Below are 57178 nucleotides of genomic sequence, written 5' to 3' on the forward strand. Positions count from 1 at the left end.
CACCGCGATAGCCAATCACGTCACAGACTTGCCAAATTTCGAGCCAAAACTGGTTAGGGTTTTCAACAGACCAAGTATGCAAATCCTGATAAGACTCAATAGCTTGGCCTTGCATGTTGATGTGCTGAATGAATTGCGCCATGTTGGCGTTACGTTGTCGCTCAGTCGTGGGTGACCAAAGCAGTTCGGGGGAGAGAGCAGAAGAGTCAGTCATTGGCGTATCCAGCACGTTTATTGTTTTCGTTGTTTTGATTTTTGGTGCAAATATCGCCAAAGTCAAACCTTGCACTTCTTTTCATATCCATGAAAAACAAGTAAAAAAACGGAAAATGTAAAATATTTGTTACGTTGGGTTGGGCGGAGATTGAACAAGCCATGATTGTCACGCAATGTCGGTGTGGATACGCTTTATGTAACAAAATTGTTATGGATTGACATCATGACCTCGTATCACTCTAAGCCTGTCGATGCGCAAGGGCAGATCGCCTGGACGGCAGAAGAACATCAGATTTGGCAAGCCTTAGTTGAGCGCCAGTTGGCGGTCGTACAAAACCGCGCATGCCAAGCCTACCTAGATGGCCTTAAGCTGCTGGATTTGCCCTGCGATCGGGTCCCGGCACTGCGCGACATTAACCGCGTACTCGCCAGAGAAACTGGCTGGCAAGTGGAGCCAGTGGCAGCGTTGATCAGTTTTGATAAGTTCTTTGCGCTCTTGGCGCAACGGAAGTTTCCTGTCGCGACGTTTTTACGCTCACGACAAGAGTTCGACTACCTCCAAGAGCCAGATTTTTTTCATGAAATATTCGGCCATTGCGCCATGCTTACTCATCCCGATTTTGCCGCTTTCACGCACACCTATGGCCAAATGGGGTTAGCGGCAACACCAGAAGAGCGTGTCTATCTCGCAAGATTGTACTGGTTTACGGTTGAGTTCGGCTTGGTGAAAGAAGCCGGGGCCACCAAGATTTACGGCGGGGGGATTCTCTCTTCGCCCGGTGAAACCGTGTATGCATTGGATGACGCGAGTGCAAAACGAACCCCTTTTGATCTCCATACTGTGCTGCGGACGCCCTATCGAATTGACATCATGCAGCCACAATATTTTGTTTTAGAGGATCTTAAGCAGTTGTATACCCTGAGCAACATGGACTTAATGGCCCACGTCAAGCAGGCAATGCAAGCTGGCTTACTCCCTCCACTATTTGAACCAAAGGAAATCTCCCATGTTGAATGAATTGCGTTGTGAAGCGTGCCACAGTGATGCCACCCCCCTCGGCTCTGAGGAACGAAGATTGCTATTAACGGAGTTGGAGGGATGGAAAATCGTTGATCGAGACGGCATCCCCCAATTGGAAAAAGTGTATCGCTTTAAAAACTATCAACTGGCGTGGGCCTTCGCCAATAAAGTCTCTCAGCTTGCTGAAGAGGAGTTCCACCACCCCTCACTACTGTTGGAGTGGGGAAAGGTCACCGTCACCTGGTGGAGCCATTCCATCAAAGGCTTGCACCAAAACGACTTTATCTGCGCGGCCAAGTGTGACCGCTTTTAACGGATAGCATAACGCCCCTCACTAGCATTCGGCTTGTGAGGGGCGTCGTCTTTTCTCAGTGCGGCGTATTAGTTTGCGGTCAGGTAACGCTGCTCTTTGGCGAGTGTTTTATCGCCATCAATAATTTCGAACGTGAAAGTGCGGCCGTTATCAAACAAGTTAGCGGCGTAGAATGTTCCTTTTGAACCACTGACGAAATGTTTGACACCGTTGCCACGGACTGTGACGTCAACACCACTGACGGGTTGTCCGTTGTCAAGTACCGTGACGATTGCGCCGTGATTTGCTGTTGCTACATCAAGGGTGTAGTTGTGGCTGTCGGCAGCAAATGCTGATGTTGCAGTAACCAAAGAGAGTGCAAGAGTGGTGATGATAGTTTTCATAGAGTATTCCTCAACAAGTAGGTGGAATTAAGTTTGCTGGAGTCTATCTCAGCGCTTGATAGGAATATTAAATGTGATTTTGGTCACGAAAAATCATGGTTTTTAGTTGGACTAGTTCGAAAAAATTGAATGTAGTTTTGTTTAACTTGTGTACAAAGCTAAAGAGTTACTGATAATGGTCGCTATACTCTTTACAGTAACGACAAAGCGCTTGCGTATGGAACTATGAAAAAAATCATCATGGTGTTGTTGCTGCTTGTCGGTATTGCTTGTGCCGGTGGCGGCTATTACATCTTTTATTATAAGCCTCAACAAGATGCGTTGGCACTCGCCGCACAAGAGTCGGAGCCCGAGGCACCAAAGCCTGTGGAAAAAAAAGCGCCACCTGAGCCAGAACCCGAGCCCATCACAGATTATTACGTGAACCCAGCCAAACTTGGGGTGCGTGAGCAACCCGATGAACAGGCGTTTATCGAGAGTGTTGTGTATCGCGGCGATAAACTGCATGTTTTGGAAAAAAAAGACGGTTGGGGACGCATTTCCCCCTATTACGTGTATGAAGAAGGGGGGCCGGAAGTCGCTGAGTGGGTGCCGATGGAGGCACTGCTCGAGGTTGCGCCCACGATTACTCGTGAAGAGCGTATTGAGACGGTCAGTGGCTACATCGAAAATTCCGACGATTTTAAAATCTTTTTTGACCGCTTTATCCAGTCCACCGACAGTTTGCTCAAAGAGGGGACGTGCTCGCCAGAAGACTTTGAAGAGTTGGGCGGTTGGGTGCGTTCTGTTACCTTCAGTAGCGACGATATCTACTTTGTCTATTGCGGCGGTTTGAAACAGGCGAACAAAATTTATCTCAACGCGCAAACGGGCGAAATCTTCTATCGCTGATCCCCAAACACATTGACGAAACCATGACGCACAGATGCTTACATCTTGGCGGGAGTTACGTATATACTTATCCAAGTATTTGAATTGCTAAACTATGTGCTCTGAGTACGGTCTTGTGCTCATAGTTTGATGGACATAGTAGGCTTAACGAGGTCGAGTTGGCCTCGTTGACAGGAAAGGATAATAAAGGGAGAGAACGATGGGCACGATCACGCGCACCCTAGTTGCCGTCGCGTTTGCGATGCACATGGCCACGTCATATGCGGCTGTCATTGAAACAACGACACTGGTGGGATTTGGTGAAGCAAAATATCCGCAAGATTTCACCCACTTTGATTATGTCAATCCAGACGCCCCAAAATATGGCAAAGTGACGTATGGACAAGTCGGCACGTTCGACAACTTTAACCGTTACGCTTCTCGCGGGGTTGCGGCGGCGGCCAGTGGCGAGCTATACGATCCCTTAATGTTCTCTCCAAGCGATGAGATCGATGCTTATTACCCCTTAATTGCACAGCGTGTCCGATACTCGGATGACTACCGCTGGTTAGAGCTCGACATCAACCCGAAAGCACGCTTTCACGACGGTCAGCCTATTACTGCGCACGATGTCGCCTTTACCTTCGATAAGTTTATGAAAGAGGGGGTGCCGCAATACCGCGTCTATTATCAAGACATTCAATCTGTGACCGCTAAAGATGATCTCACGGTGCGCATTGAGATGGCGACGCCCAATCGAGAAAAGTTGTTTAGCTTTGCGCAGTCCACACGCGTGTTGCCCAAACATTTTTGGCAGGACAAAAACCTCTCCGAACCGTTATCGACGCCACCTATCGGCAGTGGTGCCTATCAAGTCACCGATTATCAATCTGGCCAGAGCGTCACCTATTCACTGGTAGAGGATTACTGGGCACGCGATCTTCCCGTCAATGTGGGGCGCGATAACTTTGCGCAGATTCAATACGACTATTACCGCGATGACACCGTGATGCTCGAGGCGTTTAAAGCGGGCGAATTTGATTTTCGTCTCGAGAATTCCGCCAAGTTTTGGGCGAATTCTTACACCGGGATCAACTTTGATAAGGGATACATTGTTAAACAAGAGATCCCTCATGAGAAGCCAGAGAACACCCAAGGGTTCGTGTTTAACACCCAGCGTGATCTGTTTAGCGACCCAAAGGTTCGAGAAGCACTCTCTTACGCGATGGACTTTGAGTGGATGAACAAAAACATGTTCTATGGTCAATACAGTCGCACGCGCAGCTACTTTCAAAATACTGACTATGAAGCTAAAGGGCTTCCTGATGAGGACGAATTAGCGGTGCTTGAACCTTATAAATCTCAAGTGCCAGCGCGAGTGTTTACCCAGGAGTATCAGCCGCCAGTCACCGACGGCAGTGGTCGAATTCGCGCCCAGCTTAGAGTGGCGTTTAAACTGCTCGATGAAGCGGGTTGGGCACTTAAAGACAAAGTGATGACGAACAAAGAGACCGGTCAACCGCTCACCTTTGAACTGCTGATATACAGTCCAACCACGGAGCGTATTGCGATTCCATTGCAAAAAAATCTCAAGCTCATGGGCGTAGAGATGAACATTCGCTCGGTGGATACCACCCAATATATCAAACGCTTGCGTGACCGAGATTTTGACATGGTGTCATCGTCTTACAGCGCCAATCCTTATCCAAGTCCGAACTTAATGATCGTTTGGAACTCCAACTACATTGACTCCACCTACAACACTGCCGGTGTGATGGACCCCGTCGTGGATGCGTTGACGCTTGAGATTTCCAACAGTCAGCAAGATACGCAGGCGTTGTTGTCACTGGGTAAGGCGCTCGATCGCGTACTCCAATGGAACTTTTATGTGATTCCACAGTGGCATGTTGGCGAGTACCGCGTTGCGATGTGGGATAAGTTTGGACGCCCATCTGTGACGCCCAAATACGACCTTGGCGTTGACACTTGGTGGGTCGATAAACAAAAAGCGGACAAATTGCCAGAAAAGCGCCGCTAAACCTGTAAGGCGATATTGACCAAGGCCAATTCGAGGGAAACATGGCAGCGTATATATTTCGACGACTTTTGTTGGTGATCCCCACCTTGTGGGCGATCATCACCATCAATTTCTTTATTATTCAAATAGCGCCAGGTGGCCCTGTCGAGCAAGCGTTAGCCCAGATGGAAGGGCTCGGTTCTGGTGTTATGGAGCGTTTTGCCGGCGGTGGGAGCGAAGTCGACCTGAGTGTCTCCAATGACAATGCCGTGAGTGGTTATAAAGGCTCTCGCGGTTTGGATCCCGAAGTGGTGGAGGCGATTAAAGTCCAGTTTGGTTTTGATAAGCCGCTACTTGAGCGCTATGTCGAGATGCTCAAAAACTACGCGACTTTTAATTTTGGTGAAAGTCTGTTTAAAGGCGGTAACGTCATCGATTTGATTGTCGAGCGGTTGCCCGTCTCCATCTCCCTCGGGCTTTGGAGTACGTTGATCATCTATCTGATCTCGATTCCTTTGGGGATTCTAAAAGCGATTCATCATGGTAGTCGCTTTGATATTTGGTCCAGTGCACTGGTGATCATCGGTTACGCCATTCCCGGTTTCTTGTTCGCCATCATCCTTATTATTTTGTTTGCCAGTGGCAACTACTTCAGCTGGTTTCCCTTGCGTGGCTTGGTGTCGGCCAATTTTGAGCAGCTGAGTTGGTATGAACAAATCCTCGACTATTTTTGGCATTTGGCGCTGCCGATTTGTGCGATGGTGATTGGCGGCTTTGCGACGCTCAGCATGCTGACCAAGAACTCGTTTCTGGATGAGATCAACAAACAGTATGTAGTGACGGCGCGGGCAAAAGGATTGGACGACCGCTCTATCTTGTACAAACACGTATTTCGTAACGCCATGCTTATCATTATCGCGGGTTTTCCTGCGGCATTTATCAGCATCTTTTTTACTGGTTCGATGCTGATTGAAGTCATGTTCTCTCTTGAGGGCATAGGTCTACTCGGTTTCGAGTCGACCATACAGCGGGATTATCCGGTGGTGTTTAGCTCGCTCTACATTATGACGCTGCTCGGACTGTTGCTGAGTATTATTTCCGATCTGACCTATACCTGGGTTGACCCAAGAATTGATTTTGAGGCGCGCTAATGCAAGCGAAGAAAAGACGTAACCCGCTCAACGAAGCTCGCTGGCAACGCTTTAAGGCTAATAAGCGCGGATTTTGGTCGTTGTGGATCTTCTTGGTTTTATTTACCGTGAGTTTGTTTGCCGAGCTGATTGCCAACGATAAGCCATTGCTGGTGGAGTATGATCAGCAGTGGTATTTTCCTATCGTTCAACAATACGCAGAAACGGAGTTTGGCGGTGAGTTTGAGACCGAAGCCGATTACACCGATCCGTATGTGATCGAGCTTATTGAAGAGAAGGGCTATCTGATTTGGCCTCTGATCCGTTTCAGTTACGATACGATCAATTTTGATATTTCCGGTAGCGTGCCATCGGCGCCCGATAGCGTCAATTGGCTCGGCACGGATGACAAAGGCCGCGACGTACTGGCCCGAATTATTTACGGTTTTCGAATTTCGGTGCTGTTTGGTTTTGTGTTGACCATCATTTCCAGCGTGATTGGTGTTGCCGTCGGCGCGACGCAAGGCTACTACGGTGGTTGGCTGGATCTGTTGGGTCAGCGTTTTATCGAAATTTGGTCCGGAATGCCGACCCTATTTTTATTGATCATTTTGTCGAGCTTTGTCGAGCCGAATTTCTGGTGGTTACTGGGGATTATGGTGGCCTTCAGTTGGATGAGCTTAGTTGGCGTGGTGCGCGCCGAATTCTTACGTTGCCGAAATTTTGATTATGTCCGCGCCGCGCATGCGATGGGCGTCAGCGACGGGCGCATCATGCGTCGCCACATGTTGCCCAATGCGATGGTCGCCTCACTGACCATGATGCCGTTTATCTTATCCGGTTCGGTCACAACATTAACCTCGCTTGACTTCCTTGGCTTTGGTTTACCGGCCGGTTCGCCATCACTGGGTGAGTTACTGGCGCAAGGTAAAGCCAATTTGCAGGCGCCGTGGCTCGGTTTTTCGGCCTTCTTTGTTCTCTCTATCATGCTAACCTTGCTCGTTTTCGTCGGCGAAGCGGTACGTGACGCGTTTGACCCCCACCACCAAGGACGATAATCATGAGTACTCCTATTTTACACATAGACGGTTTATCGGTGGGCTTTGGCGCCGGTGATGCGCCTCTGACGGTCACCCATCAAGTGTCACTCAATGTCGCCAAAGGGGAGACGCTCGCCTTGGTCGGCGAGAGCGGCTCAGGTAAGTCGGTGACAGCCAATTCGATTCTCAAGTTGTTGCCAAAAGGTTCAGCCCATTATCTGGAAGGAAGCATTCAGTTTGATGGCATTGACATGCTCAGTTGTTCAGAGCGTCAGTTACGTGGTATTCGCGGCGGTCGAATTGGGATGATTTTCCAAGAGCCTATGGTGTCGTTAAATCCGCTGCATAAGGTGGGCAAACAACTGGTTGAGACCTTAGCGATTCACCGTGGCATGCGTACGACTCAAGCGCAACAGCGAGCCATTGAGTGGCTAGGAAAAGTCGGAATTCGTCACCCTGAGCAAAAAATACAAGCCTATCCGCATGAGTTGTCGGGGGGAGAACGTCAGCGCGTGATGATTGCGATGGCGTTAATTAATGAGCCTGAGCTGCTGATTGCCGATGAGCCGACGACGGCGCTCGATGTCTCTGTCCAAGCGCAAATTCTGGATCTGCTCAAAGCTCTGCAACAAGAGATGGGCATGGCGATGCTGTTTATCACCCATGATCTGAGTATCGTTCGCCGTATTGCGGACCGAGTGGCCGTCATGCAACACGGACATTTAGTCGAGACAGGGGAGTGCAAAGCGATCTTTCAAAACCCGACCCACCCCTACACGCAAAAGCTGATTCACTCAGACCCGAGAGGCTTACCTGTTCCGGTTGAACCTGACTCGCCCGCTTTGTTGACAGTGGATCAGTTGAGAGTGTGGTTTCCCATCACGGGTGGTCTGTTTAAGCGGGTGGTGGATCACGTGAAAGCCGTGACAGAGATGAGCTTTACTTTACGCAAAGGTCACTCCATTGGATTGGTTGGCGAGAGTGGATCGGGGAAATCGACCACAGGTATGGCGATTCTCAAATTGGTTCACTCTCAAGGGTATATTGAATATCAAGGACACGCATTGGACACGTTCGATCGCGCGGGTATGCTGCCATTTCGCAGCAAAATGCAAGTGGTGTTTCAAGACCCGTTCTCAGCGCTCAACCCAAGAATGTCGGTGGCTGAAGTGATTGGGGAAGGATTGCGCGTGCACAAGCAATGGAGTGATGAAGAGGTCGATGAACAAATCTGCGAAGTGATGAAAGAAGTGGATTTGGATCCGAATACTCGTCACCGTTATCCCAATGAGTTTTCCGGTGGGCAGCGTCAGCGCATCGCCATCGCTCGAGCGTTGGTGCTCAAGCCAGAATTCATTTTGCTTGATGAGCCGACCTCGTCACTCGATAGAACCGTGCAAGCTCAAGTGCTCGATTTGCTCAAATCGCTGCAAGAGAAGTATCAGCTGAGCTATTTGTTCATTAGCCACGATCTCAATGTCGTGAAATCCTTGTGCCATTACACCATAGTGATGAAACAGGGGCAGATTGTCGATCAAGGGGAGACGCAGCAGCTGTTTACCTCTCCCGCTCACCCTTATACGCAGGAGCTGGTCTCGCTGTCGTCGTTTTAGCGAGTCAGCGTGTTTTATATAGCAAGCTATTGGGGCCAGTATCAGTGGGCTGGCCAAACGGTGTAGTATCGCCCTGTCGCGATTAAATGGTGGTGTAGCGGCTGGCGCTTGCCAGAGAGAGCGGTTTTGAAAACCAATAGCCTTGCAAATAGGACGCGCCCATATCTGTGAAGATTCGCTGCATTTCGGCGCTCTCTATTCCCTCAATGACAATATCGACGCTGTAGCTTTTGCACAGCTTAGTGATGAAGGCGAGATACTCGAAGGTAGCGGGGTTTTGCAGCGAGCGCCACGCGATGGATTTGTCGACTTTGATCTGTTTTAGCGGCAGGTCAAAAAAACTATTGAGAGAGCTGTAGCCGGATCCGAAATCGTCTAACGAGAGTAAGAAACCATAACCATTGAGGCGGTAGAGTTGGTCAAAAGCACTCTGATTGCCATCAAGGATGATGGTTTCTGTCAGCTCTAGCACAATACTGCTCGTAGGCACGCCGTAGTGGTCTGCCATGGTTTTAATTTTTTTCGGAAAATCCTGTTGCAGCAACTGCAATACGGATACGTTGATATTCACCCGAACGCTCGATTGATGTTGCTGTGAGTAGGCTTTGATGAACTCGCAGGCTTTGGCAAACACAAAGTAGCCCAATTCAGACACTAAGCCTTTCTTTTCCGCTAGCGCTATAAATTCGTCGGGGTAAATTTCTCCCATCTCGCGGCTTTTCCAGCGTACGAGTGCTTCAAAGCTGGCCACGCGGTTTTGCTGGGTACAAATAATAGGCTGAAACTTCACGTTCAGCGTTTCACCTTGAATTGCCTCACCAAGTTCACGTTCGATGTAGAAGTGGCGATCGACCTTATCTTTGGTTTTGTCATCATAAACGCTGATGATTCCGTCACCTTGTTCCACTGCAAAGTGGCAGGTACGCGCAGCGATTTTAAGGGTATCTTCAGGCGCGGCATCGGTAGGGAAGTTAGGGTAGATGCCTATCACCATATCACGGCCGTACAACACGCCCTGTTCGTTGAGCGCATTTTGGTACTGCGTAATAATGCGCTGGGCGAGATCGTTCAGTGCAGCGGTGGTGTAGTCACCTTGACATAGAATCACAAAGTCATCAGAGCGAATACGGTAAATATCCACCAACACATCAGGCAGTGTTTTTAGGCTGATCAACAGGTGATTGAGCACATCGCGCATACTCTGTGAGCCATACAGGCTAAGGTAGGTACGCAGATCGCTAACATGGATATTCAGTAGATGATACTGTTCGCCCACCGGCGCGGTCAGCTGGTTGAGATCGAGGGTCAATTTTTGCTCGTTGGCAAGGCCTGTCGGAATATCAAACAGCGACGTGTGACGTAAAAACGCTTCCATATCTTTTTGTTGTGAGATGTCTTTGTGGCACCCAACCATAAAACGCTTACCGTTGATGGTTTTGGTGATAGACGTCGCTTCTAGCCAAACGTAGTCGCCGGTGGTGGCACGAATACGATATTGCGTGGTCATTTTGAGGTTGTCTTGCGCGATGTGCTCATTGACGCGACCATCGAGCATTTCTCTGTCCAATGGATGCACCAGTTTCAGCCAATCATTCAAACAAGAATGGCCGGTATTGATGCCAAATCGGCGATAAAAGGCGGGGCTATAAAAGCAGACATGTTCATTGTCAGATATGTAAAAGATACCGTCATTAAACACATCAAACATGTGCTTAAAGTGGTTGTCCATTAGGCCGTCGAGCTGAGCGCCAGAGAGAGGATGCTCAGCGTTATGGTCAATCGACTCTACCGCACCGCCGCTTTCAGCCTCTTCTGCAGCTTTGAGCGTATCAAACAGACTGTGGATGGTGTACTTAGACATATCGAAATAAAGACCTAGCCTTAGATTGCTTAATCATTGATTTTATTGTGGTTATCTGCGTTAAGCAAAAATTTTGAATATTGTTTCATACATTTGATGCTACTGCCAACAAGAAGCGCGTTAACTGATAACGATTCTCTATTAATTTTGATATAGATGCAGTGAATAGACCATATTATTGAGTGATTATTCAATAATATTGATGAATGTGTGAAGAGAATCACCTAAGGCGCTGCGCATTGGCGAGTATAGTGGATTGTGCTACGGTGGCATTATCCAAAACTATCAAACTCGTCTCTTATTATGAAGTCTCAGCTTGATCTCAATTTACTTAAAGTATTGCTGCTGTTGGCGAAACATAAGCAGTTAAAACCGGTCGCAAAAGAGTTGGGAAAAACCGAAAGTGCGGTTAGTAAGCATCTCGCTAAGTTGCGAGAGCAGCTTGGTGACCCTTTATTTGTCAGAGGAGCACACGAGTTTGAGCCCACTGAGTTCACGCTCAAGCTTTTGCCTGGTGTTGAGCAAGGATTGGAGCTTATCCAATATTCGGTACAAGACAAAACGTTTGAACCTCAGTTGTATCAAAAGCCGATAAAAATCGCTTTGCCGAGCGTGGTGCAATATTTGGTAGGTAAAGATCTTCTGATTGACTTGCTCGACACGTTCCCACGCGCGCCGATTGATATCACCACTTGGAATGACTATTCGGTCAGCCACATTCTTGACGATAAAGTCGATATTGGCGTTCAATACTTTAACGGTGACTTGACGAAGAACCTCTACCAGCACAGGCTCGGGCAGTGTGATGCCAGTATTATCTGCGCCAAGCGCTATGCTGGGCGAACTCTAGACGATTTGCTAGCGATGCCGTTTGTATTAATGGAAATGAAAGGGTGGCAGCATTCGAAAGCCGCCACCAAAGTGGCATTGGCAGAGCGCGGCATTGCCATTAATGACATCGCGACCGTAGACAATATGACCTGTTTGTTTGAGGTACTTGATGAAATCGAGTGCGCTGCTTTCTTACCTAAGCTTCCCGCGCTGACCAAGCGGCCAAATCTGGCGGTGACTGTGCTCCCTGACAGCCTTATGGGAACGCCGCTGCCCCCGATTGTCAGCATATCTCGCTTAAAGAATCGAGGGAGCCCATTACACGATCTGCTGGTGAGTAAACTCAAGCAGCACGTGTTCTCCGGTTAAATCTATCGTACTTAGGCGGCGAGCTGACTTTGCAGACGAGTCAACTCGATGATGGACTCAACTTGGTATTTATCGAGAATGCGGGTCTTATAGGTGCTAATGGTTTTCGAGCTCAAAGAGAGCAGCTCAGAAATCCGCTTGTTCGAGTAGCCTTGAATCAAGTAGTTGAGAACGATGGTTTCTCGACTTGAAAGCGCCGGATGTTTTGCACTTTGGTCAGCGTCTTGCTTGAAAACCAAGTAGCCACGCACCACGCTATTGATCGATTCGGCAATGGTGGTGGTCGATTCTGTTTTTAACACAAACCCATTGGCGCCAATTTTATGCGCAGTATCGGAATAGAGTGGGTGATGGTGGCCTGAGACAAAAACAATTTTGCCTGTGTAACCGCGAGCTCGGGCGCGGCGCACAAATTCAAAACCGTCAGAGTTGTCGAGTTCAACATCAAGCACCACCAAATGACAGGGGTGTTGACGCAAATATTGCAGTGCGCTGAGTGATGAGCTGGTCGCTTCCACCTGCGCATTCGGAAAAAGTGTTTCAATGACCTGAGTAAGGGCTTCTTGAAACATGGGCTGACGGTCGATGATGAGTGTGGTAAACGGTGTGTTGAGCTGTGCGTTCATCTTTCTTTTATCTCTCTTATTGATTTACGTGAAACGCATCCATGCACTAATCGATGGCGTTAATGTAATCCAAATCTGAAAGACGGTGTGGAAAAGAGGAATTTCCGTTTCGGAAAGTTAGTCAGCGGCATGTCAACGGGGTCAACATGCCGACCATATCAATCGCTTAGAAGAAGTCGATCGACTTACGTCCGCCACTTTTGCTTGGTGTTGGCTTATCGGGTGTCGATGATGTTTGTGCGCTCGCTGGTTCAGGCTTGTGCGAAGGGCTCTGCTCTGGCGCCCGAGTCGAGGCTACGGACTTCTCTTCCTCAAGTTCCAGTGCGCTTGGCTGCGTGGCATCCACCGGATTCTCGATGTCGTGCTCTTCGCCTGTGTCATCAGCGTAGTAGTAGTCGTTGACACCGCTGCTTTCACCATCGGCACAAATGATGATGTAGTACTGCTGGTTGAACTCAATCAAATCGCCGTCCATGATCTTACGGCGTTTGCGCGTTTCTATTTCACCATTCACCGCGACATAGCCTTCAGAGATAATGTGCTTGGCTTCACCGCCACCACTGACGAGATTGGCAATTTTAAAGATCTTATAAAGCTCAATAGGTTGCGAGTCGATTTCAATACCGATCGCTTCAATTTCAATCTCTTCTGACTCATACTCAGACATAACGGGTTCTCACAAATCCTGATGCTAAACGTTTCTTGCATTACTATAATCGTGCCGCGCAGTGTACTGGCATCGACCAAAGATGCAATCTATTGCGTTAAATCTTTAATGATCGGGCACTCACTGCTCGCATCACCTGGGCAAGCAGCGACCCACTCTTTGAGCTGCTTTTCAATCTCTTGCAACTGGCGAATCTTGTTTTGCACTTCATCCAGTTTGACTTGTGCTCTGGCTTTCACTTCACTGCTTTTACGCTGCGGGTTGTGCGCCAGTTGGACGAACTCCTTACATTCTTGCAAAGAGAAACCGGCGTTTTTGGCTCTCGAGATTAAGTTCAGCTCTTGAACCTGTTGCTCGCCATACTCCCGATAGCCGGAATCACTGCGACTTGGCGGGGTAATGAGGCCTTTTTCCTCATACAGGCGGATAGACTTGCTGGATAGGCCAGTCAGTTCTGCAACGCTGCCAATGTTCATGCGCTCTCCTTTCGTCTCATGTTTGGCTATGTTGTACTACGAAATGATCGCTGATGCACTTATCTAGTGCCCAAAATATCTTGGGCCCAAAACGAAAAAGCTCACCCCGAAAGGGGTGAGCATAGCTAGCAATATTCGCCAGCAAATAAGGACAGTCGTTTACCTAGAACTTATAGGTAGATACGTGCGCCGATAACCCACATGTCGTCAGTGTCAACTTTCACGTTTTGTGGTTTGTCGTTTAGATCGAACTGGTAAGCTGTGTAACCTACGAAGTTTGGCTTGAAGTTGTATTCAACTTGTAGAGCCATCTCTTCGCGAAGGGTTTCTTTGCTAGAGCTTGATTTATCTTCTTTGCCTTCAACCATTTCGTAGTTGATGCTGAAGTTTAGGCTGTTTGGTAGAGCGTAAGCTACAAGGAACTCGTATGCTGTACTTTCTTCCATAAGGAAACGCTCTACACCTTTAGCAGTGTCGTTTTTGTATGTCTCAGAGCCTGATTGCATAAATTCATTTGAAGCGTAAACACCTGCAACATACAAGCCTTTACCGTAGGTGCCGTACGCAGCTGATACTACGTGAGACTGAGCTGTCTCCGTTTCACCAAACATTTTGATGTCGCCGCTGTTGTATGCATAACCTAGTTTTGCACCCATTAGCTCGTAACTTACAGTAGCTTGAACGCGATCTTTAACTTGAGTTTTGTAGCCAAATTTTACAGACGCGTTAGTGTCACCTGTTACATCTGACCCCTCGTCAGTGTAGATGTCGTAAGTGGTTTGGCTGCCTTGCCAAGCAAGACCAAAGTTTAGTGCGCCTGCTTCATCTAGATCAATACCGTTACGGTAAGAGATCATGTTCTCGCCACGACCAGTACCAAATGCACCGTGGTTGTCGTAGATAAAGTCGTTAGCAAACGCGATTGGCATATCTGCTACGCCCGCTACGTCGTAGTAAGGTGCCCACTGAGTACCTGCTACTGCGCGGCCGAAATCTTCATGAGTTAAACCAACGTAACCAAGACGAGTTGTGAAAGTGTTGTCACCGCCGTCTAGGTAGTTCAGTTGCCATTCGCCGCGAGCGTCAGCTGTGAAGCCGTTGCCTAGGTCTTGAGTAGCGGTAAAGTTGATGCGTGGAGAGTTAGAACCAACGCCAGTGTCGCCTTGCTCAGAACCGTTTAGGTTAACTGATACGTGACCGCCAACGGCGAAAGTCGTGCCGTCGTTGTTGTAAAGCTCAACCGCCATTGCTGTTGAAGAAAGAGAGGCAATGGCTACTGCAAGAATCGTTTTTTTCATCATAAAGTCCATATTGAATCAGCCCATTCGATAAACGTAACGAAATGAGCGGGTTATCACGTTTGATTACGTGGGATGCACTTTATCTTGAAAGTTCGATGAAGCTCTCAAAAACATGATAAAACGTTAGAGATTTGAAATTACAAACAAAAACAGCAGGTTACAGGTAGTGTTTTGTGTTTTTATATTTTTTATTGGTTATTTTTAGAATGTTTTTAGGCGAAGGTGAATATGGTGGGTTTTGTGCTTTTTTGCTCTTATATAGGTCGTGAATGAGTGGGTGCGAAATTTTACCTTTAGCTAACTGGTTGTACCTGTCAATTTCTACAAACATAACTTTTTGAACGGTGGTTTGAGCCCCTTGTTAGAGGCTATGGGATTGAGTGAGTGGGGCCGCTGTCTGAGTCGTGTGGTCATGAGTCCAACGAATGGCTTGGTCAAGCGCCATGGCTGGGCTGTAGTAATACCCTTGGATATAGTCGCAGCCATAGCCTTTCAGTGTGCGAAGCACCGATTGATCTTCCACGCCCTCGGCAACCACGGTATACCCTAAGCCGTGCGCCAAGGTGATGGCGTTGGCGACAATAGAGTCGTTGCGATCATTGGTGTCCAGTTGATACAAAAAAGAGCGGTCGATTTTGATTTGATCGACGGGCAAGTCACGCAATAAAGAGAGAGAAGAGTAGCCGGTACCAAAGTCATCCAAGCTGATTTTGAACCCTAACGCCCGAATCGAAGAGAGCAGTTTCTCTGGGCTGTGCAAACGGTTGATGGCGGTACTTTCCGTTATTTCCAGTACGATGTAATCGGTAATCGCCGGGTGTTCGTCAACCAATTCACGCAGTTGATTGACCAAACCTTGGCCCATCAAATCTTTGGCGGACAGGTTAATGTGAACAGGATAATGAATGCCACTTTGCTGAAATTGCGCAATATCCCGCGTCACTCGTTTTAGCACCCAATTGGTGATTGAAACGATTTTGTGGCTCTGCTCGGCAATCGGGATAAAGTCGACGGGGCTAATCACCGTACCGTCATCTTTTATCCAACGAATCAGGGCTTCATAACCACACACCGCCTCTTTTTTACTATTGATGATCGGTTGATAGAAAATTTGGAACTCGTTGGTTTCGAGTGCCGCATCAATCTGACGTGAGATCTGCAGCTTTTGTTTCGCCCCTTGGTACATGCGCTCATCATAATGGGCAATGAGGCTGCCGTTATTTTTCGCCCAATACATCGCCATATCAGCGGATTTCATCAACGCTTCGGCGCTCAGCCCATGATCGGGAAAGCGGCTAATGCCAATCGCCGCGCTGCTTGTCAGCTCAAATCCTTCTAGCAGAAAGGGTTGGCTCAACGCTTTGTTGATCTTCTTGGCCAATTTAAGCCCTTCTGTTCGATGCTCTAGCTTGGCAATCACCGCAAATTCATCACCACCAAGACGCGCCAACATCGCATCTTGACCCATCAAGGCACTCAATCTGTGACCGATTTGAATCAAGAGTTGATCACCACAAAAATGGCCCATGCCGTCATTGACTTGTTTGAAGTTGACAATATCGAGCAGCAGAAACTGAAAAGTGCGCCCGTTGACAATGTACTCATCTAAGGCGTCGATACAGTACTTGCGATTGGGCAACCCGGTGAGCGAGTCATGCAGTGAGTTGTACTTCTCTTGCTCGGCCAAATCCTTTAGGCGAGAAATGCTGCTTAAACTAAAGCGTGTCACCATAAAGACGAACACGCTGCCGGCAAAAAGAATGCTGCTGAGTGCAAACATCACATGACCGACATCACTGTCATTAAGCAAAATAAGGAAAATGGCACTGTAGCCAGCGATAAAAAGAAAGATCAGTAATGTCAGCAACCGCCAACCAATGTAGCGAGTGTTGTTGCAGATCTCACGCGCGGTCGCAAGGCTAGCGGTGAGTAGGAGAATGCCAAGGGCAATAAAGCTTATCGCAATGGTTGACACATTTATCTCTCATCAGCGGATTAACAGCAAAGTAGGGCAGCATCACGGGTACGCAATTGACTGAACACTGCTTTTTTAAAGTGTAGGCATGTTCTCGCGGGAATACCAAACGGCGTCTCATCCGATGTTTGCAACATTTAGGGTTTACGCTTGCCTTTTGTCAGATAAGAACACTCTATAGAGCCTAAAGTCGGTGACAATTTGTATTAATTTTTAGCTAAGAAAAAATTCAGACTTTGCGGCAGATCAATAAATTTTATCTGATTTGTTTAATGTTGATAAAATTAGTTGAAAGATTAAAAAAATATTGAATAATGATTTTAAGTAGATGAAGCAGACGGCTTTCCCCACTCACGTTGAAACAGGAACTCTCCCCCATGTCTAATTCGTACGTTCTAGTGATTAACTCTGGCAGTTCTTCACTAAAATTCGCAGTGATTGATTCTGCCACTGGTGACGCAATCGTTTCCGGTTTGGGTGAATGCTTTGGATTGCCCGAAGCGACCATCAGTTGGAAGTTTAATGGCGAGAAAATAGAAGAAGCGATTGACGCGCCAGACAACCATCATCAGCATGCAATTAATCGTATTGTATTACTCATCGAGTCGCTAGGTCTGGACAAGGATTTGGTCGCTGTGGGTCACCGCATTGTTCATGGTGGTGAGAAATTCACCTCAACGGTTCGTATCGATGCAGACGTGCTGGCAGAGATCGAAAACCTTTCTGATCTTGCTCCTCTGCACAACCCTGCTGGCGCGAAAGGCATCAAAGCGGCGATGGACGCTTTCCCGGCACTGCCACAGTTTGCCGTGTTCGATACTGCTTTCCACCAAACCATGCCACAAAAAGCGTTTACAGGCGCAATTTCCAACGAACTGTACAAACAATACGGTATTCGTCGCTACGGCTTCCACGGTACGAGTCACTACTTCGTTAGCCGTGAAGCGGCAAAAATGCTGGATAAACCCGTCGAGTCGTGCAGCTTCATCACCGTTCACCTGGGTAACGGCGCGTCTGTGTGTGCCATCAAAGATGGTCAATCAGTCGATACCTCAATGGGCTTCACTCCGCTAGCGGGCCTTATGATGGGTACACGTTCCGGTGACCTAGACCCAGGTATCATCGAGTTCCTGATGAAAAAAGGTTGGACCCAGGAGCAAGTTTTTGAAACGCTGAACAAGAAATCAGGTTTCTTGGGCGTATCGGGTGTGACTTCTGACGCGCGCGGCATTCTTCAAGCTATGGAAGAGGGCCACGAAGGCGCGAAATTGGCATTCGAGGTATTCACTTACCGCGTCGCCAAATATATTGGCTCATACCTGATCCCACTCGATCGCCTAGATGCGGTCATTTTCACCGGTGGTATCGGTGAAAATGCGCTGGATATCCGCAGCGAGATCTTAAACAACCTATGTCTACTTGGCTTTGTCGAAGATGTGAAGGGTAACGAAGACGCACGCTTTGGCAGCGCGGGTATCATTGGTAAGTCTGAGCTGCTTAACGCACTTGCCCTAGTGATTCCAACTAACGAAGAATTTGTGATTGCCCAACAGTCGGTTGAATTGCTTTAATTACATTTAAAATCAAATAGATAGAAGCGAGCTTTGTGCTCGCTTTTTTTGTTATTGTATCTTGGATAGACCATCGCAAAGCAGCGCATGACGGTACCTCCATTACTCGCTCTATTGACTTCTGTAGTTCATTTTGTGCCCTTAAGTCTGCAAGGTTCGTGTTGACTTGTTTCTGCCCCTATCTGTGTTGCGAGCGTTTAGCTACTCGGTTATCTAAAGCGTAATTTGATATACTCTTCCTTATGCCTAGATCTCCAACTAAATTTGCTAATCCACTATAAACTGCTGTGCAATATTAGACCTGCAAATATCACTAAATTATCAGCGTCATCATTTTGCCATTGCAATGTTCAATGGCAAATAATGATTTGAGGTACGGTGTGCCCCTAACTGAAGTGTGTTAACCCACTATACGTCTCACCAAGTAAAAGTGCTTTTTACCGCGTTGAAGTAACCAGTACTGGTCGAACAGCGGGAAGTTCAAGTTTGGGTTTTCTGCATCAACTTTCTCGCCATTCACACTGATGGCGTTGCTGCCAATCAGTTCACGGGCAATGCGTTTTGATTTGGCTAAGCCTGACTCAACCAGAAGCTCTAACAAGTCTCGCTCAGCACTTTGCATATTGGGCAAGCCATCGAGTTCCAACTGTTTTAGCTCGCTCAAACTTAGCTGCTGCACATTGCCACTAAATAGCGCTTGAGTGATTCGCTCTGCACTTGCTAAGCCTTCTTCACCGTGGACAAAACGCGTCATTTGCTCAGCTAGGATACGCTGTGCTTGTGGTTTGCCTTTGCTCTCTTTGTCTTGTGCTTCAATTGCAGCAATCTCATCGCAACTCAAGAAGGTATAGTAGCGCAGGAAGTGGTAAACATCGGCATCTTCCGCGGATAACCAGAATTGGTAGAAAGCGTAAGGCGAGGTCTTACTTGGATCTAACCACACTGCGCCACCTTCGGTTTTACCAAATTTAGTGCCGTCAGATTTGGTGATCAAAGGTAAGGTTAGACCGAAGACCTGCTCACCATTTTGACGGCGAGTAAGGTCAATGCCGCTAACAATGTTGCCCCATTGGTCATTGCCACCGATTTGTAGGCGGCAGCCGTACTGACGGTTTAGTTCTGCGAAGTCGTAAGATTGCAGCAGTGCGTAACTGAACTCGGTAAATGAGATGCCTTGATCTGGACGTTGTAAACGTAGCTTCACCGACTCTCGGCTGATCATGGTATTTACGGAGAAATGCTTACCTACGTCGCGGAAGAAGTCGATCACGTTAATCTTCTTCACCCAATCTGCGTTATTTACCATGATCATTGGCTTGCTGACTTGGTTATTAATCAACTGTTGAATTTGATTCGACAGATCTTGTACCCAGCCCGTTACGGTTTCTTCTGAGTTTAAGCTCCGCTCAGTGGCTTTAAAGCTCGGGTCACCGATCATACCCGTTGCACCACCAATCAGAGCAATGGCTTGATGTCCTGCGTCTTGAAAGCGCTTGAGCATAATTAGTGGTACAAGGTGGCCAATGTGCAGGCTACCTGCGGTTGGATCGAAACCGCAGTACAAGGTTTGTGGCGTAGAAAGCAGTTGTTGAACTTGGTCTAAATCGCTCGCTTGGGCAATCAAGCCGCGAGCTTGTAAATCTTCAATCAGTGTCATCGTCTTATCTTTATCTGGTTTGGTTGTATTCAGATTAAAAGGCGATGCGGAATCGAGATATATCCCTAAAGGGACAGTTTGTTATCTTGATTGAGTGATCAGGTGGTTAAGAAACAGCTGAAAGAACTCGCTCAACGACGCCACATTCAGTTGTGCGTAGATGCGTTTACGGTGGTTCTTAACGGTGCCCTCAGCCACATCTAGCTGCGTTGCAATCTCTTTGCTGTCATAGCCTTGCGCGATCAATGCCGCGATTTCTTGTTCTCGATTAGTGAGGACGGTTTGGCCAAACGATGCCAGTGCGGATTCAATCGCGGCACGCATTTGTCCTGAATAGACGTTAGGGCTGAAGACTGGTTCGGCGAGTGTAAACTCGGTTTGTTTCCAGTGCTGTTGGCACAAAGACTGAATAATCGCGAAGTAAGATTTGAGCTTGGTGACTTGAGCCTTGGTGAAGCGCTTATCGTCCTGCATAAAACCGAAGTAGAGCATCACCCAACGTGTCGGCTCGATTTCGATCAGCATACTAAGTTCATCCTTCCAGCCCGTTTGATGGTAAAACTGCTCACAGTAGACTTGGTAATCGAGATCGTTGCGCGCGACGTCTTTACCTACGACATCTTTGAGCGTGAAGATGCCTTGCTCTTTGTTGGCGTTAAGCTTCTGGTAAAACGGGTCGTTTTGAAAAGAGGTGGTGAGATAACGCTGGAACAAAAGCTCGCGTTCATTTTCAATCGAATCATACAAGTAGATAGGGTGTTTGCCTTCGCGGTAGCCGAGGATCACCGCGCAATCAAAACTCAATAACGAAGCAATAACGCGCATCAGTTTAGGCGTAAAGCTTGGTGAGTTAAGAGCAGAAATTGTCTCTGCAAGTTGAGTGTTGAATGCGTCGTTAGGCATGGGGATTCGCGAGTCAATAAAGATTGGGATAAGCATAACGCAACAGGCTGTTACCCCAAAGCTATCTGTATTGGATAATTGAATTTGGCCCCCTTCATGTCATTCTGAGTGTATGGTTGCAATACTTGAGGTAATCCAAAAAATTAAAGTGTGTTATGGTTCGTAACGCGTTTATGTCCAAATCCCTGTTAGTAGGTGCGATACTAATAGAAACCCAACCAACGAAGAATTTGTGATCGCCCAATAGTCGGTTGGATTGCTTTAATTACATTTAAAATCAAAAAGATAGAAGCGGGCTTTGTGCTCGCTTTTTTTGTGCTCATATGTTGGATAGACCATCGCAAAGCAGCGCATGACGGCACCTCCATTACTCGCTCTATTGACTTCTGTAGTTCATTTTATGTCCTTAAGTCTGCAAGGTTCGTGTTGACTTGTTTTGCCTCATTCCAATTTAGTCTCAATATTAAGACGCTAATTTCTCATAGTTATCGACTTACTTTTCCTAATCTAACTTATCTCTCAGAAGCACTGTTTAATTGGAAAATTGACATATATGAAAGATAAGATATATGATATTTCATATGTTTTATAGCATTGAATGGTTCCTATGTTTGATCCAATCCTTCTTTACAAAGCACTTTCTGAAGAAACTCGGCTTAAGTCTCTGCTGTTGATGCAGAAGCAAGGAGAGTTGTGTGTCTGTGATCTCATGGAAGCGCTAAATCTCAGTCAACCCAAAGTCTCTCGGCATCTTGCCGAATTGCGAAAACACGAGCTTGTTCTGGATGAGCGACGTGGTAAGTGGGTTTACTACCAAATCAACCCTTCGTTAGCTCCTTGGGTCAAGCAAGTACTGGAGATCACCCTTAAGCATAATTTGACATTTATCGAGTCAGAGTTGCAGTTCATCAAAGGCAAATCATGTACGAATGTTGTGAACGAATAATGCTCTATTCCGTTGGTTTATCAATTTTAAATGAAAGAGGTTTGTATGAGTAATGTCTCAAGCTGTGTCGAAACCAGCGCATCTGAAAAAATGAGTTTTCTTGATCGATACTTAACCGTATGGATTTTTCTTGCAATGGCAGTTGGTGTCGGGATTGGCGTGTTATTTCCTCAAGTCGCTCAGTGGAACGAAAGCCTATCTGTTGGTTCAACCAATATCCCACTTGCTATTGGCCTCATCTTAATGATGTACCCGCCATTGGCGAAAGTGAACTATAGCCTTTTAGGTGAGGTAACTCGTGATAAACGCGCGATAACGCTTTCTTTAGTGATGAACTGGCTCGTGGGACCGATTTTGATGTTCATCTTGGCCATCATTTTCTTACGTGATCAACCTGGCTATATGGTGGGACTTATTCTGATTGGCCTTGCTCGATGCATCGCAATGGTGTTGGTTTGGAATGACATCAGCGGCGGAAACAAAGAGTACGGAGCAACCTTAGTTGCCTTAAATAGCGCGTTTCAGATTGTCACGTACAGTTTTATGGCATGGCTGTTTATTACTGTTTTACCCCCTTACTTTGGCCTTGAAAGTTTCGTTGTTGACATCACTATCTGGGATATTGCACAAAGCGTCTTAATTTATTTAGGCATCCCTTTCTTAGCAGGGTTCCTAAGCCGTAAGCTATTGGTCTCAGCAAAAGGTGAACAGTGGTATAGCGAAGTCTTCATCCCTCGTATTTCGCCAATTACCCTGATTGCGCTTTTGGCAACCATCGTTTTGATGTTTAGCCTGAAAGGTGAAATGATCATTGAGTTACCGATGGATGTATTCCGTATTGCAGTACCACTTATCATCTATTTTATGGTGATGTTTTTTGTGAGCTTTTACATTGGGAAGCGTATGGGTATTCCTTACGACCAAAATGCATCCATCGCCTTTACTTCATCTGGTAACAACTTCGAGCTAGCTATCGCCGTATCAATCGCTGTATTTGGATTAAACTCTGACCAAGCATTTGCGGGTGTGATTGGACCTTTGGTAGAGGTGCCTGTCTTAATCGCGTTGGTTAACGTCGCCTTGAGAATGAAGCGTAAATATTATGCCTAAGAGCAGTATTTCGAAACAAACTTCAGCAGTGCCATGTCTCATAGAGACATGGCATCTTTCCGAGTCCGAGCTTTACTACTGGCTGCTTAAGCAAACAGGTGATCCCGAGCTGAGCTTTGATTTACTACAAGATAACTTCTTGAAGGCGTTACAGCAGAAGCAAGCGTTTTGCGATATTCAAAACCAAAGAGCGTGGCTATATCGGGTAGCGCGGAATATGCTCATTGATAAGCAACGTAAGGCGAATCAAGAACAAGTTCAGGATCTGAGTGATAATGAGCCGATATTGGAAGAGCATGAACTTCCCGCCGTCGATAGCCTCGCTCAATGCCTACCTAAAGCGCTATCAAGACTGACTGCGTCTGAAAGCGAAATTATCAAACAGTGTGACCTACAAGGTCTTACTCAACAGCAGTTTTCCGAGCAAAATGGACTTACTTTAGTTGCAACCAAATCACGTATTCAGCGTGCTAGACAAAAACTCAAACACGTTTTGCAAACGCAATGTCATATACGTTTCGACGAACAACAGCGTGTTTGTTGCTTTTTTCGAGAATAGATCGTTTCTTGAATCTAATTAAGTATCAGAGCACCCCTATAAAATAAATATTCATAAAATTCTTTGCATCCTTTCGGCACCGACTTCGTCTTAGTCACAAAAGAAATAAATAACGAGGTTGAAGGAGCCGATATGTTTGAAGTTTTTACCCATCTTGCTGATTGGATGACCTACCAGTTATTTGCTATGCAGCAAGGTACTAAGCTGGCAGATACTATTCATTTTTTTATAGAAGACACTAGTAAAATCATGGCGTTGCTGGTCGTCATGATTTATGTCATTGCTTTGTTCCGCGCTTCTTTAAATGTTGAAAAAGTACGACACTATCTTGCGGGAAAGCGCCGTCTTTTTGGCTATGTGACGGGGAGTGTTTTCGGGGCGATCACCCCATTCTGCTCATGTTCAAGCATTCCCGTTTTTCTTGGCTTTACCTCCGCAGGTATCCCACTTGGGATCACCATGGCATTTTTGATTACCTCGCCATTGATCAATGAAATCGCAGTATTGCTTCTGTTTAGCTTACTAGGATGGAAGTTCACCATCATGTACGTCCTGATTGGAATGCTTATCGGGATGTTGAGTGGCTGGTTACTGGATCTGATAGGAGCAGAGCGTTGGTTACAGCCATTTGCAGCAAAAGCCATGCAGAAAGCCCAAGCCCAACAGCATACTCAGGGAAATCTGAACGTTAGTAACGAAGAGTCTGCAATCACGCTTTTGTATCGACATCAGTTCGCCAAACAAGAAATGGTTGAAATCATCGGTCGGGTTTGGAAATGGGTGTTTATTGGCGTGGGTATAGGTGCAGGCTTACATGGTTTTGTACCTGATGGCTGGATAGAAGCCCACTTAGGCGCAGGTCAGTGGTGGTCGGTTCCAGCTTCAGTCTTAATTGGTATCCCTTTGTATTCCAATGCCACGGGGGTGATTCCTATCATGGAGAGTTTACTGAGAAATGGTCTTCCCATTGGTACGACATTAGCGTTTTGTATGAGCACTGTCGCTGCAAGTGTCCCTGAATTTGTCATGCTAAAACAAGTGATGCAATGGCGCTTACTGGGACTTCTTTTTAGTCTACTGCTGACAGCATTTACTGTTATGGGGTGGATATTTAACTTACCGTTCTGGCAATTTTAGGAGATAAACATGAAAGCATTTAAAGTACTAGGGTCAGGTTGTGCCAACTGCGTTAATACCGCGAAACTGATTGAGAAAGTTGCGGCAGAGCAAGGCGTTGATGTTTCGGTTGAAAAAGTAACCGACCTTGAAACGATCATGAGTTATGGCGTGATGTCTACACCAGGCGTTGTCATGGATGAAGAAGTGGTTCACGCAGGTGGGATCCCAAGCTCGGAGAGCGTGATTAATTGGTTATCTCGTTAACACGATGTGAATGATAAAAGCCTTCCGTAAGGAAGGCTTTAGAAACAGGCGATAGATAATTGGTAGCTACTGATAGAACCATTAAACTTTCGTGACTCTCATAAAGTGCGCTTTTAAGCGCCATTCACCATAAACTGTACATCTGTGGCAATGTCACTGATATGATCGCCAGCTCGCTCTAGCCCTTTCGCAATGAACAACAGTTCAACCAGTTGTTGAGATGAAGTGTTTTGCTGGTTAAAGCCCTGAATGAGTAGTGTGTATACATCTCGATAATAGGCATCGAGCGTATCATCGCCTTCCCAGACAACATTCGCCTGAGTGGCATTTTTAGTATTGTATGCCTCAATGACACTACGCAGCATTGTCACTAGGTGTAAATGCATCTGGTGGAATATCTCATTAAGTTCATCAGGAATAACTTGCTTGAATTGACTCGATTTTACCGCCATCGATTTTGCATAATCACCGACACGTTCTAACCTGGGTGCGATGCGCATTGATGAGAGAATAAAGCGCAGGTCATCGGCTACGGCATGTTGACGAGCTAATACTCTGGCTCCATGTTGCTCGATGTTACTCAAGCACTGGTTGGCGATACGGTCTTGAGCAACAATGTTATCGGCTAGCTCAGTATTAGGTTTATCAAAGACATCAATCGCTTGCTCGAACTCTTTTAACACAATGCTGGCGAGTTCATTGAGTTCGGTTTTTATCTGTTCTAAGTCACGATCAAATTTCTTTAGTGTATGATTTTCCATTTTATCTTCCTAACCAAAACGGCCTGTGATGTAGTCGCGAGTCTTCTCTTTTGCTGGTGACGTAAACAAGGTATCTGTTGGCGCAAATTCGACCATTTCGCCCATATGCATGTAAGCGGTATAGTGAGAGATACGCGCTGCTTGTTGCATGTTGTGCGTTACCATGACTACCGTAGTCTCTTTGTGCAAGTCGCTCAGTAGGTCTTCAATCTTGGCTGTTGCGATCGGATCTAATGCCGATGTCGGCTCATCCAGTAGCAACAAATCTGGCTTTGGCGCTAATGCTCGCGCGATACAAAGGCGTTGTTGTTGCCCTCCAGATAACCCATAGGCAGAGGTGTGAAGTCTGTCTTTGACTTCATCCCAAATCGCTGCACCTCGTAGCGACTCTTCTGCACGAGCATCAAGCTCGGCTTTGTTACTGACACCGCGAATACGCAGCCCAGCCACCACATTTTCATAAATGCTTTTCGGGAAAGGGTTGGGCTTTTGGAACACCATGCCGACCGTTAAACGGACTAAGCCAGGATCCATATCAATCAGATTGTGAGCACCAGGATGCAACAGGATTTCTCCTTCATAGCGATTGCCTGGATAGAGGTCATGCATTCGGTTAAAGCTGCGCAACAGTGTACTCTTGCCGCAGCCAGATGGGCCAATCAATGCGGTGATCTTTTTATCCGCAATCGGTAAATTGACATTGTGCAAAGCATGAACCTTACCGCCGTACCAGAAATTGAGGTTTTTGACTTCTGCACGAAGCGTCTCTTTCACTGAGGAAGCAGCCGATATCGTTGAGCTGCGTTTCACGTTGTCTTGCTCGGTTGCCGCTGATTGGCTAGAGAAAGTTGAAATGGTTTGTGTCGTCATTGTTTGGTTCTCTCTTACTTCAGGTTACGACGCAGTCGGTATCGGATATAAATGGCAATACCATTCATCAATATTGTCATCGCCATAAGCACAACACCTGTCGCAGCAGCGTTAATGTGGAACTCCGCTTGGGGGCGGGACACCCAGTTAAATAGCTGGATAGGCATCAAAGTGAACGGGCTGGACAACCACTCAAAATTGATAAATGGGAACTCACTTTGGAAAGGTGAACTGGGCAAAAAGGCAATAAAGGTTAGCGCACCAATGGTAATAACAGGTGCAGCTTCACCAATAGCACGAGCCAATCCAACTATCGTGCCAGTTAAAATACCAGGTCTTGCAGCGGGCAATATGTACATGCGCACAGTTTGCCATTGGTCAGCTCCCAGACCATAAGCGGCTTCACGTAGCTCTTGAGGAATGCTGCGAATCGATTCTCGTGTCGATACGATGATGACAGGAAGGATCAGTAGCGCGAGGACTAAGCCCGCCGTAATGATGCTTTCCCCTAAACCAAAACCATAAATAAACAAGCCCAAAGCAAGTAAGCCATAGATAATGGAAGGCACGCCCGCTAGGTTACTGACGTTGATTTCAATGATATTAGTCAGCCAGTTCTTTGGCGCATACTCTTCAAGATACAACCCTGCGGCGACCCCAAAGGGGATGGCGATACAAGCCGTCACCAACATCACAAGACTGGTGCCAACCCATGCAGATAAAATACCCGCACGCTCTGGGTGTCGTGAAGGGAAGTTGGTATAAAAGTCAGCGTCAAAAAGACGAGGAAAACCAGAATAAATCAGCTCGGCAAAAACACTGACCAGCAGTGACATCGCAGTAAGTAGGATAATGATCCCAATCGTTGCTACGGTGAGATCGGCTTGTTTATTTTTACGGACGATTTGGTCGAGAGTTAAAGTGGTGTTCTGCATTAGTAAACCTCTCTGAATCGACGGCGTAGGTAGAAACCGAGGATGTTAAAAATCAGAGTGATGATGAAAAGTACTAAGCCTGCGGCAAAGACAGACTGATAGGCAATCGTGCCATGAGGTAAATCTCCCATCGCCATCTGTACGATGAATGATGTGATGGTGGCAGCACCTTCGGTTGGGTCAAAACCAAATCGTGGGTTTTGACCCGCTGCAATCGCTACAACCATAGTTTCACCAACCGCACGTGACATACCTAGAATACAAGCGGCAGTAATGCCAGATAAGGCAGCAGGTATCACGATATGTGTTGCAACACGAAAGCGAGAATAGCCCAATGCATAGCCTGCCTCTCTTAAGTGCATAGGCACAGAGCGCATCGCATCCTCACTCACGGAGGCCGTATACGGTAGGATCATTATCCCCATCACAATACCTGGCGCTAACAAGTTAAAACCTGACAGGCTTGGAATGAAAGTTTGCAGTAGCGGCGTAACAAAAAGTAGCGCAAAGAAGCCATAAACAACCGTTGGTACGCCTTCTAAAAGCTCCAAGAAAGGTTTAACCACTTCTCGTACTCGGTTGCTGGCGTACTCACTCAGATAAATGGCAAGGCCAATCCCCGCAGGAATGGCGACACCAAGAGCAATACCTGCCACGGTGAGTGTTGCTGAGACTAACGTCATCACACCAAAGTGCGCATTAGCAAACATCGGTGTCCACTGAGTGTCAGTGAGAAAATCGAGAATTGATACATGCTGAAAAAAGGGTAATGATTCTGAAACCAGCACGTACACAATACCCATAGTGACAAAAATGGAAGCCAGAGCTGCTGCCATAAGAAGGTAACGACTCACCACATTCCAAAATGCACGTCGCTTTAAAAAGGCTTCAGAGACCAAGAGGCTTGAAGAACTGGATTGAGTAGTATTCATATTCATTGCCTGCGTAAAGAGAACAAGGAGGGCAGCAAAGCTTCCCTCCATGAATCAATACAATAATGACTTACTTAGGAGTACGAGCTAACAGCTCTTCAATACCGACACCGACTTCGGCTCCGTGGAAAACAGAACCCGTACGACGTTGCTTAAAGTTTTGTTGCGCTAACTGGTAGGCTTTGTCAGGCAGTGGGACATAGCCAACTTCTTTTACCAGCTCAGGAGCATGTGAAGTATCCATATAGAAGTCTACGAAACGCTCAACGTGCGCTTTTTCATCGGCTGATTTTTTATTCACGTAGATGAAAATTGGACGAGAGAGTGGTTGGTAAGTTGCATTCTTCGCATTTTCAACACTTGGCGCTACAGGTTGACTCCCTTTCCAACTAATTGGTGCGGCTTTTAGTTTGTCTTTGTTTTCTTCATAGTAAGCCAAACCAAAGAAACCCAGTGCATCAACGTCATTAGAGACCCCTTGTACGATGATGTTGTCGTCTTCGCTGGCGGTGAAATCGCCACGGCTAGACTTGCCTTCAACAATCGCTTCAAGGAAGTAATCATAAGTACCAGAGTCCGTACCAGGACCAAAAAGTTTAAGTGGTCGATCAGGGAAAGCAGGATTCATTTGCTTCCATGTCATAACCTTACCTTGAGCCGCTGGTTCCCAAGCCTTTTTCAGATCTTCGACGTTCAGGTGTTTAACCCAATCATTTTTCGGGTTGATAACCACAGTCAGCGCATCAAGTGCTGCTGGTAGTTCGATAAACTCAATGCCGTTTTCAGCACACAGCTTGCGCTCAGAATCCTTAATTGGTCGAGAGGCATTCGAAATGTCCGTTTCACCGCGACAGAACTTTTTAAAACCACCGCCAGTACCAGAAATACCAACGGTGACCATGGTTTTACCTTTCTCTGCAATCTGAAACTCTTCAGCCATCGCCTCAGTAATAGGGAAAACTGTACTAGAGCCATCAATTTTAACCAGATCACGTGCGAATGCGCCTTGACTAGCTGCGAGTAACGTCGCGCCAACTAAGGCTGCTGACAAAGTATGTTTCATGACTTATCTCCATGTTTTGCGTCATTGATAACTTCGATGGTTACGTTACTACTCATTTGTGACACTTTTGTGTCTGTTTATTTAAATATACATTCATCCATATGTACGAACATAAAAATATGCTGTATGTTTTTACAACTGTGGAATCTTACTTATTGATGAGAATGCCAGAATGGATAAGAGAACTGTACATTTCATTAGCTACCCAACCTCCGATCTGGCCTGTATTGCTGCGCAGCTTCTTTTTAGTCGTTCTAGTGATCGATATCACATCAGCTATGAAAGGTTGCCCAACGAAGAAGACTGCGGCGATACGCTGGATTGCTTTGGATATTTTGGTTATCTCTTTTTAGATGCCTCGGATGAGATAGAGCCTGGCTATGACTATGTCATTGACATCAACTACGCGATGCATCGAGTTGGACGGCGTAGAGAGGCATATCAAAAAAACCTTTATTGGGAAGTGACTTGTAATCAAAATGCAATGGAAGAACTACAGAATCACATTAGCTATTTCTCCTCTCGTTGCGATGTCATCCTGTAACGTTCCTGCATTTTTTGTTGACAGACCTTATATATAAAATAATATATACGCATATACATATACCGCAGGACTGAGCATGTTACCTCACCAGTTTTTTAAATTAATTTCAGATGAAACGCGGGTTCGTTGCTTGTTGATGATTGCCCGTGAAGAAAAGGTCTGTGTCGGGGAACTGACAGAAGCCCTTAACGAAAGCCAGCCTAAAATTTCTCGCCACCTTGCATTGCTACGTTCAAGTGGTGTGGTGGTTGATACCCGTCAGGGGCAATGGGTTTTTTACCGCTTATCGGATCAGCTTCCTGGTTGGATGAGAAAACAGATCCAAGGGCTAGTTGACTCTAACTGCCTAAAAGCAGAATACCAGCAAGATATTCAACGCTTATCCGAGATGAAATCTCGTCCAGAATGTTGTGTTTAAAGGAAAATAAGATGTCTATCAAAGTAGGAATTAATGGATTCGGTCGTATTGGACGTTTAGCGCTGAGAGCGTCGTTTGATTGGCCTGAAATCGAGTTCGTTCAGATTAACGATGTGGCAGGTGATGCGGCAACCTTAGCTCACCTGCTTGAGTTTGACTCAGTGCAAGGTCGCTGGCACCACGAAGTGGCGAGTGAAGGTAACGCCATCATCATCAACGGTAAAAGCATTGCTACCTCACAAGAGAAAGCCATCGATGCGGTAGATTGGTCAGGTTGTGACGTGGTGATTGAAGCAACGGGTAAGCACCGTAAATCTGAGTACTTAAATCTGTATCTGGCACAAGGTGTTAAACGTGTGGTGGTTTCCGCCCCAGTAAAAGAAGATGGGATTGCTAACATTGTTGTTGGTGTTAACGACCACATTTTTGACCCAGAAAAACACCAGATTGTGACCGCTGCCTCTTGTACCACAAACTGCATTGCACCTGTGGTGAAAGTGATTCATGAGAAGCTCGGTATTGAGCAGTCGTCATTTACAACGATCCACGACCTCACTAACACCCAAACTATTCTCGATGCTCCGCATAAAGACCTGCGCCGTGCGCGTGCTTGTGGTATGAGTTTGATCCCAACAACTACAGGTTCTGCGAAAGCGATTATCGAAATTTTCCCTGAACTTAAAGGAAAAATTGATGGTCATGCAGTGCGCGTGCCGTTAGCTAACGCCTCTTTAACCGACATTATTTTTGATGTTAAGCGTGACACTACGGCTGAAGAGGTTAACGACTTACTTAAAGAAGCGTCGCAGAATGAACTGAAAGGCATACTTGGTTTCGAAGAACGCCCTCTTGTCTCTATTGATTACAAAGGGGACCAACGTTCAACGATTGTCGATGCGCTTTCAACTATGGTGGTTGGCAAGCGTATGGTTAAAATCTATGCGTGGTATGACAACGAAATGGGTTACGCAACACGTACCGCAGAACTTGTTCGTAAAGTCGGCCTAGCATAAGGAAGCAAACAAATGACACATCCTACGTGGGAACTGCCTGTTGAAGACAATAACGCAGCGTTAGTACTAACTCCTTGCCCTGGCACTAAAAAAGCGTCGCTAAGTGACAGTATTGATCAACTCAAATCTCAAGGTGTAACTGTCGTTGTTACAGCACTGAGCACTCATGAGATGCAAGAAAAAGGCGTTGGCGATCTGCCTAATATTGTCGAAAAAGCAGGTTTGCAATGGTTTCACACACCGATAGAAGATGACTGTGCTCCAGGTGAAGATTTTCAGGCTCGCTGGAAACATATATCCCCTTCGCTACACAAAGCTATAGAACATGGCGAAAAGATAGCGATGCATTGCATGGGGGGATCGGGACGGACAGGTTTGCTTGCTGCCCATCTTTTGCTAGAGAAAGGTTGGGAGCTGCAAGAAATCATCACCCATGTCCAGTCGTTAAGACCTGGCGCATTTACCAAAGATGTACAAGTTGAGTACATCCACCAATTTGCTAATCAGTAAAAGCCTTAAAGAGCTGCCTAAGGCGGCTCTTTTTTTAAAGAGAGTAAATATGTTGTCGAAGCTCAACCAAAATGTCCGCCAGTACATGTTGGTCACATTTAACTATTGGAACTTCACCGTTACCGATGGCGCACTACGTATGTTGGTGGTGCTCTATTTTTATGACTTGGGGTATTCAACCTTAGAGATCGCCTCCCTGTTTCTTTTTTATGAATTCTTTGGCGTTGTCACGAACCTCATCGGTGGCTGGCTAGGTGCTCGTCTTGGTTTGAACCGAACGATGAATATTGGCTTGGGAATGCAAATCATCGCTCTTTCAATGCTGGCCGTTCCTGCAAGTTGGCTCTCAATTCCATGGGTCATGGCGGCACAAGCCTTGTCAGGTATTGCCAAAGATCTAAACAAGATGAGCGCGAAAAGCTCCATCAAAACCTTGGTGCCAGAGAATGCACAAGGAGCATTGTATAAGTGGATTGCCATACTTACAGGCTCTAAAAACGCGCTAAAAGGTGCAGGATTTTTCTTAGGTGGTGCGTTGTTATCGATGATTGGCTTCCAATATGCGGTAGCTGCGATGGCGGGTGTTCTTTTACTGGTCTTTATCGGCAGTGTGATTAGCCTTAAATCCGATCTTGGCAAAGCGAAAAATAAACCTAAGTTCTCTGAAATTTTTTCCAAATCGAGCAGCGTGAACATTCTATCTGCTGCTCGTATGTTTTTGTTCGGTGCGCGTGACGTTTGGTTTGTGATTGCACTGCCTATTTATTTGGGATCTGTATTTGGATGGGATCATAGCGCCGTAGGTGGATTCTTGGCTATTTGGGTTATCGGTTACGGTATCATTCAAGGGATTGCACCAAAGATCACAGGCAGTAAATCGGGGCATGCGCCTGATGGTAAAGCCGCGATAGTGTGGGCGTTGGTATTGTCTGTAGTGACTGGCGTAATTGCTTACAGTGTGCAGCAGCAATGGCACCCAGAAGTGGTGATTGTCGTTGGACTGATGATTTTTGGTGCTGTGTTTGCTGTTAATTCTTCTCTGCACTCGTACTTAATCGTCAGCTATGCCAAGGGAGATGGTGTCTCTCTGGATGTCGGTTTCTACTACATGGCAAACGCAATGGGGCGTTTGATAGGGACGGTTCTATCTGGATGGGTGTTCCAAATGTGGGGGTTCTCAGCCTGTCTATGGGTATCCTTTGCCTTCTTAGCATTAACGACCATTATTTCGTTTTGGCTGCCTATAGGTACAAATCAAAAACTGGCTCAGCAATAAATAAAACTAAGCAGATTTGTTCACCAATGCCAGCTACGATTGCTGGCATTATTTTTTAGCCTCAAGTCATCGAATAAGCGAGAGCTATAAAAAACGTTAATGAAGTAGTATCAGTTCGTTACGTATACACTTATCTACATTGATTTCAGATCGAGCACATGCTGTTTTATTTCTTCAGAATCGAGATTTTGAAAATCGATGTTTGCAAGAGCTTCAATTCTTCGTTTTAGAGAGGAGTATACTTTATCGCACTGCTTGTTAAATTCGGAGACTGAAGCTTCATCATTAGGCAATGGCTCAAGATCCCAAGCAACACGAATACCAGCAGATAACCAGTTTGGGCAAGTTTCATTGTGCATTGTGTCACACACAGTAATTATTAGATCTGGATGGAAGCTCAGCCTTTCTTCCCATGACGTGCTGTGAAACTCAGAGGCATCAAAACCAAGCATATCAAGGTATTGTGCAATACGAGGATTGATCTGACCCTTAGGATGGCTACCGCCACTTGCGATTTGGAAATTTTCAGGCAGGTATTTTTTTGCAATTGCTTCAGCCAAAATGCTTCTGCTTGCATTATGTTTGCACACAAATAATATTTTCATCAATTGCCCTGCAGATGTTTAGGATTACTAAATTCGACATTTATCATGCTTTCATTACAGTTTGTTGACGGTTGAAAATAGGCATGAGCTAACTCATGGAAATACGCTGAGAAAGCGAGTCGTCTGCACTATCAATATTGCACAATAAATTTTTCCATACCTTAGTAAACCATATAAAACATTTCTGTCCAAATCCCTGTTAGTAGGTGCGATACTAATAGAAACCCAACCAACGAAGAATTTGTGATCGCCCAACAGTCGGTTGAATTGCTTTAATTACATTTAAAATCAAATAGATAGAAGCGAGCTTTGTGCTCGCTTTTTTTGTTATCATATGTTGGATAGACCATCGCAAAGCAGCGCATGACGGTACCTCCATTACTCGCTCTATTGGCTTCTATAGTTCATTTTGTGCCCTTAAGTCTGCAAGGTTCGTGTTGACTTGTTTTTGCCCCTTTTCGTGTTAGCACGGAAACTGTCCTGCTACCAGACTTGTGTTTCAATAGTGCCTTGTAGTATCGAAAACACTTACCACAAACTTTAGAGATTTATGTACTATACCACCTACTGGAAGCTTGATGGTGTTGACCACTACACTTCTCACTTAATGGTGATTGGGCAGTGCGTGATGATGTTGCTTCATGGGCCCGCATGAACTATCAAGGCAAAGAGAAAAACAACATCACTAGTGATAGCACAAGAACGTTGTCACCTTCTATTACTTACGTGGATCTCGGTGTGAACTGGCGTGTAACTAAGAATGTGAAGTTAATGGCAGCGGTTTATAACTTGTTCGATGAGCAAACCACAGAGGAAGAGTTTGGCTACATTGAAGATGGCCGACGCTACTGGTTAGCGGCTGAAGCGACTTTCTAATCTACTCACTTTTTTAAGCGAATAATAAAACAATGAATACGAAAACAATGAATACGAAAATTAAGTCTGCGATGACCTCTCTGCTACTTATGCCCTTTGTCTGTTTGGCTGGGGAGTTCAATGTAGAGAAGGATATCTTGTTCAAAACTGTAGGTGAGAGAGAGATTAAACTCGATCTTTATACTCCTTCGGTTGAATCAAATACTCAGTACCCGTTATTAGTCTGGGTACATGGTGGTGCATGGAAACGTGGGAGCAAAGACGCCATCCCAGAAAAGAACCCATTATTACTTCAGTCTGTGTTGAATGAAGGTTATGCGCTAGCTTCAGTTGATTATCGCTTAAGTGGAGAAGCGATCTTCCCTCAACCAGTACAAGACATTAATGATGCACTGAACTATTTGTACGACAATGCTGAAAAGCTCGGTATTAAAGCGGACAATGTTGTGATCATGGGACGCTCTGCTGGCGGGCACCTCGCTGGCTTTATTGGTGCGACTAACTCGGCATACAACCAAGTAGATTTCTATGAGCCACCAAAGTACAAGGTCTCAGCCGTAGTAAGCTTTTTTGGCCCTACCGATTTACTTGAGTTAAGTAATAAAGGTGGCAAGAAAACCAGCAAAAAATCGTCTGTATCTCGTTTCTTAGGAGATATTCCAAACAATATTCCAAAGCTTGCCAAGAAAGCATCAACGACAAGTTATGTGAATGAAAATACTCCACCATATATACAGTTACACGGCACCTTGGATAAGCGAGTGCCTCTATCTCAAAGTGAGATACTTAAGGCTAAGCTTGATGAGTATGGAGTTACCAACCAACTTTTCATTGAAGAAGGTGTAGGACACAGTGCACCTGTCTTTGATACCGAGAAGTACGTTACTCATGTTTTGGACTTCTTAAATAAACACTTTCCGAACTAACAGCTCTCTAGTCAATATAAGGCTTAAAAGCTCAAGGGGGGAATACTGAGCCAACTGTGATTACAGTTGGCTTTTTCATGTATCTCTATTGGGCATTTTATCATTCTGATTAATGGGAGCGGCTGGCTCATTTTCAGGCAGTGGTTGAATAAATCTATGGCTACTTTAGGGTATGTATTCTAACGTACTTCTGTCCAAATCCCTGTTAGTAGGTGCGATACTAATAGTGCGATACTAATAGAAACCCAACCAACGAAGAATTTGTGATTGCTCAGCAGTCGGTTGAATTGCTGTAATTAATTACAAAAACAGATAGTTAAAAGCGAGCTTGGTGCTCGCTTTTTTGTTTCTTAATGTTGGATCAACCATCGCAAAGTCCGCTAATGGCGAGCACTCATCACTCGCTTTATTGATGTCTTTAAATCGCAGTAAGGTTGAGTTTAGATAGTGGTAGTTTGGTGATTAGTATGAAGCATCAGAGTTACTCACTTTGATTGCGGATGCAGCGCCTTCAGTCAAAGTGGGTAACTGTCTTCTTTTGAAATTGAAGTATCAGATCTAGTCAGAACCAATACACACTAAGGGCGTTCACCAACGTACAAACGTCTCTCGATATCTTTAATCACACTAGGGAGGTCTGCGATCGTATCGATGAGGTAGTGGGGCGAGCTCTTGAGCAATTTTGCTCGCGCTTTTTCACGAGCAGCATTAAGCGTTGCTTCGTCCGCGGCTTGGTATTCTTCGAACGTTAGACCTGCTTCGTTACCAGAAAGCAGCAAGCCAACGGTCCACATACCGGCGTTGTGACCTTCGTCGATACCCGGTGCTGCGTCATCCACTTTGATACACGCATTAACGTCAGTAACATTCAGCTCAATCACGTTCTTCAGTGCCATAAATGGTGCAGGGCGACCACCTTGCGGTAGGTCATCCGTTGCTACTACGTAATCTGGCTTGTAGCCGTAATCCGCTGCCACTGGAATCAGCACGTCCATCACTTCGCGAGGGTAACCAGAACAAGAACCGATCTTGATGCCTTTGTCTTTCAGACCGTTCACAACTTCAATCGCATTAAGGATTGGGTCTGCATGGTCAGCCACTTTTGCTTTTTGCAGAGGCATAAATGCTGCGTAGATAGCATCGATGTCTTCGCTGGTCATTGAGCGACCAAACTTCTCATTCCAACGCTTATCAACCGCAGGAATACGACCCACAGCTTGGATGTGATCCCACTTACCAAGACCCATTGGTTCGCGCGCTTCTTCAAGGTCGATTTCAAAATCAAAGCCTTGTTTGAATGCTTCCACAAAGATGCTGGTTGGCGCAAAAGAGCCGAAATCGACGATAGTGCCAGCCCAGTCAAAGATCACTGCTTGAATTGGTGAGTTGCTCATGTTCAATCCTTTTTTTGCTTGCCAGAGCGCTTGCCTACACGTCGGAACTGCGCTCTGAATCAATTGGTTTTGAGGTTAGAAGTAGTTAAAGTCTTTGCACACTTTGGCGATGGCTTCTTCGAAGATCGCCAACGCTTCTGTCAGTTGTTCGCGAGTGATGATCAGCGGTGGGCTGAGTTGAATCACATTGCCTTGCGATACCTTGAAGCTCACGCCATTGTTGAGGCATTGGTAAAGCACAGCTTCCGCTTCGTCATACGCGCGTGCTTTGCTTTCGTGGTCGGTGACCAGCTCAATGCCCCACAACATGCCGATGCCACGCACATCACCAATCACTGGGTACTTAGCTTTCATCTCTAGCATCTTTTCACGCATGAACTGGCTGTCGGCTTTGACTTTATCTAGCAAGCCGTCTTGCTCAATGGCTTCCATGGTTGCCAGTGCTGCAGCACAACCAATAGGGCTTTTCTCATGAGTGTAATGACCCATGGAGATTTGCTCGGCGGTGTTGTACTTGTCTTTGGTGACCATGGCTGCGATAGGCAATAAGCCACCACCTAAACCTTTACCGATGCAGAGCATATCTGGCTCGATGTCGTAGGCTTGGTAGGTAAACCATTCACCGCTGCGACCCATGCCGTTAGGGATGTCGTCGATGATCAGCATGACATTGTGTTTGTCACAGATTTCACGGATGCGTTTCCAGTAGGCTTTACTTGGCACTTGAACATCCGTGTTTCGAACCGCTTCTGCGATAAACGCGCCCACGCCGCCTTCTTTCTCAATCACGTATTCAAGGTAGTCGGCGTAATGCACGTCGCTGCCGTCCGCAGCTGGGAAAGCACCACGGTATGACACCGCTGGTGGAATGCGCTCAACACCTGCCATTAATGGACCCATGCCTTGGCGGAAACACGCTTCGCCACCTACTGAGATGGCATCCAATGATGCGCCGTGGAAGGAGTCCCACAGAGAGACCACCTTGTAGTTGCCCGTGATGTGGCGCGCTAGTTTAAGTGCCATGCCAACCGCAGATGTGCCACCCGGAGCAAACAACACGCGGTTCAATGTGCCGCCACAGATTTGGGTGAGTTTTTCGGCACATTCAATCGCGGTCTCGTTGGTAAAACGACGTGGTGAAAACGGCAGTTTGGCAATTTGCTCTTGCACGCGTTTAATCACATGCGGATGACCGTAGCCCAGTTGATGGACGTTATTGCCATGGAAATCCATGTACTTTTTGCCGGTAGCATCTTGGATGTAGATGCCTTCTGCTGCTTCCAATGTATCTAAGCAAGGCGTTGACATGGCTTGATGAAGAAAGACTTCCGAATCACGCTTCAATAATGCTTGCGTGCGTTCGTCGTCCATCGATGCATTCCAAGCTTGGCGCGCTGGTGTTGTGTTGACATCGCCTTCACTACGAAAATGAGGCGATTTGATATTCTGAGTCATAACGCTCTCTCAATCAGAAGGCTGCTTTACGCAACTTGCCAGTACATTGCTTTTTCAATCGCACCGATTAAGCGCTCGATATCTGCTGGGTAAACTTCGCCAATGTTGCCGATACGGAAGCAATCTGCGTTCGATACCTTACCCGGATAAATCACAAAACCTTGCTCTTTCAAACGCGTGTAGAACGCTTTGAATTGGTAATCACTGTGCGTCGGAGAGTAGAAAGAAGTGATAATTGGCGAGTGCAGATCATCACTCAGTAGTGGTTCGAAACCCAGAGAACGCATACCTGCAACCAGTGTTTTCTGGTTAGTTTGGTAACGGTGATGACGAGCCTCAATGCCGCCTTCTTGTTCCAGCTCTAGTAATGCTTGGTAGAAAGCGCGAACTGTGTGCGTTGGAGACGTGAAACGCCATTTGCCGTGGTTCACTTCCATGCAGTGCCACTGGTCGTAAAGATCAAGGCTTAAAGAACGTGCCTGACCTTGGCACTTTTCGAGCTCAGTTTTTTTTGCAATCACAAAGCCAAAACCCGGTACGCCTTGAATACATTTGTTTGCAGAGCTGATCATAAAATCGATGCCTAGCTCTGCGATATCGATAGGAATGCCACCAAAGCTCGACATGGCATCGAGAATCACGACTTTACCGTGTGCTTTTGCCGCAGAAGCAAATGCCTCAATTGGATTCAGCATGCCAGTGGTTGTCTCACAGTGAACAATCGCCACGTGTGTGATCGCAGGATCCGATGCCAATGCAGTTTCCACCTCGTTCAAGTGTGGCTGTGATGTTTCGCCTGGGGAAACGACATGGCATGGAATATTTAGGTAATCAGCGATCTGAGCGATACGCGCACCGTAAGCACCGTTGTCGACAACCAACAATTTTCCATCTTTGCCAATGGCACTGCCAATCGTTGCTTCTACTGATGCGGTGCCGCTACCTTGCATTAGTACGCTGGTGTAGCCGTCTTGCTCCGTCGCCAGTTTTACAAGCTTAGTGCGGATCACTTCTACAATGTCTTTGTTGTATTCATCATCCCAAGTACACCAGTCTTTTAGCATGGCTTCACGTACCGTTTCAGAAGTAGATAGAGGACCTGGAGTCAGTAGTAGGTATTCGTTTTTCATCTCGATTTCCATCAGAATAGGCTAATTGGTCTACACCAAATTTCGAGTTCACTCTAGCGAGGAAGAAAAGGGCAGTAAATAGGCGAATCTCCAATTTCATAAAACTTTAATATCCAGAAAATGGTGGATCAATTGAACGATTATTCATCGATAATTTTCGTAAAACTGCCATTTAATGGTCATAAATTCGTCACAAAGGCTCAGTAGGGTGGTTATCGTCAACTGGTACAGACCAAATTAAAACTTAGCCAAATTAACTGGAGAAAATGATGAAAAACCGTTTGATGAAAGGATCGCTGGCTGCACTTGTCTCTCTGCTAGCTACGAATGCAATGGCAGCACAGGAAGTCACGGTTTACACCGCTTTCGAAACTGACATTCTTGCTAAATACAAGTCTGCGTTTGAGAAAGATAACCCAGATATCAAGATTAAGTGGGTTCGCGATTCAACCGGTATCATGACGGCGAAATTGCTGGCAGAAAAGAACAACCCTCAAGCGGAAGTGGTTTGGGGTCTGGCTGGCTCGTCAATGGCACTGCTTAAAGATGAAGGTCTTCTTAAGCCTTACACACCAAAAGGTTTGGAAGAGCTACATGCGAACCTAAACGACCCTCAATCAAACCAAGCTTGGTTTGGTAACGATGCGTTCTTTAACGCAGTTTGTTTCAATGAAGCGGTAGCGAAACAACTTAACCTGCCTAAGCCAACGTCTTGGGAAGACCTAACAAAGCCGGTTTACAAAGGTCACATTGCAATGCCGAACCCAGCTTCTTCTGGCACTGGCTACATGCAGGTTTCTGCTTGGCTACAAAACATGGGTGAAGATCAGGCATGGAACTACATGCGTGACTTAGACAAGAATATTGCACACTACACGCACTCTGGCTCTAAGCCATGTGTTCAAGCGGGTATGGGTGAAGTGGCTATCGGTATTTCGATGGCGAGCCGCGGCGCGAAGCTGAAAACACAAGGTGCACCACTAGCGGTTATCACACCAAAAGGTATCGGCTGGGAATCAGAAGCCGTTGGTCTAGTAAAAGAGTCGGATGCAGCGAAACGTGTTGTCGACTGGTCAATCTCTAAAACGGCAAACGAGCTTTACGTAGAAATGTATCCAGTGGTTGCACATAAAGACGTGAAAGCGACCGTATCTAACTTCCCGAACGTTCAAGAGAACATGGCGAAGATGGACTTCGCGCAAATGGGCAGCAAGCGTGCAGAGATCTTAGCGGCATGGTCTGAGAAGTTCGACGCGAAATCAGAGCCAAAGTCTTAATGGAATTTGCTTTGAGTTGAATGTTGAAATCCACCTCGGTTGAGGTGGATTTTTTGTTTTCCCTGTTATTTTAGAGTTTGCAGCAAGTAGATTCCTAGTCTCATCTAGGTTCGCTGGAATGACGGACTTAAGAAAGTCGGGAATCTCTAATTACCACTCTCATCGCCCTTCATCTATTTGTCATCTTCTGGCTATAAATTTGTCATTGGAACGTAACACTCCAAAACTAAAGTTGGTATATACCATTTGGAGCGTGTGTTATGTCAACTAACCAACATTACCTAAATATTGAAAATGTAGTGAAGCAGTTCGGACAGTTCACTGCATTAAAGAAAATCTCGCTAGCGATCGAAAAGGGCGAGTTCGTTTGTTTTCTTGGTCCTTCTGGCTGCGGTAAAACCACTCTATTACGTGCCATTGCAGGCTTAGACCTACCAACATCTGGTGCAATCTTTCAAAACGGTCAAGAGACCACATTCCTACCACCAGAGAAGCGCGATTTCGGCATCGTATTCCAATCTTACGCGCTGTTTCCGAACCTAACTGTGCAAGAGAACATTGCAGTGGGTTTGAAGAACCAAGGCATGTCGACCAAAGAAGCGTTAGAGAAGGTGGATTACTGGTTAGAAACCATTGGTCTTCCAACCTCTGGCGAGAAATTCCCTAACCAACTTTCTGGTGGTCAGCAGCAGCGTGTCGCTTTGGCTCGGGCGTTGGCGCTGTCACCTGGTCTACTGTTACTTGACGAGCCGCTGTCAGCGCTGGATGCAAAAGTACGTGTTCACTTACGTGACGAGATTTGTAAGTTGCAACGCAAGCTGGGCATCACCACCATCATGGTTACGCACGATCAGGATGAAGCGTTGTCGATGGCGGATCGTATTGTGGTAATGAACCATGGTGTGATTGAGCAAGTCGGTACGCCTCAAGAGATCTACCAGCAACCAGCCACGCGCTTTGTCGCTGAGTTTGTCGGCAGCATGAACTTTATTGAAACCTCAGTAGCAACGGACTCCCAAGTACGAATTGCAGAAACCCTAATGCCAGCGCCAAGCTTGACCAATCGTAAGATACAACGTGGTGACCGCTTTGACCTTGCGGTGCGTCCTGAAAGCATCAAGTTCGTTGAAAACTACAACAACTCTTTACCTGTGCGAGTTACGGCAACCGAGTTTCTAGGGGCGTTTTTCCGCATTGATTGCGTATTGCAAAACGACAGCTCAACGAAAACCATCGTCGTGGATGTGCCTGTAGAAACGGTTCAAAAACTCAATATCAAGGCGGGCGATGTACGTTACATCCAGTTTGCTGAAGAAGGACTGCATGGTTACGCCGTGCCCTCGGTTGATAAAGCGCTAGCAGCGTAGGTGTAAACATGGATGCGAAGACAATGACGATGAATAGCCTGACCACTCAAGACAAAGCAAAATCCCTACTCGGACGTGTCAGCCGCGACAACCTAGTGTTGTTTGGTTTGCTCGCTGGCTTGTCGACCATGATGGTGCTGTTCATCTTAATGCCGCTTTGGGCAATGTTGACCAAGAGTGTGCAAAATGCCAATGGCGAATTTGTTGGATTGGCAAACTTTGCGACGTACTTTTCCTCTTCAAGCTTGTGGGTGTCGGTGGGAAACACCTTCACTTTGGGCGTGATTGTAACCTCGGTGGTGGGTGTACTTGCGTTTGGTTATGCCTACGCGCTGACTCGTTCATGCATGCCGTTTAAAGGTTTGTTCCAAATCTTAGGTACTGCGCCAATCCTTGCGCCTTCGTTGTTACCGGCGATCAGTTTAATCTTCCTTTTCGGTAATCAAGGCATTGCGAAAGAGATGCTGTTAGGAAACTCGATTTATGGCGTGATTGGTATCTCGATGGGTTTGATCTTCTGGACCTTTCCTCATGCATTGATGATCTTAACCACTTCGCTGCGCACTTCTGATGCTCGCTTGTATGAAGCAGCCCGCGCACTGAAAACCTCACCCATCAAAACCTTCTTTATGGTGACGTTACCTGCGGCGAAATTCGGTTTGATCAGTACGCTTATCGTCGTCTTTACGCTGGTTATCACGGACTTTGGTGTGCCGAAAGTGATTGGGGGCAGCTACAACGTTCTGGCGACTGACATCTTCAAGCAAGTGGTGGGACAGCAAAACTTTGCTATGGGTGCGGTGACCAGCATTATGCTGTTATTCCCAGCGGTAATGGCGTTCGGTGCAGACCGTTGGGTACAGAAAAAACAGAAGAGCTTATTTGACACTCGCTCGGTGCCTTATCAGCCAGAATCCAACAAAGCGCGCGACAGCATTTGTTTGGTTTACTGCAGCATCATTTCTATCGCAGTGTTGGCTGTGCTTGGCATGGCAGTGTATGGCTCGTTAGTGACGTTCTGGCCTTGGAACAAAGCGCTGACGCTAAACAACTACAACTTTGCTGAAATGAGCACTTACGGTTGGAGCCCATTCTTCAACTCGCTAACGCTGGCAGGTTGGACGGCAGTGATCGGCACAGCTATCATCTTTGTCGGTGCATACTGCATTGAGAAAGGGCGTGCGTTTGGTCCAATTCGTCAGGTGATGCAAATGCTTAGCGTGGTGCCAATGGCAGTTCCGGGTATGGTGCTTGGCTTGGGCTACATCTTTTACTTCAATGAAGCGAACAATCCTTTGAACGTGCTTTATGGCACCATGGCATTCTTAGTGATTAACACGGTAGTGCATTACTACACAGTGGGTCACATGACTGCACTGACAGCGCTAAAGCAGTTGCCATCGGAGATTGAGGCCACGGCGGCATCGGTGAAGCTTCCTCAATACAAGTTGTTCTTTAAAGTGACATTACCTGTGTGTTTACCTGCGATTTTGGACATTGCGACTTACTTGTTTGTTAATGCATTGACCACCACTTCTGCGGTAGTATTCCTTTACTCAACCGATACGATTCCGGCTTCGGTCTCGATTCTGAATATGGACGATGCAGGTCAAACTGGCGCTGCAGCAGCGATGGCTGTGATGATCATGATGGCTGCCGCAATTGCGAAGATTGTTCAGATGACTTTGGGTAAATTGTTAGAGAATCGCACACAAGCTTGGCGCAAAAGATAAGGACACTTCGTGCAATACGTAAAAATTAAAGATTCGATTGTTGAACAGATTGAAGCGGGCATGCTATCGCCGCGTCAAAAACTGCCAGCAGAGCGTAAGTTGGCGGAGTCGTTCGATACTACACGCGTCACTCTGCGTGAAGCTTTATCACTGCTGGAAGCAGAAGGTCGAATCTATCGCGAAGATCGCCGAGGTTGGTTTATCTCACCCGAGCCATTGCGTTACGACCCAACCCAAACTCTGAACTTCGCGAACATGGCGAAAGCGCAAAATCGCGTGCCAAAAACGGAGTTGGTCGCAGCAAAAGGAACGTTGGCAAACAAACAAGCGGCACGCTTGCTGGACTTGCGACCTTTCACGGACGTGTATCGAGTCGACCGTGTGCGATACCTTGAAGATAGACCTGTAGTATTCGTAACAAACTATATTCGCCCAGAGCTGTTTCCGAATCTGCTGGACTATGATTTGTCAAACTCACTGACGGACATTTACCGCGAGCATTATGGCGTGACGTATCAAAAGATTCGCTACCGCATTTCAACCAGCACTTTGTTGGGTGAAATGGCTCAGGCACTGCGCGCGACAGCCGGTACGCCAGCGATGGTGGTGGAGCGCATCAACTATAACCAACACGGTGAGTTGATTGATTGCGATATCGAATATTGGCGACACGATGCCATTAGCATTGAATCTCTGGCGGAACTCCATCGTTAAGTGGATTTTCTCATTATCTAAGGCTCCATCTCGGGGCCTTTATTTTATTCAGACAGGAACATTGAAATGGATTTGTTGGCGATTGGTCTCGTCGTTTTTTCTGCTGTTCTCCATGCGGGTTGGAATATCCTTGGCAAAAGCAATTCAGGCTCTGGACTCGCGTTTACCATGGCGGCAAGCTTTTCTGCATGTTTCATTCTTACTCCTTATTTGATTTGGTATTTGGCGACCATTGGCTGGACATCATTACCGAGCGAGTTTTGGGGATTGCTGTTCATTAGCGGCATTTCACAAATGGTTTATCTGGTTGGTTTGATTGTCGCTTATAAGCACGCTGATGTGGGTGTGGTTTATCCGATTGCTCGGGCGCTGCCTGTGATGATGGTCGGCGCAATCAGTGTGGCATTGGGGCATGAGTTATCCAGTCAGCAGTGGTTTGGATTCTTGCTGATTACACTTGGTTGTATGCTGGTGCCACTGACGAATTTTCGTCAAATGACATTGGGCTCCTATTTGAACGTCGGTGTGTTCTGGGCATTAATTGCCGCAATAGGCACAACGGGTTACTCGGTGGTCGATAAAGAAGCGCTGAGTTTACTTACAGGACAAGCATCAGAGATCTTGAATGATCAGTACAGTGCGATCTTTTACTTAGGTGTGCAGTTTTGGGCAATTGGTATTCCTGCCCTTGTATGGTGCTTGGTTACAGGCAAGCCAGATGAGATTAAGACAGCGTGGCAGATCCGAAAAACAGCCAGCATGGCAGGGGTAATGATGGCATCCACCTACGGCTTGGTGTTGTTTGCGATGACCATGACAGACAACGTCAGTTTAGTGGTGGCACTGAGGCAAATCAGCATTGTGTTTGGACTGTTTATGGGGATCTATATCTTGGGAGAGAGGTGGTATCGAACTCGTTCTGTAGGAATCGTCCTAGTGATAACAGGTTTGATTCATGCTCTGAAATGACTAATTGGAGAAAGAAATGTCTAAACCTTTGTATGTATTTGATTTGGATGAAACTCTCATCAATGCCGACTGCTCTATGATTTGGAACGAGTTTTTAGTCGAGAAAGGTATTGTAACGGATCATAACTTTATTGACGAAGACAAGCGTTTAATGAATCTATATGCGAAAGGAGAGTTAGATATGCAGTGTTACTTAGATTTTTCTTTAGCACCGCTTACGGCTATTCCAAAAGCGCAAGTTAGTGATTGGGTTGAAGAGTGTGTACAACGCTATATTCTTCCCAAGCAGTTTACGCAATCTAAGGTACTAATTGAGAAACTAGTACGCGAACACGCAGAGTTGATCATTATTTCAGCTAGTGTCACTTTTCTAGTCGAAGTTATAGCGCGTTACTTAGGTATTAAAACTGCTCTGGGTATTGATTTGGTAGAGCAGCACGCTTGCTACAGTGCACAAATAAACGGCATAGCGACGTATCGCGAGGGTAAGGTCGCTCGACTAGAGCAGTGGGTGAAGGAAACGAAACAGTCTTTTTCGGAGATTCACTTTTTTACAGACTCCATAAATGACTTGCCATTGTGTGAGTATGCGGACTACACCTACCTTGTTAATCCATGCCCTAAACTAAGAACCATAGGGGTAGAGCGCAATTGGCCCATATTGTGTTGGGGGAGCCAATATGGGCGTAATACTTATGGTGTGGTTGCCAAATAATCGATGAGCGGCTGTAAGCATGCCGCTCATCGAATGGAGAAAAGCGAACCTACTACTCGCTTATTCTCAGTGGTGGCTCACGACTCTTCCAGTGGCTCATTCACAAGGCTTGACCCAACTTTGGTCATTGGGCTACTCTTCCCACATCACTTCTATCGGAGATTGCGCCGCGATGAACAACTAAACCTGCTTCCATATCACATCGGTTTTTTGGATTCACAGGGTTAGTCGGCGTAGCTCGCTATCAACTATTTGCTATTCGTGTCGTTTAGGATATCTAAACTCAAAGAACGAATTCGCTTATTGCACACATTCGGTTATCTATTGCTGCGGCGAAGGCCCCTGTTACAACAGGAGGCATTGTTATGCCATTTTTACAAGCAAGTTCAGTGAGTTACCAATTTGATAATGGTGAACAACTGTTTGATTCTTTAACTTTTTCTATGACCAAATCCCGCGTTGGTCTTGTCGGGCGTAATGGGGTCGGAAAATCCATGTTAGCCTCAATTTTGTTAGGTGAGGTAGCGCCTAGCTCTGGCCATGTGATGTCTCCGCAAAAGACAGCAATCTATCGCCAACACGCGGGCGGACTAGTGAGCGGGGAGCTTACCATTGCCCAATTTTTGGGTAAGCACGCCATTTTCGAGGCGCTTGAGCGGATTGAAAATGGCGAGTGCGGCACGCAGTGGTTTGAACAAGTCGGTGAGGAGTGGGACTTGCCGCAGCGCCTATCTGAGCAATTGGTTCTATTGGGCTTGCCACCTAAGCCACAGATGCTATGTGCTCAGCTTAGTGGTGGTCAATTGGCTCGTCTTCAGCTTTGGCAACGGTTTGAATCACAGGCGGAATTATTGATCCTCGATGAGCCCTCTAATCACCTCGATATCAAGGCGAAGCGATGGCTAATTGCGCAAATCAGGCAGTATTCAGGGGCGGTGTTAGTCATCAGTCATGACCGTTCGTTATTGCGGGAGATGGATGAAATATGGGCGCTATCGAGCCTAGGGATGAATATCTATGGTGGTAATTACGATCACTATGCCGAGCAGCAACGCGTTGAAAAAAATGCGGTTGAGCGGCAATTATCCCATCTCAAAAAGCAGCAAAAACAGCTCAAGGAGGAGGCGCAACGTAACCGGGAGAAAGCGGAGCAAAGAGCCGCACAAGGCAACCAGCTTCGCCGCGGTGGCAGTCAGCCTAAGATTTTGCTCGATGGTAAAAAGGACAAAGCGACGGCTCGTGCCTCAAACCGTAATAAAAATGAGCAGCAGCGACAAACCTATCTCGATGAGACGCAGCAAGCGCTAACTTCAAGGTATGAGGAGAACCGAGCGCAGACATTTTATCTCACCGAGAGAAAGGTTCGCGATAAATCGGTCGTGATGATGGAAAATGCCGTCTTAGCGTATGGTCGCTCAGAGCCGATGACGCTGCGCTTAACCGCTAACGATAAGGTACGGCTAGTTGGCGACAATGGCAGCGGCAAATCAACCTTGCTCAAAACCCTACTCGGTGAGTACGCACTGCGTGACGGGCAGCTTAGAATCAATACTGAGTTCTATTATCTAGACCAGCACTTTGCGGCGTTAAAAGGCGATCGCTCTATGCTTGATAACCTGTTAACACAGTGCCAGGGTATGACGGAAATGAAGGCTCGCACTCTGTTGGCTGGTGTAGGTTTTCGGCGTGACACTGTCTTTCGGTTGGCGGATGTATTAAGCGGCGGCGAGAAAATGAAACTGGCGATGTTAATTGTCAGTCACCAACTCAATCAGCCCTTTCTTCTGCTTGATGAACCTGACAACCATCTTGATCTCGACTCGAAACAAGATTTATCGCGTGCACTCAATGAGTATCCCGGGGGATTTTTATTGGTGACTCACGATGACGAATTTGCTTCGGACGCAGGGGTTGAATGGCAGATTGGTGAGTAGCGCGCCAAGTCAGAGAGCTGCTCATTGTTATACAAGGATAGGTCGAGTGTTCACCACACTGAAGGGCGGGGTATTGAGCTAAGTCATAGAAGTCAATTTAGCTGCTGCATTTATGCCAAAACAATCTACACTAGCGGCCAACGAGAGAGGAGAGAAGAATGAAATACGATTGGATCTTGTTTGATGCCGATGACACCCTGTTCCACTTTGATGCCTTCAAAGGCATGCAGTTGATGTTTTCGCGTAAGGGTGTGGTGTTTACCGAGCAGGATTATGACCATTACCAAGCCATCAATAAGCCGCTTTGGGTCAAGTACCAAGAGGGGCAAATTAACGCTGATGAGCTGAAACACACACGATTTGTTGAGTGGGCGCAAAAACTGAACACCACTACCGCAGAGCTTAACCGTGCGTTTCTTGAAGCGATGGCAGATATCTGCACATTACTTCCCGGCGCAAAAGAGCTGATGGAAGCGCTGAATGGGCGCGCAAAGCTTGGCATCATCACCAACGGTTTTACCGAGTTGCAAGCGATTCGACTTGAGCGCACTGGCATGAGTGAATACTTTGAACACGTGATCATCTCGGAAGAAGTCGGTGTAGCCAAACCTGATCTGGCGATCTTTGCGCACGCCCATGAAAAAATGGCGCAGCCGTGTAAAAGTAAAGTCCTTATGGTGGGCGATAACCCCCATTCAGACATTTTGGGCGGAATCAATTTTGGTATTGAGACTTGCTGGCTCAACACACATCGCTTGCCAAACGTAGAAGGCATTACGCCAAACTATACCGTAGAGTCTCTGTTTGATCTCAAAGCGATATTGTTGGCGTAATAGGGTATTCAGAGTGGAGACTTAGCCTTAGGGCTATTCACACGGCGCCATGTGAATCACAGCCAAACCACCGAGTGAGGTTTCGCGATATTTACGATTCATATCCTTGCCGGTTTGATACATGGTTGCGATCACCTTATCCAGAGAAATCAGGCATTTGCTGGTTCGCTTGAGCGCCATTCTGGAGGCGTTAATGGCCTTCATTGCGCCCATAGCGTTGCGCTCGATACAAGGGACTTGCACCAAACCGCCAATCGGGTCGCAGGTCATACCCAAGGAGTGTTCCATCGCTATTTCGGCCGCAATGCAAATCTGTTCATTACTGCCTCCTCGAAGTGCGGTCAAGCCCGCTGCCGCCATGGACGACGATACGCCGACTTCACCTTGGCAGCCCACTTCTGCACCTGAAATGGACGCATTGGTTTTATACAAAATGCCGATAGCGCCGGACACGGCCAAGAAGTCTTTGATCTGTTTGAGGTTTAGTTCCTTGATAAAGCGGTGGTAGTACATGAGTACGGCGGGAATGACGCCTGCAGCGCCGTTGGTCGGCGATGTCACTACTTGGCCACCGGCGGCGTTTTCTTCACTGACAGCAAAGGCAAACAAGTTGATCCAATCCATGATTTCCATTGGGTCATTTTCAACGGCGGCGTTGGCTTCCAGCTTTTTAAGCAAGTTTGGCGCGCGTCGCGTTACGTTCAGGCCACCTTCAAGGATGCCTTCGGTATCAAAGCCTCGTTGCATGCACAGCGTCATCACTTTCCAAATTTGCTCGGCTTTTTCGTCAATCTCTTGCCCAGAGAAGAAGCACAATTCATTTTGCAGTACCATTCCACCAAGGCTCAATCCATGTTGCTCCGCCATCTGGATCATTTGATCGGCGCTCTTAAAAGGAAACGGCACGGTAACGGGGGTTATTTTGCTGCCGTTGGTCAGTTCATCTTCCGTTGCGATAAAGCCGCCGCCTATCGAGTAGTAGGTCTCTTTAAGCAGTATGGCGCCCGTTTCATCGAAAGCAGAGATGGTCATGCCATTTTCATGCAAAGGCAGGCTGTCATCGTGGAACAGAATATCCCCTTGGTAATGAAACGCGATGGTTTGGCGACCCGCAAGTAATAGCTGTTGCTCGTCCATCGCTTGTTGCAATAAGGCTTTGGCGCTGGTCATTTTTATGGTGTCGGGGCGGTTACCCAGTAAGCCGAGAATGACGGCCTTATCCGTGTGGTGGCCTTTGCCCGTCAATGAGAGTGAGCCATATAAGTCCACTTGCACCCGAGAGGTGTGGTTGAGCTGCTCGTCTAACGCTTGGGTAAATTGATACCCCGCGAGCATAGGTCCGTTGGTGTGTGAGCTCGATGGGCCCACGCCGATTTTAAATATGTCGAAAATTGACAGCATGTTCATCACTTCCTATTGACCTGTGGTTTCAGGCTCTCTTATTGTTGTACTCGTTGTGCCACGTTCTCCAGCGGTGCGCCGTGAGTAAGCTGTACGAGTATCACTGATCTTTACTTATTCTAGCTACTTTTAGAATAGTCTGCTTTACGCTACGTAATGAGCGAAACTTTGTACAGAGATTATTAATATCTAGAATAAAAAGTTGAGAAGTTAACGATTGATGAATATATCTCATGCCGTCATTGTGTTGGGAAAACGCTTGGTCAACAATCAGTTGACGCTCGAAGGGCAATCAAGAATCGATGCGTTGATCCATCAGGTAGAACGATTGAACCTTGCGCAGAGTGTCGTGGTGCTCTGTGGCGGTCGAACGTCAGGGCAAACGGTCTCAGAGGCGAGCGCGATGTGCGAGGCACTCGAGCAGCGTGCGCCCGATTCGTTTTGGGCCAGCCTGCCTAAAGATCGGCTCTTGGTTGAGGATACATCCACCAATACCATCGAAAATGTTGCCAATGCCGCGAACACCTTGGTGAAAAGTGGATTAGTAGGGGGAAGTACTCCTCTCAACATTTTATTTGTCTCCACCGATTATCACCTCAAGCGTATTTTTGAGATTGAACACTGGCTCCCTGAGCAGGGTTTGCTGGGCATGATGACGCGAGAGTGTGCTCGGCAAGGACTAAGCATCACTATTTGCCCGCAAGCGGACGCTCATGTCTTGGCACCTTACCCATACCCTACACAAGGGATCGGTTTTTTGCTCTGTGATGCGTTGACGACCTACCGTGTTTACTTAGAAGGGGTAGTGGCAGGCAAGATTGATTTTCATCCATCTCCAAGGCGCCAATATTGTGAGCATCAGGCGCATCAAGTGCTCGAACAGCTCCAATCGTTGACGCAAGACAGAGTTGGGGCTGCGCTGTTATCTCAGTTAGAGGAGGCGCTGCGCTTCACGAGAGAGGCGATCTCTATTTTACAGCTTAATGGTGCGTTAAATTGCTTTGATCAGTCCCTTAAAGCGCTCAATCGCCATTGGGATCCAGAACAATCACATGACTTTAGCGAGCTTTCTTTCCCGGGCAAGGGCGCTTAAACTGACAGCGAGACGAAGAGGGAGAGAGAGTGCAGTACGCAACCATTAAGCAGGCGATTGACCAGCAGGTAGAGAAAGCTACGCCATTCGTATGAGCGCTCTGCATGGTGAGATCGCTCAAGCCCTACGCGCAACGGTTGGTACGTCCGCGTTGGTGTTAGAGAAGGTTTATCTGAATAGTGCAGGAGAGCCGGTTTTCACTGATATTGAGTATTGGCGTCATGATGCGATTGAGTCTAGCTTGCCCTATTAAAATAAAAAGAGCGCCTAATCTAGCGCTCTTCTCCTAAGGAGGCGTTTACTGGCTTTGCTGTTGCTGACTCTCTCGATAGTATTCCCATTGCTCTTGTCGACTGCCATCTGGCAACACACAGTAGGTAACGCGTTTGTCGTTTTCGCTCACGGTATCTAGTTCACCTTGCTGCTGAACACAGTAGACAGCGGCTGGATTTGCGATGGATGTGTACTCTTTCACTTCATATTCGTCGGGTTCATTGGCGCAACCGGTGAGCACAGCGGCGCCAAGCAATGTCAAAAGCAAAGCGGCATTTCTCATGTAATATCTCCAAATTTCAATTAGATGCATATCGAGTATAGAAGATTACCTAAAGAAACGTGTCTTAACTTTGCCAAAAGGATGCTTTACTCCAAATTTTATTGAGTTAACGGTTTTCAACCTTGCTCTGTTGGTACTAAAGTTTAAGAAGCAGCAGGGAAGGTCCTCCCATTTAGACAGTAGGCAAAGGAAACCAAGATGTCCGAACAAACATATCGACTTGTTACTCGCAGTGATTTTGATGGTCTAGTATGCGCGGTGTTATTGAAGCAGCTTAATTTGATTGATGATATCAAGTTCGTACACCCTAAAGACATGCAAGATGGTCTTGTTGACATAACTCCAAACGATATTGTGACGAACTTGCCCTATGTGGCAGACGCTCATTTGATTTTTGACCACCACTTGTCCGAGACGATTCGCAACGCGGGCGAGCGCCCCAATCACATTATTGACCCTAATGCGCCTTCTGCCGCGCGTGTGGTTTGGGATTACTACGGTGGGGAGGCGGTCTTCCCATCACACTGGACAGATATGATGGAAGCGGTCGATAAGGGTGATTCCGCTCAATTCAATCGAGATGAGGTGTTAGATTCGACCGGATGGAACTTGCTCAACTTCCTCATGGATGCCCGCACGGGCTTAGGTCGTTTCCGCGAGTTTCGTATTTCCAATTACAACCTGATGATGGATCTTATCGAATACTGTAAAAATCACACTATCGAAGACATTCTGGCACTGCCAGATGTCAAAGAGCGTATTGATTTGTATCGCGAGCACGAAGCCCTGTTCAAAGAGCAGATCATGCGCTGCGCCACGGTGTACGACAACTTGGTGCTGCTTGACCTCACCAATGAAGAGACCATCTATGCGGGCAACCGCTTTATGATTTATGCGCTATTCCCACAATGCAACATCTCGATTCACAAGATGTGGGGATTCAAAAAACAAAACACCGTCTTCGCGACGGGAAAATCCATTTTTGATCGCAGCTCTAAAACCAACGTTGGTGAGTTGATGCTGAAGTACGGCGGTGGTGGTCATAAAGCGGCCGGGACTTGCCAAATCGATAACGACAAAGCCGACCAAGTCGAACAAGCACTGATCGCGGCGATCACCGCAGACGGTTAGGCTAAAACGTTGATCACAATAGATAATTGATACAAGCCCCGCTCAGTTGAGCGGGGCTTGTCATTAGGCGTGCGTGTTATCGAGAATCCGTTGCCAAAAAGATGAACAGTGTTCAGGACAAGGTGCACACTTGCTCGTCATCCAGCGCTTAAAGCGGCATCACACGGTTGCGTCCGAGCTGTTTGGCTTCGTAGAGTAGCCCATCGGCTCGGCCAATTAGCGATTCAGCACTTTCACCCACTTCAAACTCTGCAACGCCGAGTGACATGGTAATGTTGCCCACCGGTTTGTTAGAGCGCTTGTCACGGATAGAGAGCTTTTCTACCGCGCGGCGTAAGCTATCGGCGAACTGTCTGGCGATCCTCAGTGACTTATTGGGGACAATCAGGGCAAATTCTTCGCCGCCAAAGCGATAGGCATGGATTCCTTCGCGGCAGCTTAATTGGATGCGCTTTGCGATGCCTTTGATGACCGTGTCACCAAACAAGTGGCCGTAGGTGTCGTTATAGCCTTTAAAATGGTCAATATCGGCCAGAATGAGACACATACTCTGCTCGGAGCGAATAAGGGTACGAAGGTCATTGTCAAAAGCACGGCGATTGTAGAGGCTCGTGAGCGAGTCAAACAGCGCGTCTTGCTGCACTTCGGCCAGTTGCGCTTTGAGCAAATTAATTTCAGCGGTCGCTGTCTCAAGTTGGCTGTTTAAAAAACGGGTTGAATGACGAATTTCATGGGAGTCCGACACCAATTGGCGCACCACTTTCATCACTTCGTCGATGGTCATCGAGTTACCATCGACGCGCTCTAAGCTCTCAAAGCTTTTATCTATCATCTGCGAGAATTGAGAGGTATCGGTGAGCGTATCGCTGACTGAGCTCGCTACCTCATTGACCAATATTTCGATATTGGCTCGCAGGTTGCTCATATCGGTTTCGACTTGGCTTGCCACATGGGTTTTGTAGAGTTGCTCGCAGGTAGCGGGTGGGCAGATGCCATAGTTTTCTAGCACGGCATCGAGTTCACGATTCAATCTGGGAATCGCATTATCTACATAAGTGTACCAAAGCGCATAGTTTGAGGGTGTGGCCGCAACATGATGTTTCATCATCAGGGGCACCGCTTTTTTCAAATTCGCCGTCGACTTTTTGAAATCTTCGTCTGTCATCGTTGTTGTATAGTTTTAACCGTAACAGGAGTCTTAAAATAAGATTAGTGGATATTGATGAATGATGCCTAAATTTATTAAAATTAACGAGTTTTTATTTAGGCCATTCATGCAAATGCGTGATGTATATCGTGTAAAAATATCAGCCGAATTGAGCGCTTGGTGTTTAAATCATCACTTTGCCTAGATGCCGGCCGCGCCTAAATGCTAACCGCATCGGCGTTGCGCACGTTTCCTTCTTCCAGTTTGGCCGCCCCGCGCAGCATCGCCTTAATCAGGTCTGCGGCATTGAACTTCTCTAACGCTTCATGGGCGCCGACTTGATGCGCTCTGTCGACACAAATTTCACTCGATAAAGAGGTATGTAAAATGATATACACTCGGCTAAGCTGCTGTTCGCTTTGAGTTTCAAACGCCAGTTCGTAGCCATCCAGGCCCGGCATTTCAATGTCGCTCACCAAGAGTTCAATCGGTTTGCCGCGCGCGGCCTCTTCACGCATCAACTGCAATGCATCGAGTCCATTGTTACAAATCTTGTAAGGGATATTTATGCTGTCGAGCGCATCCCCCAGTTGCTTACGTGCAATGGAAGAGTCATCCACCAACAAAATATTGAGCGCTTTTAGGCGCTCGCGCTCAATGTCTGTGAGCATTGGAATTTTGGTTGATTCGTACTGCGGGTAAATCTTGGCGAGCAGCAGCTCAACATCCAACATCTGCACAATTTTGTCTTGATAGCGTGTGATCCCCGTGACGAACACATTGTTGCCGGCACTTTTGGGTGCCGATTCGATCGCTTTCCAGTCACATTCGATAATTTTTTCAATCGAGCGCACCATAAACGCCACGACAGTACGCAGACAATCGGTCACGATCAGGTAGCAATCGTTGTATTCCTCCGGCTGAATAGGACGAAAGCCAATCGCGGCCGGCATATTAATCACAGGTATGGTCTTGTCGCGAATGGTCACAGTGCCAATCACATGATGATGCGAGTAGGGTATTTGAGTGGTTGGCTGAAAAGGTACGATTTCGCGTACTTTCAGTGTGCCGATCGCAAACAGTTGTTTGTTGCTGGTCAACGTGAACATCAACATGCCTTGTGACTGATTTGCTTTACTCGGAGTTTTCGCCATTTACTTCATACTCTCGTTGGGTCTCTATCTATATTAAAGGGTAATGGATCTTGAGGTAGGTTCAATGATATCGGGCAAATTTAGTCTTACTTGAATGGCATTCGCAGCATTAATGACACTCAAGCTTCAAACATGGGGTGAAGATCTCACTTTGTTTGGTTACAATCACGCTCCGTTGAAATCTACCTAACATTGAGGTTTGTACTATGGCCAACACTGCCGCCGCACTCCATATTCTGGTTAAGCACAAAGAGCAAGCCGAAGACATCATTAAACAGTTGAAAAAAGGCGCGAAATTCCAGACTCTGGCAAAGAAATACTCCACCTGTCCATCTGGCAAACGCGGCGGTGATCTCGGTGAATTCCGCCGCGGTCAGATGGTGCCTCAGTTTGACAAAGTCTGTTTTCAGGGTGAGACACTGGTCCCGCACCTAGTGAAAACCAAGTTTGGTTGGCATGTGGTAAAGGTTCTATACCGCACCTAATACTTTATTAATCGCTATTTTCATACCACCGCTGTCCGTAAGCTGAGATCTTTCGAGCGCTTTGTAAACAAGTTGATTGACCGGGGTAGGAATATCGGTTATTCCCATTAACGCTCAGATGAGAATTAGACTAAATGGTCTAAATTTCTAAATATTGTAATGAGTGTTGGCATGAAACGGACTTTGAGTTGCTCATTATCAGTTCTAGCAACTTACATGAGATGTTTATGCGCAAGTTTTCGTTTTTATTCGCTTCTGTTCTTCTTTCGACCGGGCTTTCTGCTCAAGAGAAGCACCATGAAGATCCAACCAAAATTGTCACCAAAGCTGGTTTTGCCTACAGTGAAGGGCTGAAGTTCTCTGGTTCGATTGGCCTTGATGATGCGCGCATGATCAATGGGCGTATCAACGCGGATGGCGATGAGTGGCGCGTCGGGGGCTCTTGGTTGTTGCCGATGGGTATTCTCAACTTCAACTTTAGCCGTACCGAATTTGATGATGAGGCGTACAAAAACAACTACAGTATCGGCACGTTTGTTCCTTTGAGCTATTTTGATATCGAACCAATGGGCTGGCAGATATTCCCAATGGCGGGTTATAGCTACAACGACGGTGAATTTGCCGTGCGTGATGAGAGCGACATTGAGAACGACTACGTCTTAATGCCAGCTTCGAGCCATGGTGGCTACATCGGTGCGTTTGCCCTCAAGCCGTTGACTCAGAAATGGTCGATGATGACGTTTGGCGGTGCATCACGCGGTTCGGACAGTTACTCGGGCTATTGGGGCGGTGCAGGTGCGAGCTACAAAATTTCTGAGGCGCAGTCGTTCAACTTCTTCGGCATCATCGCAGACGATGATTTTGGTAAAACCAACAAACTCGGCGCGTCGTACACTTACGAGTTTAAATAACGCCCGAGCCCATATTCGGGTTAATCAGCTGCTTGGTGTTGTCTAAGCTTTGCATTACTTGTTGGCGAAACCATTGATGCGCCGGGTCTTTACTGTGCTTCTTATTCCATATCAGATAGTTCGACATCTGAGTGTGGGAGAAGGGCGGGTTGATCACTTGCAGTTGCAAACGCGCTTTAAACTGCAAAGCGACCGACAGCGGGACGATGGTG

Annotated in this window: 56 protein-coding genes and 2 pseudogenes (1 of these 58 cut by a window edge); 34 read left to right on the top strand and 24 right to left on the bottom strand. The window is 46.7% G+C overall.

Translation table 11 applies throughout. The features are described 5' to 3' along the window. Positions 1-214, bottom strand: a pseudogene (locus AC6R03_RS10695) (acetoacetate--CoA ligase); the annotation flags it as partial. A gap of 225 nt (positions 215-439) precedes the next feature. On the opposite strand from AC6R03_RS10695, the gene phhA reads away from it, so the two are divergent. Further along, positions 440-1234 (top strand): phenylalanine 4-monooxygenase, encoded by a 795-nt coding sequence (phhA, locus tag AC6R03_RS10700; RefSeq protein WP_500630722.1) that lies wholly within the window; start codon positions 440-442, stop codon positions 1232-1234. Further along, on the top strand, positions 1224-1550 hold the full coding sequence (locus AC6R03_RS10705) for a 4a-hydroxytetrahydrobiopterin dehydratase (RefSeq protein ID WP_500630723.1): 327 nt from the start codon (positions 1224-1226) through the stop codon (positions 1548-1550). Before phhA ends, AC6R03_RS10705 begins: the two co-directional genes overlap by 11 nt. Before the next feature lie 68 nt (positions 1551-1618). Here AC6R03_RS10705 and AC6R03_RS10710 read toward each other — a convergent pair whose 3' ends face one another. Next, positions 1619-1933, bottom strand: coding sequence for a hypothetical protein (locus AC6R03_RS10710; protein WP_334552078.1), 315 nt, complete (start codon positions 1931-1933; stop codon positions 1619-1621). 225 nt (positions 1934-2158) lie between these two features. On the opposite strand from AC6R03_RS10710, the gene AC6R03_RS10715 reads away from it, so the two are divergent. From AC6R03_RS10715 to AC6R03_RS10735, 5 genes are all read left to right on the top strand, one after another. Then, complete coding sequence (locus AC6R03_RS10715) at positions 2159-2824, top strand: SH3 domain-containing protein (RefSeq protein WP_500630724.1); 666 nt, start codon at positions 2159-2161, stop codon at positions 2822-2824. A 241-nt stretch (positions 2825-3065) separates the two neighbouring features. After that, entirely contained in the window at positions 3066-4841 is a 1776-nt protein-coding gene (locus AC6R03_RS10720; RefSeq protein WP_500630818.1) for an extracellular solute-binding protein, read from the top strand. Between the two features lie 41 nt (positions 4842-4882). Then, a complete protein-coding gene (locus tag AC6R03_RS10725; protein WP_500629389.1) occupies positions 4883-5971 on the top strand; it encodes a microcin C ABC transporter permease YejB in 1089 nt (362 codons plus the stop codon). Beyond that, positions 5971-7008, top strand: a complete 1038-nt coding sequence (locus AC6R03_RS10730; RefSeq protein WP_334552075.1) for an ABC transporter permease — start codon at positions 5971-5973, stop codon at positions 7006-7008. Before AC6R03_RS10725 ends, AC6R03_RS10730 begins: the two co-directional genes overlap by 1 nt. A 2-nt stretch (positions 7009-7010) precedes the next feature. Beyond that, positions 7011-8603: an ABC transporter ATP-binding protein gene (locus tag AC6R03_RS10735; protein ID WP_500630725.1), complete on the top strand. Its 1593-nt coding sequence runs from the start codon at positions 7011-7013 to the stop codon at positions 8601-8603. A gap of 82 nt (positions 8604-8685) precedes the next feature. On the opposite strand, the gene AC6R03_RS10740 is transcribed toward AC6R03_RS10735, so the two are convergent. Next, on the bottom strand, positions 8686-10464 hold the full coding sequence (locus AC6R03_RS10740; protein WP_500630726.1) for an EAL domain-containing protein: 1779 nt from the start codon (positions 10462-10464) through the stop codon (positions 8686-8688). A 303-nt stretch (positions 10465-10767) separates the two neighbouring features. Between AC6R03_RS10740 and AC6R03_RS10745 the strand changes: the two genes are divergently transcribed. After that, positions 10768-11664 (top strand): LysR family transcriptional regulator, encoded by an 897-nt coding sequence (locus AC6R03_RS10745; RefSeq protein ID WP_500630727.1) that lies wholly within the window; start codon positions 10768-10770, stop codon positions 11662-11664. 11 nt (positions 11665-11675) lie between these two features. Here the strand turns inward: AC6R03_RS10745 and AC6R03_RS10750 are convergent, their stop codons facing one another. From AC6R03_RS10750 to AC6R03_RS10770, 5 genes are all read right to left on the bottom strand, one after another. Continuing rightward, positions 11676-12290, bottom strand: coding sequence for a response regulator (locus AC6R03_RS10750; protein ID WP_500630728.1), 615 nt, complete (start codon positions 12288-12290; stop codon positions 11676-11678). A 166-nt stretch (positions 12291-12456) separates the two neighbouring features. Then, positions 12457-12957, bottom strand: coding sequence for an RNA-binding S4 domain-containing protein (locus AC6R03_RS10755; protein WP_500630729.1), 501 nt, complete (start codon positions 12955-12957; stop codon positions 12457-12459). An 89-nt stretch (positions 12958-13046) separates the two neighbouring features. Continuing rightward, positions 13047-13433 carry a Cu(I)-responsive transcriptional regulator gene (gene cueR / locus AC6R03_RS10760; RefSeq protein ID WP_500630730.1) on the bottom strand — a complete coding sequence of 129 codons (387 nt, stop codon included), beginning with the start codon at positions 13431-13433 and terminating at the stop codon, positions 13047-13049. Positions 13434-13603: 170 nt separating this feature from the next. Beyond that, entirely contained in the window at positions 13604-14731 is a 1128-nt protein-coding gene (locus AC6R03_RS10765) for a porin (RefSeq protein WP_500630819.1), read from the bottom strand. A gap of 364 nt (positions 14732-15095) precedes the next feature. Then, on the bottom strand, positions 15096-16709 hold the full coding sequence (locus AC6R03_RS10770) for a putative bifunctional diguanylate cyclase/phosphodiesterase (protein WP_500630731.1): 1614 nt from the start codon (positions 16707-16709) through the stop codon (positions 15096-15098). A gap of 377 nt (positions 16710-17086) precedes the next feature. On the opposite strand from AC6R03_RS10770, the gene AC6R03_RS10775 reads away from it, so the two are divergent. After that, on the top strand, positions 17087-18280 hold the full coding sequence (locus AC6R03_RS10775; RefSeq protein WP_500630732.1) for an acetate/propionate family kinase: 1194 nt from the start codon (positions 17087-17089) through the stop codon (positions 18278-18280). Positions 18281-18680: 400 nt separating this feature from the next. Here AC6R03_RS10775 and tyrS read toward each other — a convergent pair whose 3' ends face one another. Together tyrS and AC6R03_RS10785 are read right to left on the bottom strand one after the other, a co-directional pair. Beyond that, complete coding sequence (gene tyrS / locus AC6R03_RS10780) at positions 18681-19937, bottom strand: tyrosine--tRNA ligase (RefSeq protein ID WP_500630733.1); 1257 nt, start codon at positions 19935-19937, stop codon at positions 18681-18683. Positions 19938-20018: 81 nt separating this feature from the next. After that, the gene (locus tag AC6R03_RS10785) at positions 20019-20840 is read right to left on the bottom strand and encodes a LuxR C-terminal-related transcriptional regulator (RefSeq protein ID WP_500630734.1); all 822 of its coding nucleotides are present in this window, start codon (positions 20838-20840) and stop codon (positions 20019-20021) included. A gap of 607 nt (positions 20841-21447) precedes the next feature. Here AC6R03_RS10785 and AC6R03_RS10790 point away from each other — a divergent pair. From AC6R03_RS10790 to AC6R03_RS10810, 5 genes are all read left to right on the top strand, one after another. Beyond that, positions 21448-21786 (top strand): metalloregulator ArsR/SmtB family transcription factor, encoded by a 339-nt coding sequence (locus AC6R03_RS10790; protein WP_500630735.1) that lies wholly within the window; start codon positions 21448-21450, stop codon positions 21784-21786. Between the two features lie 45 nt (positions 21787-21831). Further along, positions 21832-22896 carry an ACR3 family arsenite efflux transporter gene (arsB, locus tag AC6R03_RS10795; RefSeq protein ID WP_500630736.1) on the top strand — a complete coding sequence of 355 codons (1065 nt, stop codon included), beginning with the start codon at positions 21832-21834 and terminating at the stop codon, positions 22894-22896. Then, complete coding sequence (locus AC6R03_RS10800) at positions 22889-23455, top strand: sigma-70 family RNA polymerase sigma factor (protein ID WP_500630737.1); 567 nt, start codon at positions 22889-22891, stop codon at positions 23453-23455. Before arsB ends, AC6R03_RS10800 begins: the two co-directional genes overlap by 8 nt. A 132-nt stretch (positions 23456-23587) precedes the next feature. After that, complete coding sequence (locus AC6R03_RS10805) at positions 23588-24592, top strand: permease (protein WP_500630738.1); 1005 nt, start codon at positions 23588-23590, stop codon at positions 24590-24592. Between the two features lie 9 nt (positions 24593-24601). Then, a complete protein-coding gene (locus tag AC6R03_RS10810) occupies positions 24602-24838 on the top strand; it encodes a thioredoxin family protein (protein WP_500630739.1) in 237 nt (78 codons plus the stop codon). A 113-nt stretch (positions 24839-24951) separates the two neighbouring features. Here the strand turns inward: AC6R03_RS10810 and phoU are convergent, their stop codons facing one another. From phoU to AC6R03_RS10835, 5 genes are all read right to left on the bottom strand, one after another. After that, on the bottom strand, positions 24952-25599 hold the full coding sequence (gene phoU / locus AC6R03_RS10815; protein WP_263837494.1) for a phosphate signaling complex protein PhoU: 648 nt from the start codon (positions 25597-25599) through the stop codon (positions 24952-24954). A gap of 9 nt (positions 25600-25608) precedes the next feature. Continuing rightward, positions 25609-26469 (bottom strand): phosphate ABC transporter ATP-binding protein PstB, encoded by an 861-nt coding sequence (gene pstB, locus AC6R03_RS10820; protein WP_500629545.1) that lies wholly within the window; start codon positions 26467-26469, stop codon positions 25609-25611. Positions 26470-26483: 14 nt separating this feature from the next. After that, entirely contained in the window at positions 26484-27404 is a 921-nt protein-coding gene (gene pstA / locus AC6R03_RS10825) for a phosphate ABC transporter permease PstA (RefSeq protein ID WP_500626703.1), read from the bottom strand. Beyond that, positions 27404-28336: a phosphate ABC transporter permease subunit PstC gene (pstC, locus tag AC6R03_RS10830; RefSeq protein WP_500629544.1), complete on the bottom strand. Its 933-nt coding sequence runs from the start codon at positions 28334-28336 to the stop codon at positions 27404-27406. Before pstC ends, pstA begins: the two co-directional genes overlap by 1 nt. A gap of 70 nt (positions 28337-28406) precedes the next feature. Continuing rightward, positions 28407-29399: a PstS family phosphate ABC transporter substrate-binding protein gene (locus tag AC6R03_RS10835; RefSeq protein WP_500629543.1), complete on the bottom strand. Its 993-nt coding sequence runs from the start codon at positions 29397-29399 to the stop codon at positions 28407-28409. A gap of 172 nt (positions 29400-29571) precedes the next feature. Between AC6R03_RS10835 and AC6R03_RS10840 the strand changes: the two genes are divergently transcribed. From AC6R03_RS10840 to arsJ, 5 genes are all read left to right on the top strand, one after another. After that, complete coding sequence (locus tag AC6R03_RS10840) at positions 29572-29943, top strand: hypothetical protein (RefSeq protein ID WP_500626701.1); 372 nt, start codon at positions 29572-29574, stop codon at positions 29941-29943. 76 nt (positions 29944-30019) lie between these two features. Further along, positions 30020-30361, top strand: a complete 342-nt coding sequence (locus AC6R03_RS10845; RefSeq protein WP_500626700.1) for a metalloregulator ArsR/SmtB family transcription factor — start codon at positions 30020-30022, stop codon at positions 30359-30361. 11 nt (positions 30362-30372) lie between these two features. Then, entirely contained in the window at positions 30373-31374 is a 1002-nt protein-coding gene (locus tag AC6R03_RS10850; protein ID WP_500630740.1) for an ArsJ-associated glyceraldehyde-3-phosphate dehydrogenase, read from the top strand. 12 nt (positions 31375-31386) lie between these two features. Continuing rightward, the gene (locus AC6R03_RS10855) at positions 31387-31884 is read left to right on the top strand and encodes a cyclin-dependent kinase inhibitor 3 family protein (RefSeq protein ID WP_500629541.1); all 498 of its coding nucleotides are present in this window, start codon (positions 31387-31389) and stop codon (positions 31882-31884) included. Between the two features lie 49 nt (positions 31885-31933). After that, the gene (arsJ, locus tag AC6R03_RS10860) at positions 31934-33160 is read left to right on the top strand and encodes an organoarsenical effux MFS transporter ArsJ (protein ID WP_500629540.1); all 1227 of its coding nucleotides are present in this window, start codon (positions 31934-31936) and stop codon (positions 33158-33160) included. A gap of 134 nt (positions 33161-33294) precedes the next feature. On the opposite strand, the gene AC6R03_RS10865 is transcribed toward arsJ, so the two are convergent. Then, the gene (locus AC6R03_RS10865) at positions 33295-33765 is read right to left on the bottom strand and encodes an arsenate reductase/protein-tyrosine-phosphatase family protein (protein WP_500629539.1); all 471 of its coding nucleotides are present in this window, start codon (positions 33763-33765) and stop codon (positions 33295-33297) included. Positions 33766-34386: 621 nt separating this feature from the next. Between AC6R03_RS10865 and AC6R03_RS10870 the strand changes: the two genes are divergently transcribed. Next, positions 34387-34641: a hypothetical protein gene (locus tag AC6R03_RS10870; protein WP_500630741.1), complete on the top strand. Its 255-nt coding sequence runs from the start codon at positions 34387-34389 to the stop codon at positions 34639-34641. A 47-nt stretch (positions 34642-34688) separates the two neighbouring features. Then, positions 34689-35567: an alpha/beta hydrolase gene (locus AC6R03_RS10875; protein WP_047008504.1), complete on the top strand. Its 879-nt coding sequence runs from the start codon at positions 34689-34691 to the stop codon at positions 35565-35567. 578 nt (positions 35568-36145) lie between these two features. On the opposite strand, the gene phnX is transcribed toward AC6R03_RS10875, so the two are convergent. The 3 genes from phnX to phnW form a co-directional block, all read right to left on the bottom strand. Further along, a complete protein-coding gene (phnX, locus tag AC6R03_RS10880; RefSeq protein WP_500626696.1) occupies positions 36146-36961 on the bottom strand; it encodes a phosphonoacetaldehyde hydrolase in 816 nt (271 codons plus the stop codon). Positions 36962-37036: 75 nt separating this feature from the next. Beyond that, positions 37037-38416, bottom strand: coding sequence for an aspartate aminotransferase family protein (locus tag AC6R03_RS10885; RefSeq protein ID WP_500630742.1), 1380 nt, complete (start codon positions 38414-38416; stop codon positions 37037-37039). A gap of 26 nt (positions 38417-38442) precedes the next feature. Then, entirely contained in the window at positions 38443-39546 is a 1104-nt protein-coding gene (phnW, locus tag AC6R03_RS10890; protein WP_500629534.1) for a 2-aminoethylphosphonate--pyruvate transaminase, read from the bottom strand. Between the two features lie 266 nt (positions 39547-39812). Between phnW and AC6R03_RS10895 the strand changes: the two genes are divergently transcribed. From AC6R03_RS10895 to yjjG, 8 genes are all read left to right on the top strand, one after another. Further along, the gene (locus AC6R03_RS10895; RefSeq protein WP_115386467.1) at positions 39813-40823 is read left to right on the top strand and encodes a putative 2-aminoethylphosphonate ABC transporter substrate-binding protein; all 1011 of its coding nucleotides are present in this window, start codon (positions 39813-39815) and stop codon (positions 40821-40823) included. Positions 40824-41083: 260 nt separating this feature from the next. After that, positions 41084-42190 carry a putative 2-aminoethylphosphonate ABC transporter ATP-binding protein gene (locus AC6R03_RS10900; RefSeq protein ID WP_005395343.1) on the top strand — a complete coding sequence of 369 codons (1107 nt, stop codon included), beginning with the start codon at positions 41084-41086 and terminating at the stop codon, positions 42188-42190. An 8-nt stretch (positions 42191-42198) separates the two neighbouring features. After that, complete coding sequence (locus AC6R03_RS10905; protein WP_500630743.1) at positions 42199-43923, top strand: putative 2-aminoethylphosphonate ABC transporter permease subunit; 1725 nt, start codon at positions 42199-42201, stop codon at positions 43921-43923. A gap of 9 nt (positions 43924-43932) precedes the next feature. Beyond that, positions 43933-44637 (top strand): phosphonate utilization transcriptional regulator PhnR, encoded by a 705-nt coding sequence (phnR, locus tag AC6R03_RS10910; protein ID WP_500630744.1) that lies wholly within the window; start codon positions 43933-43935, stop codon positions 44635-44637. A gap of 66 nt (positions 44638-44703) precedes the next feature. Further along, positions 44704-45606: an EamA family transporter gene (locus tag AC6R03_RS10915; RefSeq protein ID WP_500630745.1), complete on the top strand. Its 903-nt coding sequence runs from the start codon at positions 44704-44706 to the stop codon at positions 45604-45606. A gap of 16 nt (positions 45607-45622) precedes the next feature. After that, entirely contained in the window at positions 45623-46321 is a 699-nt protein-coding gene (locus AC6R03_RS10920) for an HAD family hydrolase (protein ID WP_500630746.1), read from the top strand. Between the two features lie 365 nt (positions 46322-46686). Further along, positions 46687-48255: an ABC-F family ATP-binding cassette domain-containing protein gene (locus AC6R03_RS10925; RefSeq protein ID WP_500630747.1), complete on the top strand. Its 1569-nt coding sequence runs from the start codon at positions 46687-46689 to the stop codon at positions 48253-48255. Between the two features lie 158 nt (positions 48256-48413). Beyond that, positions 48414-49088: a pyrimidine 5'-nucleotidase gene (gene yjjG / locus AC6R03_RS10930; protein ID WP_500626688.1), complete on the top strand. Its 675-nt coding sequence runs from the start codon at positions 48414-48416 to the stop codon at positions 49086-49088. Between the two features lie 33 nt (positions 49089-49121). Here the strand turns inward: yjjG and AC6R03_RS10935 are convergent, their stop codons facing one another. After that, the gene (locus AC6R03_RS10935) at positions 49122-50489 is read right to left on the bottom strand and encodes an L-serine ammonia-lyase (protein ID WP_500630748.1); all 1368 of its coding nucleotides are present in this window, start codon (positions 50487-50489) and stop codon (positions 49122-49124) included. 220 nt (positions 50490-50709) lie between these two features. Between AC6R03_RS10935 and AC6R03_RS10940 the strand changes: the two genes are divergently transcribed. Continuing rightward, positions 50710-51582: a YdcF family protein gene (locus AC6R03_RS10940; protein WP_500630749.1), complete on the top strand. Its 873-nt coding sequence runs from the start codon at positions 50710-50712 to the stop codon at positions 51580-51582. A gap of 79 nt (positions 51583-51661) precedes the next feature. Further along, positions 51662-51835 (top strand): annotated as a pseudogene (locus AC6R03_RS10945) (UTRA domain-containing protein); the annotation flags it as partial. Between the two features lie 45 nt (positions 51836-51880). Here the strand turns inward: AC6R03_RS10945 and AC6R03_RS10950 are convergent. Next, entirely contained in the window at positions 51881-52138 is a 258-nt protein-coding gene (locus tag AC6R03_RS10950; RefSeq protein WP_500626685.1) for a putative hemolysin, read from the bottom strand. Positions 52139-52336: 198 nt separating this feature from the next. Between AC6R03_RS10950 and AC6R03_RS10955 the strand changes: the two genes are divergently transcribed. Beyond that, a complete protein-coding gene (locus AC6R03_RS10955) occupies positions 52337-53269 on the top strand; it encodes an exopolyphosphatase (RefSeq protein ID WP_334552046.1) in 933 nt (310 codons plus the stop codon). 148 nt (positions 53270-53417) lie between these two features. On the opposite strand, the gene AC6R03_RS10960 is transcribed toward AC6R03_RS10955, so the two are convergent. Together AC6R03_RS10960 and AC6R03_RS10965 are read right to left on the bottom strand one after the other, a co-directional pair. Next, positions 53418-54434 (bottom strand): GGDEF domain-containing protein, encoded by a 1017-nt coding sequence (locus tag AC6R03_RS10960; protein WP_500630750.1) that lies wholly within the window; start codon positions 54432-54434, stop codon positions 53418-53420. A 200-nt stretch (positions 54435-54634) separates the two neighbouring features. Then, positions 54635-55570, bottom strand: a complete 936-nt coding sequence (locus AC6R03_RS10965; RefSeq protein ID WP_500630751.1) for a chemotaxis protein — start codon at positions 55568-55570, stop codon at positions 54635-54637. A gap of 206 nt (positions 55571-55776) precedes the next feature. Here AC6R03_RS10965 and ppiC point away from each other — a divergent pair, with 206 nt between their 5' ends. Both ppiC and AC6R03_RS10975 read left to right on the top strand, forming a co-directional pair. Then, positions 55777-56055, top strand: coding sequence for a peptidylprolyl isomerase PpiC (gene ppiC / locus AC6R03_RS10970; protein WP_334552043.1), 279 nt, complete (start codon positions 55777-55779; stop codon positions 56053-56055). Between the two features lie 227 nt (positions 56056-56282). Next, a complete protein-coding gene (locus AC6R03_RS10975; RefSeq protein WP_500630752.1) occupies positions 56283-56966 on the top strand; it encodes a hypothetical protein in 684 nt (227 codons plus the stop codon). On the opposite strand, the gene AC6R03_RS10980 is transcribed toward AC6R03_RS10975, so the two are convergent. Beyond that, positions 56959-57178 carry the final stretch of a LysR family transcriptional regulator gene (locus tag AC6R03_RS10980; protein WP_500629516.1) on the bottom strand. It continues 725 nt past the right edge of the window, so only the last 220 of its 945 coding nucleotides appear in the window; its start codon lies off the right edge, out of view; it ends in the stop codon at positions 56959-56961. The genes AC6R03_RS10975 and AC6R03_RS10980 overlap by 8 nt on opposite strands.

Source organism: Vibrio sp. R10-SG-ISO4, from assembly GCF_059834135.1.

Bases quoted from the DNA above. Each gene is read 5' to 3' on its own strand.
- AC6R03_RS10765 (WP_500630819.1), bottom strand. From the start codon at position 14,731: ATGAAAAAAACGATTCTTGCAGTAGCCATTGCCTCTCTTTCTTCAACA.
- AC6R03_RS10955 (WP_334552046.1), top strand. From the start codon at position 52,337: ATGTCCGAACAAACATATCGACTTGTTACTCGCAGTGATTTTGATGGT.
- arsJ (WP_500629540.1), top strand. From the start codon at position 31,934: ATGTTGTCGAAGCTCAACCAAAATGTCCGCCAGTACATGTTGGTCACA.
- AC6R03_RS10810 (WP_500630739.1), top strand. From the start codon at position 24,602: ATGAAAGCATTTAAAGTACTAGGGTCAGGTTGTGCCAACTGCGTTAAT.
- AC6R03_RS10755 (WP_500630729.1), bottom strand. From the start codon at position 12,957: ATGTCTGAGTATGAGTCAGAAGAGATTGAAATTGAAGCGATCGGTATT.
- AC6R03_RS10750 (WP_500630728.1), bottom strand. From the start codon at position 12,290: ATGAACGCACAGCTCAACACACCGTTTACCACACTCATCATCGACCGT.
- AC6R03_RS10935 (WP_500630748.1), bottom strand. From the start codon at position 50,489: ATGCTGTCAATTTTCGACATATTTAAAATCGGCGTGGGCCCATCGAGC.
- AC6R03_RS10895 (WP_115386467.1), top strand. From the start codon at position 39,813: ATGATGAAAAACCGTTTGATGAAAGGATCGCTGGCTGCACTTGTCTCT.
- AC6R03_RS10835 (WP_500629543.1), bottom strand. From the start codon at position 29,399: ATGAAACATACTTTGTCAGCAGCCTTAGTTGGCGCGACGTTACTCGCA.
- AC6R03_RS10715 (WP_500630724.1), top strand. From the start codon at position 2,159: ATGAAAAAAATCATCATGGTGTTGTTGCTGCTTGTCGGTATTGCTTGT.
- AC6R03_RS10875 (WP_047008504.1), top strand. From the start codon at position 34,689: ATGAATACGAAAATTAAGTCTGCGATGACCTCTCTGCTACTTATGCCC.
- tyrS (WP_500630733.1), bottom strand. From the start codon at position 19,937: ATGACACTGATTGAAGATTTACAAGCTCGCGGCTTGATTGCCCAAGCG.
- phnW (WP_500629534.1), bottom strand. From the start codon at position 39,546: ATGAAAAACGAATACCTACTACTGACTCCAGGTCCTCTATCTACTTCT.
- phnX (WP_500626696.1), bottom strand. From the start codon at position 36,961: ATGAGCAACTCACCAATTCAAGCAGTGATCTTTGACTGGGCTGGCACT.
- AC6R03_RS10725 (WP_500629389.1), top strand. From the start codon at position 4,883: ATGGCAGCGTATATATTTCGACGACTTTTGTTGGTGATCCCCACCTTG.
- AC6R03_RS10720 (WP_500630818.1), top strand. From the start codon at position 3,066: ATGCACATGGCCACGTCATATGCGGCTGTCATTGAAACAACGACACTG.
- yjjG (WP_500626688.1), top strand. From the start codon at position 48,414: ATGAAATACGATTGGATCTTGTTTGATGCCGATGACACCCTGTTCCAC.
- cueR (WP_500630730.1), bottom strand. From the start codon at position 13,433: ATGAACATTGGCAGCGTTGCAGAACTGACTGGCCTATCCAGCAAGTCT.
- AC6R03_RS10975 (WP_500630752.1), top strand. From the start codon at position 56,283: ATGCGCAAGTTTTCGTTTTTATTCGCTTCTGTTCTTCTTTCGACCGGG.
- pstA (WP_500626703.1), bottom strand. From the start codon at position 27,404: ATGCAGAACACCACTTTAACTCTCGACCAAATCGTCCGTAAAAATAAA.
- AC6R03_RS10900 (WP_005395343.1), top strand. From the start codon at position 41,084: ATGTCAACTAACCAACATTACCTAAATATTGAAAATGTAGTGAAGCAG.
- AC6R03_RS10950 (WP_500626685.1), bottom strand. From the start codon at position 52,138: ATGAGAAATGCCGCTTTGCTTTTGACATTGCTTGGCGCCGCTGTGCTC.
- AC6R03_RS10790 (WP_500630735.1), top strand. From the start codon at position 21,448: ATGTTTGATCCAATCCTTCTTTACAAAGCACTTTCTGAAGAAACTCGG.
- AC6R03_RS10705 (WP_500630723.1), top strand. From the start codon at position 1,224: ATGTTGAATGAATTGCGTTGTGAAGCGTGCCACAGTGATGCCACCCCC.
- AC6R03_RS10855 (WP_500629541.1), top strand. From the start codon at position 31,387: ATGACACATCCTACGTGGGAACTGCCTGTTGAAGACAATAACGCAGCG.
- phhA (WP_500630722.1), top strand. From the start codon at position 440: ATGACCTCGTATCACTCTAAGCCTGTCGATGCGCAAGGGCAGATCGCC.
- AC6R03_RS10915 (WP_500630745.1), top strand. From the start codon at position 44,704: ATGGATTTGTTGGCGATTGGTCTCGTCGTTTTTTCTGCTGTTCTCCAT.
- AC6R03_RS10785 (WP_500630734.1), bottom strand. From the start codon at position 20,840: ATGCCTAACGACGCATTCAACACTCAACTTGCAGAGACAATTTCTGCT.
- AC6R03_RS10710 (WP_334552078.1), bottom strand. From the start codon at position 1,933: ATGAAAACTATCATCACCACTCTTGCACTCTCTTTGGTTACTGCAACA.
- arsB (WP_500630736.1), top strand. From the start codon at position 21,832: ATGAGTAATGTCTCAAGCTGTGTCGAAACCAGCGCATCTGAAAAAATG.
- AC6R03_RS10940 (WP_500630749.1), top strand. From the start codon at position 50,710: ATGAATATATCTCATGCCGTCATTGTGTTGGGAAAACGCTTGGTCAAC.
- AC6R03_RS10925 (WP_500630747.1), top strand. From the start codon at position 46,687: ATGCCATTTTTACAAGCAAGTTCAGTGAGTTACCAATTTGATAATGGT.
- AC6R03_RS10800 (WP_500630737.1), top strand. From the start codon at position 22,889: ATGCCTAAGAGCAGTATTTCGAAACAAACTTCAGCAGTGCCATGTCTC.
- AC6R03_RS10905 (WP_500630743.1), top strand. From the start codon at position 42,199: ATGGATGCGAAGACAATGACGATGAATAGCCTGACCACTCAAGACAAA.
- AC6R03_RS10740 (WP_500630726.1), bottom strand. From the start codon at position 10,464: ATGTCTAAGTACACCATCCACAGTCTGTTTGATACGCTCAAAGCTGCA.
- AC6R03_RS10960 (WP_500630750.1), bottom strand. From the start codon at position 54,434: ATGACAGACGAAGATTTCAAAAAGTCGACGGCGAATTTGAAAAAAGCG.
- AC6R03_RS10805 (WP_500630738.1), top strand. From the start codon at position 23,588: ATGTTTGAAGTTTTTACCCATCTTGCTGATTGGATGACCTACCAGTTA.
- pstB (WP_500629545.1), bottom strand. From the start codon at position 26,469: ATGACGACACAAACCATTTCAACTTTCTCTAGCCAATCAGCGGCAACC.
- AC6R03_RS10920 (WP_500630746.1), top strand. From the start codon at position 45,623: ATGTCTAAACCTTTGTATGTATTTGATTTGGATGAAACTCTCATCAAT.
- AC6R03_RS10850 (WP_500630740.1), top strand. From the start codon at position 30,373: ATGTCTATCAAAGTAGGAATTAATGGATTCGGTCGTATTGGACGTTTA.
- AC6R03_RS10865 (WP_500629539.1), bottom strand. From the start codon at position 33,765: ATGAAAATATTATTTGTGTGCAAACATAATGCAAGCAGAAGCATTTTG.
- AC6R03_RS10735 (WP_500630725.1), top strand. From the start codon at position 7,011: ATGAGTACTCCTATTTTACACATAGACGGTTTATCGGTGGGCTTTGGC.
- AC6R03_RS10845 (WP_500626700.1), top strand. From the start codon at position 30,020: ATGTTACCTCACCAGTTTTTTAAATTAATTTCAGATGAAACGCGGGTT.
- AC6R03_RS10775 (WP_500630732.1), top strand. From the start codon at position 17,087: ATGTCTAATTCGTACGTTCTAGTGATTAACTCTGGCAGTTCTTCACTA.
- AC6R03_RS10730 (WP_334552075.1), top strand. From the start codon at position 5,971: ATGCAAGCGAAGAAAAGACGTAACCCGCTCAACGAAGCTCGCTGGCAA.
- AC6R03_RS10745 (WP_500630727.1), top strand. From the start codon at position 10,768: ATGAAGTCTCAGCTTGATCTCAATTTACTTAAAGTATTGCTGCTGTTG.
- AC6R03_RS10885 (WP_500630742.1), bottom strand. From the start codon at position 38,416: ATGACTCAGAATATCAAATCGCCTCATTTTCGTAGTGAAGGCGATGTC.
- ppiC (WP_334552043.1), top strand. From the start codon at position 55,777: ATGGCCAACACTGCCGCCGCACTCCATATTCTGGTTAAGCACAAAGAG.
- pstC (WP_500629544.1), bottom strand. From the start codon at position 28,336: ATGAATACTACTCAATCCAGTTCTTCAAGCCTCTTGGTCTCTGAAGCC.
- AC6R03_RS10840 (WP_500626701.1), top strand. From the start codon at position 29,572: ATGGATAAGAGAACTGTACATTTCATTAGCTACCCAACCTCCGATCTG.
- AC6R03_RS10965 (WP_500630751.1), bottom strand. From the start codon at position 55,570: ATGGCGAAAACTCCGAGTAAAGCAAATCAGTCACAAGGCATGTTGATG.
- phoU (WP_263837494.1), bottom strand. From the start codon at position 25,599: ATGGAAAATCATACACTAAAGAAATTTGATCGTGACTTAGAACAGATA.